Source organism: Bacillus sp. SRB_8 (assembly GCF_003264205.1).
In the GTDB taxonomy this organism is placed as follows: Bacteria; Bacillota; Bacilli; order Bacillales; family Bacillaceae_G; genus Bacillus_A; species Bacillus_A mycoides.
Map to the genome: position 1 here is coordinate 1 of NZ_NADT01000064.1, position 57,671 is coordinate 57,671.

Annotated in this window: 53 protein-coding genes and 1 pseudogene (1 of these 54 running past the window's edge); 40 read left to right on the top strand and 14 right to left on the bottom strand. The window is 33.5% G+C overall.

The features are described 5' to 3' along the window. Window positions 1-121: 121 nt before the first annotated feature. From B5P40_RS30110 to B5P40_RS30120, 3 genes and pseudogenes are all read left to right on the top strand, one after another. Complete coding sequence (locus B5P40_RS30110) at window positions 122-2,056, top strand: beta-glucoside-specific PTS transporter subunit IIABC (protein ID WP_113710414.1); 1,935 nt, start codon at window positions 122-124, stop codon at window positions 2,054-2,056. An 83-nt stretch (window positions 2,057-2,139) separates the two neighbouring features. Continuing rightward, window positions 2,140-3,567, top strand: a complete 1,428-nt coding sequence (locus B5P40_RS30115) for a 6-phospho-beta-glucosidase (RefSeq protein ID WP_113710415.1) — start codon at window positions 2,140-2,142, stop codon at window positions 3,565-3,567. Between the two features lie 28 nt (window positions 3,568-3,595). Continuing rightward, window positions 3,596-3,878, top strand: a pseudogene (locus B5P40_RS30120) (Tn3 family transposase); the annotation flags it as partial. A 491-nt stretch (window positions 3,879-4,369) separates the two neighbouring features. On the opposite strand, the gene B5P40_RS30125 reads toward B5P40_RS30120, so the two are convergent. Continuing rightward, the gene (locus tag B5P40_RS30125; RefSeq protein ID WP_097914717.1) at window positions 4,370-4,558 is read right to left on the bottom strand and encodes a hypothetical protein; all 189 of its coding nucleotides are present in this window, start codon (window positions 4,556-4,558) and stop codon (window positions 4,370-4,372) included. A 563-nt stretch (window positions 4,559-5,121) separates the two neighbouring features. Between B5P40_RS30125 and B5P40_RS30130 the strand changes: the two genes are divergently transcribed. After that, window positions 5,122-7,905 carry a dynamin family protein gene (locus B5P40_RS30130; RefSeq protein ID WP_113710416.1) on the top strand — a complete coding sequence of 928 codons (2,784 nt, stop codon included), beginning with the start codon at window positions 5,122-5,124 and terminating at the stop codon, window positions 7,903-7,905. Window positions 7,906-8,004: 99 nt separating this feature from the next. On the opposite strand, the gene B5P40_RS30135 is transcribed toward B5P40_RS30130, so the two are convergent. Both B5P40_RS30135 and B5P40_RS30140 read right to left on the bottom strand, forming a co-directional pair. Continuing rightward, window positions 8,005-9,924 carry an LTA synthase family protein gene (locus B5P40_RS30135; RefSeq protein WP_113710417.1) on the bottom strand — a complete coding sequence of 640 codons (1,920 nt, stop codon included), beginning with the start codon at window positions 9,922-9,924 and terminating at the stop codon, window positions 8,005-8,007. 550 nt (window positions 9,925-10,474) lie between these two features. Beyond that, the gene (locus B5P40_RS30140; protein ID WP_113710418.1) at window positions 10,475-11,812 is read right to left on the bottom strand and encodes an NAD(P)/FAD-dependent oxidoreductase; all 1,338 of its coding nucleotides are present in this window, start codon (window positions 11,810-11,812) and stop codon (window positions 10,475-10,477) included. A gap of 564 nt (window positions 11,813-12,376) precedes the next feature. Between B5P40_RS30140 and B5P40_RS30145 the strand changes: the two genes are divergently transcribed. From B5P40_RS30145 to B5P40_RS30190, 10 genes are all read left to right on the top strand, one after another. Beyond that, entirely contained in the window at window positions 12,377-14,092 is a 1,716-nt protein-coding gene (locus B5P40_RS30145) for a methyl-accepting chemotaxis protein (protein WP_113710419.1), read from the top strand. A gap of 232 nt (window positions 14,093-14,324) precedes the next feature. Continuing rightward, the gene (locus tag B5P40_RS30150) at window positions 14,325-15,734 is read left to right on the top strand and encodes a glycoside hydrolase family 1 protein (RefSeq protein WP_113710420.1); all 1,410 of its coding nucleotides are present in this window, start codon (window positions 14,325-14,327) and stop codon (window positions 15,732-15,734) included. A 30-nt stretch (window positions 15,735-15,764) separates the two neighbouring features. Beyond that, window positions 15,765-16,472 (top strand): GntR family transcriptional regulator, encoded by a 708-nt coding sequence (locus tag B5P40_RS30155; protein ID WP_113710421.1) that lies wholly within the window; start codon window positions 15,765-15,767, stop codon window positions 16,470-16,472. Between the two features lie 193 nt (window positions 16,473-16,665). After that, window positions 16,666-16,860 (top strand): hypothetical protein, encoded by a 195-nt coding sequence (locus tag B5P40_RS30160; RefSeq protein ID WP_002033711.1) that lies wholly within the window; start codon window positions 16,666-16,668, stop codon window positions 16,858-16,860. A 32-nt stretch (window positions 16,861-16,892) separates the two neighbouring features. Beyond that, window positions 16,893-17,573 (top strand): bacillithiol biosynthesis deacetylase BshB2, encoded by a 681-nt coding sequence (gene bshB2 / locus B5P40_RS30165; protein WP_002033712.1) that lies wholly within the window; start codon window positions 16,893-16,895, stop codon window positions 17,571-17,573. Continuing rightward, the gene (locus B5P40_RS30170) at window positions 17,573-18,370 is read left to right on the top strand and encodes an alpha/beta fold hydrolase (protein WP_113710422.1); all 798 of its coding nucleotides are present in this window, start codon (window positions 17,573-17,575) and stop codon (window positions 18,368-18,370) included. Before bshB2 ends, B5P40_RS30170 begins: the two co-directional genes overlap by 1 nt. Before the next feature lie 67 nt (window positions 18,371-18,437). Continuing rightward, entirely contained in the window at window positions 18,438-19,871 is a 1,434-nt protein-coding gene (gene pdxR, locus B5P40_RS30175) for a MocR-like pyridoxine biosynthesis transcription factor PdxR (protein ID WP_002088019.1), read from the top strand. 33 nt (window positions 19,872-19,904) lie between these two features. Further along, window positions 19,905-20,261, top strand: coding sequence for a CidA/LrgA family holin-like protein (locus B5P40_RS30180; protein ID WP_002190466.1), 357 nt, complete (start codon window positions 19,905-19,907; stop codon window positions 20,259-20,261). Window positions 20,262-20,284: 23 nt separating this feature from the next. Further along, window positions 20,285-20,956 carry an LrgB family protein gene (locus B5P40_RS30185; RefSeq protein WP_016100781.1) on the top strand — a complete coding sequence of 224 codons (672 nt, stop codon included), beginning with the start codon at window positions 20,285-20,287 and terminating at the stop codon, window positions 20,954-20,956. A gap of 65 nt (window positions 20,957-21,021) precedes the next feature. Next, window positions 21,022-21,444 (top strand): YfmQ family protein, encoded by a 423-nt coding sequence (locus tag B5P40_RS30190; RefSeq protein WP_002088014.1) that lies wholly within the window; start codon window positions 21,022-21,024, stop codon window positions 21,442-21,444. Window positions 21,445-21,471: 27 nt separating this feature from the next. Here the strand turns inward: B5P40_RS30190 and B5P40_RS30195 are convergent, their stop codons facing one another. After that, window positions 21,472-21,873 carry a CBO0543 family protein gene (locus tag B5P40_RS30195; RefSeq protein WP_113710423.1) on the bottom strand — a complete coding sequence of 134 codons (402 nt, stop codon included), beginning with the start codon at window positions 21,871-21,873 and terminating at the stop codon, window positions 21,472-21,474. After that, entirely contained in the window at window positions 21,848-23,026 is a 1,179-nt protein-coding gene (locus tag B5P40_RS30200; RefSeq protein ID WP_016100784.1) for a DUF2515 domain-containing protein, read from the bottom strand. The genes B5P40_RS30195 and B5P40_RS30200 overlap by 26 nt, the downstream gene beginning before the upstream one ends. 467 nt (window positions 23,027-23,493) lie before the next feature. On the opposite strand from B5P40_RS30200, the gene B5P40_RS30205 reads away from it, so the two are divergent. The 4 genes from B5P40_RS30205 to B5P40_RS30220 are packed head-to-tail and all read left to right on the top strand — an operon-like array spanning window position 23,494 to window position 26,843. Further along, window positions 23,494-24,480, top strand: a complete 987-nt coding sequence (locus B5P40_RS30205) for a UDP-N-acetylglucosamine 4,6-dehydratase family protein (RefSeq protein WP_088039991.1) — start codon at window positions 23,494-23,496, stop codon at window positions 24,478-24,480. Beyond that, complete coding sequence (locus tag B5P40_RS30210; RefSeq protein WP_002128673.1) at window positions 24,477-25,385, top strand: SDR family oxidoreductase; 909 nt, start codon at window positions 24,477-24,479, stop codon at window positions 25,383-25,385. Before B5P40_RS30205 ends, B5P40_RS30210 begins: the two co-directional genes overlap by 4 nt. Next, a complete protein-coding gene (locus B5P40_RS30215; RefSeq protein ID WP_181462974.1) occupies window positions 25,385-25,729 on the top strand; it encodes a DUF6572 domain-containing protein in 345 nt (114 codons plus the stop codon). The genes B5P40_RS30210 and B5P40_RS30215 overlap by 1 nt, the downstream gene beginning before the upstream one ends. A gap of 49 nt (window positions 25,730-25,778) precedes the next feature. Beyond that, on the top strand, window positions 25,779-26,843 hold the full coding sequence (locus B5P40_RS30220) for an undecaprenyldiphospho-muramoylpentapeptide beta-N-acetylglucosaminyltransferase (RefSeq protein WP_113710425.1): 1,065 nt from the start codon (window positions 25,779-25,781) through the stop codon (window positions 26,841-26,843). A gap of 107 nt (window positions 26,844-26,950) precedes the next feature. Here the strand turns inward: B5P40_RS30220 and B5P40_RS30225 are convergent, their stop codons facing one another. Beyond that, entirely contained in the window at window positions 26,951-29,671 is a 2,721-nt protein-coding gene (locus B5P40_RS30225; protein WP_113710426.1) for a putative bifunctional diguanylate cyclase/phosphodiesterase, read from the bottom strand. Window positions 29,672-30,097: 426 nt separating this feature from the next. Here B5P40_RS30225 and B5P40_RS30230 point away from each other — a divergent pair, with 426 nt between their 5' ends. The 3 genes from B5P40_RS30230 to B5P40_RS30240 all read left to right on the top strand — a co-directional run bounded on the left by B5P40_RS30230 (window position 30,098) and on the right by B5P40_RS30240 (window position 32,204). Continuing rightward, window positions 30,098-30,487, top strand: coding sequence for a VOC family protein (locus B5P40_RS30230; RefSeq protein ID WP_002014647.1), 390 nt, complete (start codon window positions 30,098-30,100; stop codon window positions 30,485-30,487). Window positions 30,488-30,717: 230 nt separating this feature from the next. Further along, window positions 30,718-31,533: an alpha/beta fold hydrolase gene (locus tag B5P40_RS30235; protein WP_078175324.1), complete on the top strand. Its 816-nt coding sequence runs from the start codon at window positions 30,718-30,720 to the stop codon at window positions 31,531-31,533. A 95-nt stretch (window positions 31,534-31,628) separates the two neighbouring features. Beyond that, window positions 31,629-32,204: a histidine phosphatase family protein gene (locus B5P40_RS30240; RefSeq protein ID WP_113710427.1), complete on the top strand. Its 576-nt coding sequence runs from the start codon at window positions 31,629-31,631 to the stop codon at window positions 32,202-32,204. 67 nt (window positions 32,205-32,271) lie between these two features. Here the strand turns inward: B5P40_RS30240 and B5P40_RS30245 are convergent, their stop codons facing one another. Beyond that, on the bottom strand, window positions 32,272-32,916 hold the full coding sequence (locus B5P40_RS30245) for a YczE/YyaS/YitT family protein (protein ID WP_113710428.1): 645 nt from the start codon (window positions 32,914-32,916) through the stop codon (window positions 32,272-32,274). A 182-nt stretch (window positions 32,917-33,098) separates the two neighbouring features. Between B5P40_RS30245 and pepT the strand changes: the two genes are divergently transcribed. Beyond that, window positions 33,099-34,331 (top strand): peptidase T, encoded by a 1,233-nt coding sequence (gene pepT, locus B5P40_RS30250; RefSeq protein WP_113710429.1) that lies wholly within the window; start codon window positions 33,099-33,101, stop codon window positions 34,329-34,331. A gap of 101 nt (window positions 34,332-34,432) precedes the next feature. Next, complete coding sequence (locus B5P40_RS30255) at window positions 34,433-35,497, top strand: lactonase family protein (protein WP_113710430.1); 1,065 nt, start codon at window positions 34,433-34,435, stop codon at window positions 35,495-35,497. Window positions 35,498-35,531: 34 nt separating this feature from the next. Here the strand turns inward: B5P40_RS30255 and B5P40_RS30260 are convergent, their stop codons facing one another. Genes B5P40_RS30260 through B5P40_RS30270 form a run of 3 tightly spaced genes read right to left on the bottom strand, consistent with a single transcriptional unit; the run spans window position 35,532 to window position 37,547 of the window. Beyond that, a complete protein-coding gene (locus tag B5P40_RS30260; RefSeq protein WP_078175323.1) occupies window positions 35,532-36,443 on the bottom strand; it encodes a DNA-3-methyladenine glycosylase 2 in 912 nt (303 codons plus the stop codon). Between the two features lie 2 nt (window positions 36,444-36,445). After that, window positions 36,446-36,970, bottom strand: a complete 525-nt coding sequence (locus tag B5P40_RS30265) for a methylated-DNA--[protein]-cysteine S-methyltransferase (protein ID WP_113710431.1) — start codon at window positions 36,968-36,970, stop codon at window positions 36,446-36,448. A 4-nt stretch (window positions 36,971-36,974) separates the two neighbouring features. Further along, window positions 36,975-37,547, bottom strand: a complete 573-nt coding sequence (locus B5P40_RS30270) for a bifunctional transcriptional activator/DNA repair enzyme AdaA (RefSeq protein WP_113710432.1) — start codon at window positions 37,545-37,547, stop codon at window positions 36,975-36,977. A 154-nt stretch (window positions 37,548-37,701) separates the two neighbouring features. Between B5P40_RS30270 and B5P40_RS30275 the strand changes: the two genes are divergently transcribed. From B5P40_RS30275 to B5P40_RS30300, 6 genes are all read left to right on the top strand, one after another. After that, window positions 37,702-38,460: an exodeoxyribonuclease III gene (locus tag B5P40_RS30275; protein WP_113710433.1), complete on the top strand. Its 759-nt coding sequence runs from the start codon at window positions 37,702-37,704 to the stop codon at window positions 38,458-38,460. A gap of 303 nt (window positions 38,461-38,763) precedes the next feature. After that, the gene (locus B5P40_RS30280; RefSeq protein WP_113710434.1) at window positions 38,764-39,729 is read left to right on the top strand and encodes an iron-hydroxamate ABC transporter substrate-binding protein; all 966 of its coding nucleotides are present in this window, start codon (window positions 38,764-38,766) and stop codon (window positions 39,727-39,729) included. 27 nt (window positions 39,730-39,756) lie between these two features. Continuing rightward, window positions 39,757-40,764, top strand: a complete 1,008-nt coding sequence (locus B5P40_RS30285) for a FecCD family ABC transporter permease (protein WP_002014660.1) — start codon at window positions 39,757-39,759, stop codon at window positions 40,762-40,764. Continuing rightward, window positions 40,757-41,779, top strand: coding sequence for a FecCD family ABC transporter permease (locus B5P40_RS30290; protein ID WP_002128652.1), 1,023 nt, complete (start codon window positions 40,757-40,759; stop codon window positions 41,777-41,779). The genes B5P40_RS30285 and B5P40_RS30290 overlap by 8 nt, the downstream gene beginning before the upstream one ends. A gap of 14 nt (window positions 41,780-41,793) precedes the next feature. Continuing rightward, window positions 41,794-42,615, top strand: a complete 822-nt coding sequence (locus B5P40_RS30295; protein ID WP_002014663.1) for an ABC transporter ATP-binding protein — start codon at window positions 41,794-41,796, stop codon at window positions 42,613-42,615. Window positions 42,616-42,631: 16 nt separating this feature from the next. Beyond that, window positions 42,632-43,450, top strand: coding sequence for an alpha/beta hydrolase (locus B5P40_RS30300; RefSeq protein ID WP_113710435.1), 819 nt, complete (start codon window positions 42,632-42,634; stop codon window positions 43,448-43,450). Between the two features lie 44 nt (window positions 43,451-43,494). On the opposite strand, the gene B5P40_RS30305 is transcribed toward B5P40_RS30300, so the two are convergent. Further along, on the bottom strand, window positions 43,495-44,184 hold the full coding sequence (locus B5P40_RS30305; RefSeq protein ID WP_113710436.1) for a class I SAM-dependent methyltransferase: 690 nt from the start codon (window positions 44,182-44,184) through the stop codon (window positions 43,495-43,497). An 87-nt stretch (window positions 44,185-44,271) separates the two neighbouring features. Between B5P40_RS30305 and B5P40_RS30310 the strand changes: the two genes are divergently transcribed. The 6 genes from B5P40_RS30310 (at window position 44,272) to B5P40_RS30335 (ending at window position 50,088) form a co-directional block, all read left to right on the top strand. Then, a complete protein-coding gene (locus B5P40_RS30310; protein ID WP_113710437.1) occupies window positions 44,272-45,342 on the top strand; it encodes a helix-turn-helix transcriptional regulator in 1,071 nt (356 codons plus the stop codon). Between the two features lie 308 nt (window positions 45,343-45,650). Further along, complete coding sequence (locus tag B5P40_RS30315) at window positions 45,651-45,878, top strand: hypothetical protein (RefSeq protein WP_002190443.1); 228 nt, start codon at window positions 45,651-45,653, stop codon at window positions 45,876-45,878. Window positions 45,879-46,170: 292 nt separating this feature from the next. Continuing rightward, window positions 46,171-46,473 carry a metal-sensing transcriptional repressor gene (locus B5P40_RS30320; protein WP_002014668.1) on the top strand — a complete coding sequence of 101 codons (303 nt, stop codon included), beginning with the start codon at window positions 46,171-46,173 and terminating at the stop codon, window positions 46,471-46,473. A gap of 195 nt (window positions 46,474-46,668) precedes the next feature. Next, on the top strand, window positions 46,669-46,875 hold the full coding sequence (gene copZ / locus B5P40_RS30325) for a copper chaperone CopZ (RefSeq protein ID WP_002033654.1): 207 nt from the start codon (window positions 46,669-46,671) through the stop codon (window positions 46,873-46,875). 94 nt (window positions 46,876-46,969) lie between these two features. Beyond that, a complete protein-coding gene (locus B5P40_RS30330) occupies window positions 46,970-49,390 on the top strand; it encodes a heavy metal translocating P-type ATPase (protein WP_113710438.1) in 2,421 nt (806 codons plus the stop codon). Window positions 49,391-49,608: 218 nt separating this feature from the next. Beyond that, on the top strand, window positions 49,609-50,088 hold the full coding sequence (locus B5P40_RS30335; RefSeq protein WP_002033656.1) for a GNAT family N-acetyltransferase: 480 nt from the start codon (window positions 49,609-49,611) through the stop codon (window positions 50,086-50,088). Between the two features lie 19 nt (window positions 50,089-50,107). Here the strand turns inward: B5P40_RS30335 and B5P40_RS30340 are convergent, their stop codons facing one another. Then, window positions 50,108-50,380 (bottom strand): HU family DNA-binding protein, encoded by a 273-nt coding sequence (locus B5P40_RS30340; protein WP_002033657.1) that lies wholly within the window; start codon window positions 50,378-50,380, stop codon window positions 50,108-50,110. Window positions 50,381-50,521: 141 nt separating this feature from the next. After that, window positions 50,522-51,337, bottom strand: a complete 816-nt coding sequence (locus B5P40_RS30345; protein WP_113710439.1) for a formate/nitrite transporter family protein — start codon at window positions 51,335-51,337, stop codon at window positions 50,522-50,524. A 196-nt stretch (window positions 51,338-51,533) separates the two neighbouring features. Here B5P40_RS30345 and B5P40_RS30350 point away from each other — a divergent pair, with 196 nt between their 5' ends. Continuing rightward, window positions 51,534-52,427, top strand: a complete 894-nt coding sequence (locus B5P40_RS30350) for a metallophosphoesterase (RefSeq protein WP_113710440.1) — start codon at window positions 51,534-51,536, stop codon at window positions 52,425-52,427. Between the two features lie 124 nt (window positions 52,428-52,551). Next, window positions 52,552-53,763, top strand: a complete 1,212-nt coding sequence (locus B5P40_RS30355) for a M20 metallopeptidase family protein (protein WP_113710441.1) — start codon at window positions 52,552-52,554, stop codon at window positions 53,761-53,763. A gap of 54 nt (window positions 53,764-53,817) precedes the next feature. Here B5P40_RS30355 and B5P40_RS30360 read toward each other — a convergent pair whose 3' ends face one another. Continuing rightward, window positions 53,818-54,900, bottom strand: a complete 1,083-nt coding sequence (locus B5P40_RS30360) for a chitinase (RefSeq protein ID WP_113710442.1) — start codon at window positions 54,898-54,900, stop codon at window positions 53,818-53,820. 270 nt (window positions 54,901-55,170) lie between these two features. Here B5P40_RS30360 and gabP point away from each other — a divergent pair, with 270 nt between their 5' ends. The 3 genes from gabP to B5P40_RS30380 all read left to right on the top strand — a co-directional run. After that, on the top strand, window positions 55,171-56,565 hold the full coding sequence (gene gabP, locus B5P40_RS30370; RefSeq protein WP_000360102.1) for a GABA permease: 1,395 nt from the start codon (window positions 55,171-55,173) through the stop codon (window positions 56,563-56,565). A 133-nt stretch (window positions 56,566-56,698) separates the two neighbouring features. Next, window positions 56,699-57,037: a hypothetical protein gene (locus B5P40_RS30375; protein WP_080019309.1), complete on the top strand. Its 339-nt coding sequence runs from the start codon at window positions 56,699-56,701 to the stop codon at window positions 57,035-57,037. 316 nt (window positions 57,038-57,353) lie between these two features. Further along, a protein-coding gene (locus tag B5P40_RS30380; protein ID WP_000228316.1) for a DUF420 domain-containing protein crosses the window boundary here: on the top strand, window positions 57,354-57,671 show its 5' portion. 225 nt of this gene lie beyond the right edge of the window; the window shows 318 of its 543 coding nt (coding positions 1-318); the start codon lies at window positions 57,354-57,356; its stop codon lies beyond the right edge, outside the window.

Here is a 57,671-nt window from a genome sequence, read left to right on the forward strand (position 1 = left end):
CTTAATCATACGAGGTGGTGATGACTGTAAACATGCAATACATAGCTGGATGGTAACATTAAGTTGGCCAGACCTTCACTATTTCTGTTAATAAATACAAGAAAAAATGGAGGATTGAAAAATGAGGAAATACAACGAATTAGCAAAAGAAATTATTGAAAATATAGGTGGAAAAGAAAATATAAATAGCTTAACACATTGTGTGACTCGACTACGTTTTAAATTGAAGGACGAGTCCATCGCAAATGATGACACCCTAAAAAATATGGATGGTATTGTCACGGTCATGAAAAGTGGTGGTCAATATCAAGTCGTTATCGGAAACCATGTACCACAAGTATATGATGATATTAGTGTACTGATCGACGTAGATCAACTGAATGCAACTAAACAAGGTGAGCAAAAGCCTGAAAAACTACTACACAAAGCAATTGATATCATATCAGGTATATTCCAACCAATATTAGGTATTATGGCTGCATGTGGTATGGTGAAAGGACTAAATGCGCTGTTTGTTGCTATAGGATTATATAGCTCAACTTCGGGTGGCTCAATGGTCATTAACGCAATCGGTGATGCTTTATTTACTTTTCTACCATTATTTTTAGGTTATACTGCAGCTAAAAAGTTTGGTTTAAAGCCCATGTTAGGCTTAGTTGTAGGGGCTATTATGTGTTATCCAAGTATACAAGCTAGTGTTGTTTCTTCAAGTACTAGTGCAATGTATACATTATTTCAAGGTTCTATGTTTAAATCGCCGATTTACATTGACTTCTTTGGCATACCTTTAATTTCGATAAACTATACAGGTACAGTTATTCCTGTTATTTTAGCTGTATATTTCGCAGCAAAATGCGAAAAAGTTTGTAATAAGTTTGTACCAGATTTACTTAAATTCTTCTTTGTTCCAATGCTTACAATATTAATTGCATTACCAGTTGCATTTATTGTAATTGGACCACTTGCAACCTTTGGTTCAACAATTGTTTCTGAATTTGTATTTGCAGTTAGAGACTTTAGCCCATTGTTTGCTGGCATCATAGTAGGAGCTACATGGCAAATACTAGTTATCTTTGGTATACATTGGGGGTTCATACCTGTATATCTAAATAATATTATGACTATGGGATACGATAACGTGATGATGCCTTTCTTTGCTTGTACTTTCGCAACTGCGGGAGTTGTCCTAGCTATATTATTTAAAACAAAAGACAAGAAATTGAAGGAAATGTCTTTACCAAATTTCTTATCCAGTATATTCGGAGTAACAGAACCAGCTATTTATGGAATTCTATTACCCTTAAAGAAACCATTTATTATTAGTTGTATTGCTGGTGGTATCGGTGGGGGATTCTATGGATTCTTTAATTTAAGAAAGTTTATGGCTGGTGGAATGGGTATTTTTGAATTACCTGCGATGATTGAACCGGATGGAGCAATGGGGAATTTAATTGTTGCGGTTATCGGTATTGTAATTTCAATGGCAGTTGCATTTATATTGACGATGATTGTATATAAAGAGAAAGAGACTGCTGACGCAGGTGTGAATGAGCCTCAAATTGAAGTTAGCCAAGATCAAGATGAAAAGAAAAGTAGATTAGAGAAAGAAATAATTGAAAGCCCAATAAAAGGTGAAGTATTGCAATTAAAAGATATAGAAGATGCGGCTTTTTCATCAGGTGTATTAGGTAATGGAGTTGCCATCGTACCTACAGAAGGGGTAGTTGAGGCCCCTGTTAATGGGGAAGTAACGGCATTATTCCCTAGTTTACATGCGATTGGAATTATATCGGATAATGGAGTGCAGATTCTGATTCATGTTGGTTTAAACACAGTCCAATTAGAAGGTAAAGGATTTAAATCTTATGTACAACAAGGTGATAAGGTAAGGAAAGGTCAACGATTGTTAGATTTCAATATTGAAGAAATAGAACAAGCTGGTTACAGTGTTGTTACTCCAATAGTTATTACGAATTCCGCAGATTATTTAGAGGTCGCGGAGAGTAAAGATGGTAACGTGGATAGAGGAGCGAGTTTAATTACTGTTATATTTTGATGCAAAAGACGGCCAAATCTAGGCGGAAAAGTTTTCTATACACGGTTACTAAGAATAATACTTCGATATTGGAGGAATGAGTGATGAAGTTTAGTGATGATTTTTTATGGGGTGGGGCTACCGCAGCCAATCAATGTGAAGGGGGCTATAACGAAAATGGGAGAGGACTTTCGAATGTGGATGTATGCCCAACAGGAGAAGCTCGATCTTTAGTAATTACAGGAAAGCTGAAAATGTTTGATTTTGATGAAAATTACTATTATCCAGCTAAAAAAGGCATTGATATGTACCATCATTTCAAGGAAGATATTCAGCTATTTGCTGAAATGGGCTTTAAAGTTTATCGAATGAGTATTGCTTGGACTAGAATCTTTCCATTAGGTGATGAAGAAAAACCTAATGAAGCGGGGCTTCAATTTTATGAAGATTTATTTAAAGAATGCCGTAAATATAATATAGAGCCACTCGTAACCATTACTCACTTTGATTGTCCGATGCACCTAATTAAAAAATATGGTGGTTGGAGAAACCGTAAAATGATTGATTTCTATATGCAACTATGTCAGGTTATTTTTAAAAGATATAAGGGTTTAGTTAAATACTGGTTAACGTTTAACGAGATTAATATGATTTTACACGCTCCATTCATGGGGGCAGGAATTTATTTTGAAGAAGGTGAGAATAAGGAAAAGATAAAATATCAAGCTGCACACCATGAACTTATTGCAAGTGCAAAGGCCACTAAAATGGCTCGTGAAATAGATGGAAATAATGTAGTCGGCTGTATGTTTGCAGCAGGGAGTGTATATCCTTATAGTTGTAATCCAAATGATGTTTGGGAAGCAACAAAATTAGATCGGGAAAGTTATTTCTTTGTTGATGTACAAGCAAGAGGAAAATATCCAAACTATGCACTAAAAGAAATGGAACGTAGTGGGACGCTGCCAATAATGGAGAATGGGGATGAAGAGCTCCTCGCAAAATATACAGTAGATTTTATTTCCCTTTCTTATTATAACAGTCGCTGTGTAAGAACAGATAGCGACGGGGGAGATAATGCAGAAGGAAATTTATTTGCATCCACCCAAAATCCTTATTTGGAGTACAGCCAATGGGGATGGCCCATTGATCCATTGGGATTCAGAATTACTCTAAATCATGTCTACGATCGTTATGAGAAGCCATTATTTATTGTAGAAAATGGATTAGGGGCAAAGGATGAAGTGGACAAAAATGGTTATGTGGAAGATGATTATAGAATTGATTATTTAAGAGAACACATCCAAGCGATGAAGGATGCGATTCAGGTTGATGGGGTAGATATTTTAGGGTATACAACATGGGCACCTATAGATTTAGTGAGTGCAGGATCTGGTGAGATGGACAAGCGGTATGGATTTATTTATGTTGACCAGGACAATAAAGGAAACGGAACATTAAAAAGAAGTAAAAAGAAGAGCTATTATTGGTATAAAAAAGTTATTTCGACGAATGGGGAAGATTTAGATTAAATAGTGTGGATGGCGTAGTCACAGGGGTGCAGCTATGATGGAGGGAGTTCTTCGCCACTGTACAGATATGAAAAAACTGAAATTATGTAGAAACACATGGACAAAATGTCTTTGTAAGTGCCTTTTATCATCTGCTTGGTTTATAATTGATGCTACGATTTAAAAATATCGGTTCGCACAAGTTATATCGTCCTGAAGTTGGAATGAATGGGGAATATCCTCACTTTCAATCTGTTCTAAGTAGATCAATTAATTGGGATCTCATCTTTCAACAGTTTAAGGTTGCAACTACTTTACGGCTAGGAACTGCATAAGTAGAAGCGATTTTAAAGTGACTTATCAGAGATACGAAACATCCGACTTATTTGGTTTTATGTGAAACTACCAATCATTAATTTTTCTAAACTACAGTTGGTATTTTTTCTTCAATCACTGTTGTTAAATAAGTAAAAAGATTTTAGATAAATATAAAAACGTAGAAATAATTAATTTCTACGTTTTTATTTGTTTGTAAATTATTTATTTTCCTTTTGTTCGTATGTAAAGTTAAGTGTTGAATGAGATTCGGAGGGAGTAATTTTGTTGTTTATTAAAATTTGAGTGCATGATATTTAATAATGCAAGTAATGCAGTTCTAGACTAAGGAAACTTTAATTTATCTATGTATAAAAAAGCGCTGTATATCAGCACTTTTTAAAAGGTACGTGGATTTTAAAATAAAGGTTGTACATTATTAAAAGCGTAACTATGCACGGCTAAACATAGATTCTTACTTTGTTAATTGTTATAAGGATCTATATGATTATTTATTTTTATTATTATTATTAATTTTTTCAGTGTATAGAACTTGTTCTTTGTAGTGTTTTTTAATTGGGAAAGTATGTGTACCAGAGCCGTTTTTGTATGTTTTATTGATGGGGTTTTTTAGAGGGATTGTTGTAGTTTCAGTAAATTCATATGGGTAGTTTATTTTAGATTTATCTTCAAACATGAAAATGCCTCCTTTTAGGATTTCCTGAATTCTTTACTATAACATGATATGCATATATATTTTTTTTGGACTAGTTATTTATATAGGTTGGAACAATTTAATTACATAACTATTGAAATATTTTAAAGAAAAACAATTCGAGAAAGATATTGTATTGATAGCCGTTAACTACTAGTACTGTTTTTAAGTTATCGTGATGTAGTATCTTGGTTCATCTAACAACCATTATTTGGTAGGTTATTTTGTTTACCCACGAAGGAAACGTCGTATATATATTCAATATAGATTGTTTTTATAATACTCTCTACATGTGATGTTCCTAATAATTTAATGTGGATATTATAGTCGTATTAAGCTATTAGGAACATTTAATGTTGTTTCACAACTGAAAGGGAATTGAAAAAAAACTGAAACTTTTCTCATAAAAATTCAATCTTACTTGAAAAATGAAAGGAAAATGAAATTTTTCAAAAGGAATTCTTTGTTAAGATAAAAAGTATACATACAAAAAAGTATTGACATATGGAGAAAAATGTATTTTCCAAGATATAGTGGGGGAAAAGATGAGATTAGAAAAACAATTAATAAAAAAGATGTATTATGAAACATTCCTAATGGAGAATGAAACACACCCACCTCTTCAAGTACTTGGAGAAGCTTATGTAAACGAAGAAAAAAATAAGATTTCTGATGGATTTTATATTCGTTTTGCACAAGGTGAATTTTATTATCACCATCAAGATTTTGAAGCAGCTATTTTTAAATGGGAGAAAGTTAGTAATGAATTAGCGCCATGGGCACAAAAAAATATTGCGGATGCTTACTTCGAACTTAACCAATTATCAGTTGCTGAAAACGTGTATACTTCTATTAATACTGATAACAAAATACTGATGACCGAAATTGTACTGCAATTACTGTCTCTTTATATCGAGCAAAATAATTTTGATTCAGCTTTCGCTGTTATAAAAGAAGCGGTTTCTTTAAATCCCGATTATCCAAACGTCACAACAATTGCACGTTCCTTTTATGAAGAACAGCAAGATTTTGATAGTGCAGTAGAGCTTGCTGTGAACGAGTTAATTCGAACAGAATCTTATCCGTGGTTTGAGGTTCTAAAAGAATATATCGATAAAGGATTTACTAAAAATATTTCACCAGACTATTTTTATAAAGTATTAGTTACATTAAATAATGTAGATCAAGTACAATTTACGCAAATTGTTTCATCACTTTGGCACAGCTATAAAGATGAACAAAATTACTTATTATGGCTCAACACAATAAATGAATTTTTCATACATATCGAAATACATTCGTCCGATATATGGGACGAAATTTCTTCTCTTTACGAAGAAACATACTTTGAATTAATTCAAGGTCAATATATGCTTAGACAATTACACGATATCATTCCAAACCTGTTAACAAATTGGTTAAAGGTAGTCAATCCATCTCATGCTGTATTTCCATCTGCAGCAGTATTGGCATGGGATGAGATTTTTCCTTCTAAAATAGATTCAGCGGATATAAAAGATGCAGAAGACCTACTGTCATATTCTATTAATCATGTGAATGGCTTAGAGTATAGTTTACATCTTTTTGAATCTATTACACACTGGGCACAAGAACATGATTTAGAAATGGGTAACCGATTTAGCTGGTTAGTTGGTGAGCTTGCAGATTTAAGAACAAATCGCCTATTAGTAACTGGAACTTCAGGGAACGGAAAAGCTTCATTTATTAACTCTATTTTAGGAGAAAATATATTAGAAAACTCAATCTCAAATGTAGTTGTTTTTAAAAATGACGCTTATACAGAAATTAACGCTATAACAGATTCGGAAATTACAACAACTGAGAATTTCTCTGATTTCCATAACATGATGGCAGTGCATCGTCAAACATATAGAGATAGAGCGTGTGTTGAATTTAAATTACCATGCAGGTTTTTAAGTGAAAATAAACTTACATTCGTTGTTACACCTAGCTTTAATAGGAACAATGACGCGAGAGATGAGGTGTTTGAATATTTAAACTCTGTAGATGAATTATTATTCGTATTGAATACGGATTCACCTTTTACTGACAAAGAACGTGACATTCTATTAAGTATCCAAGAACATACACCAAATCTACAAGTTCATTTCTTATTAAATAAAATCGATAACATTTACAATGAAGCAGAAGCAAAAAGAGTTATACAAGATACGCAAGTGAGAATAAATACATATTTCCCTAATGCAAGAGTTTTCCCTTATTCTTCGTTATATACAAATAGTAAACAACTAAACGATTTAACTGAGTTTATTCATTTTAACTTTAACCATAAAAATATCGATGCAGAACGTACTGAAAAGCTATTGTTTTTCATTCGAAAAACAATTACATATCTTTTGGATAAACGCGTCGAGAGGGAAAATAATCTAGTGGATTCTATTAATTGGAATGAAGATATGTTAGTTAAACTAAATGCTTGTATTAATAACCTTACTGCTTTTGAGAAGGAAAAAATTCATTTAATTACAGAAACATATCGTACAATGAAAAACGAAATTACTAATGATCTTACAGAACATATTCCGAAATTATTGCAGAGTTGTTCCGATTTAATTAGTGAAGAAAGTGATTTTGGGCACATTGATATTGAACTAAATACAGCGATGAATGAAAGGGTGCAACAATATCTAGAACAAACTGTATTACCTAATCTTGCTCGCTCGATGCAAAATTGGATTGCGACTTCTAATAACGAGCTCCTTCAAAGTCAATTGTACTTAGCAGAAACCAGTGAAGGACTTAATTCTTTATTTGGAGAAAATCGAATACAGTTAGAATGTGACTTTAAAGTAATTGATGACTGGCGAAGAGATACTGATAGAATGACAACTAGAATACAAATGGAAGAAGTAAATATTTTACGCCGATTTACGCCAGCACAATTTTTACTGAAAAGTGCCGGTAAATTATTTGGAGTTCTTCCTAAAAATAAAGCTATGCTATATAACAAATACAAACAGTATTTAGAAAATGAAGATTATACCGATGTAACGGCTTCTATTATGAAGAAATTTTTCTTGCAGTTTGAGCTATTTGAAAACACACAAGAGCGGGATATTAATATGTTCTTTAGAAATCCATTTGGCTCGTTGGAACAAGCTGTAAAAAACACTCATTTAGAAATAAAAGAAAAACAAGATAAACTGCATAAAATGAAATCAAACCCTGAAGTTTATCATGATCCTATAACGCTCTTTGAATTGAGATTACGTCAATGTGAAGTAATCTTAAATATAGGTGAGGATAATGCCTATACAGATTTAACTTTAGAAACAAGCGTAGAATAAAAGTAAAATATATCAAGTTTTTTATATAAAATTGCATCATGTGTTATAAGAGGGGAAAAGGGAGCAACCGTAATGAGTTGCTCCTTTTCTTTATATAGATTACTTTTCAGTTTCTTTAATTTTAGTTTTTACTTCTCCAGTTTTAATTTTATTACTTTCTGAGAAACGTAATAAATCGCCTTCAATAATTTTGTCAGACATTCGTAATTCATTTTGTGCACGGTTAATCATTTCTTGAGCTTCTTTTTTTGGTAAATCTACAACCTCACCTGTTTCTCGATTATAAAAAGTATGATTTGTATATGCATACTTGTCTGTAATAAAGCTACCATCACGTAAAACAACAAAACCGGTATATTCATCTGAAAACATATCATGGCCAAAACGGATATCGTTAGTAGTATCAATCCCTAATAAATTTAGAATAGTAGGTTTCATATCGATTTGTCCCGTAGGCTTTGAGATAGTTTGACCTTCTGTTTGGCCAGGGATATGAATATATAAAGGTGTGCGTTGTAAATTTAAAGTATCAAATTCTGTTATTTGATCTTTTTCTAAAAACTGTGCCATTGCGCGATTATGTTTTTCAGAAATGCCGTAATGATCACCGTATAACACAATAATAGAATCATCATACATTCCCTCGGCTTTTAAACGCTCAATAAATTTTTTAATTGATTCGTCTAAGTAACGTGCTGTTACGATGTAACGATCAAATACGCCATTACCAGAGTTGTATGGTTCAATGAATTTTGTATCTTCATCATACGTAAATGGATAATGGTTTGTTAAAGTAAGGAAACGAGCGTAAAATGGTTGATCAACAGTTTTTAATATATCTACTGATTGATCAAAGTATTCGATATCTTTTAATCCCCAATTTAAATTTGTTTCTGGCGTAATTTTGTAATCAAGTTCATTATAGTAACGATCATAACCAAGAGCAGAGTACATAATATTACGATTCCAAAATGTTGCGTTATTCGCATGGAATACAGAAGTGAAATAGCCTTGCTGACGTAAAATTTCTGGAGTCGCAGTATAATCGTTGTTACCGTGCGTGAAAAATACAGCTCCTCGATTTAATGGATACAACGATGTATCTATTAGAAATTCAGAATCTGATGTTTTTCCTTGACCAGTTTGGTGGAAAAAGTTATCAAAGTAATAGCTTTCATTTATGAATTCATTCAAGAATGGCGTAACTTCTTGACCATTGACGGATGCACCTATTAAAAAGGTTTGCAAGGATTCAAGAGTAACGACAATTACGTTTTTTCCTTTAGCTGCACCAAACATGTTAGGATTCGGCTCGCTATGGTTTGCCTTTACGTAGTTTTCAGTTTCTTGTAATTTACTACTATCTGCAAGTGCCTTTTGGGATCCAGCTTTTACTTGTAGTGTTAAATCATATACTTGATGAGTATATAGTCCTAAATTTTTAACAAGCATTACTCGGTCGAAGGATCTCGTTAATAATTCAGGGCGCTCTTTTTCTGCAAGATGTAGATTCGCAAAAAATACAGCAATCGTTAAGAGAAAATATAACAAGCGTGCAGAATGAGTTACACGTCCTGTTTTAAAGACTATCGATTTCTTCTTTAACAAAATAAAGAAGAAAATAATGTCTACGAATGCGAGTATAATTTTGTAGTTTAATATTTCTTTAATACTGCCGCCTAACTGTGTAAAGTTAGATGTTTGTCCAAGTACTGGTAACGTAACAAAATCGCTATAAAAATCATAGAACATTACATTTCCAACGAGAACTATAGTTAATAAGAAATTAATACATAGCGCTATATAATTTCGCTTTTCACCAGTTGCAAATAATGCTAATCCAACAAATGCTAATGATGCAGCTAGAGGGCTAATAAACAAAATAAGTTCTTGTGTGGAAGACTCAATTTTCAAATCAAAACTGAATCGCGTAATAAGATATGTTTTTAACCATACTGCTAAAGCAATTATTAAAACAAAGCTTATATTTTGCATTTGTAAATTTATTTTATTCTTCATTTTTACACCTTCTTTATAGAGTTTATTTAACTAAGGTTATATATTATGTTTTTATAACTATTAGAGTGTGGTGAACCATTTAGATTATATTTTTCTAAAGGTAATAATTTGAAGTATTCATATACATACAATGGAGAATTTTAAAGCGAAGTAACATACATCTAATTTTTTTTGAAACAGAGCAGAAAAAGTCATAGTCGTAGTAAAAAATACTTATAGACATCCTAACATATTAAACACTACGGCGATGTTACAAAATATCGAACAAATGAAAGTGAAAATGAATAGATGATTTTTAAACTATTGACATTCGATCAGTTTAAATTTTCAGAAAAGCCAACTTGAAGAAAACGGTTATATTAATTAGTAGAAAACTACATTCTATATAGAATGTAGTTTTTCATGTGTTTTCAATATATCCCGTAAAATCCTGATTCTTTGTGGCGTAATCATCAGCGGGGGAGGGATAATAATTTCGTTAAAGCTATTATTAGATAAATAAAGTGTTGGTGAAACTTAAAACATTTGACTGGCATCTTAATTAAAAAGTTTAAATACCTGATAAATATTTTCCAACATACAGACCACTTGCAGCTGCTTGAGATAATGAGTGAGTGACGCCTGAACAATCTCCAATTAAAAATAGCCCATTCATACTTGTTTCAAAGTGGTTATTGATTTTTATTGTAGGAGCATAGAACTTTCCATCAATTCCATATAATAAAGTATCTTTATCGATAGGTTCTTGGATAAATTGTTCTAAACGTAATAAAAATTTTTTGAGTCCTTCAATATATAATTGAGGAATTTCTTCATTCAAATCTCCATAATCTCCGTGTAGTGTAGGCTGTATACGATTATGTTTCATGTTGTTCTCCGCTGTAGGTTGTTTCTTTATTAAGTCCTCTAAACGCTGTATAACAATCCGATCTCGTCCTTGGTTAATGCTTTTAATAATTGAACTTGCGTATACATTTGCTTCTTTGAGAGTTGGAAAATAGAGTGGGATAAATAAAGTGAAATTTAAGTTAGAAGTGCCAGTTCCTTGCTCTCGAAAATTTTGACCGTCAGGCATAACTAAACCTTCTTCGTACTTTCGAATAATGCGTCCTTTTGGATTCATACAGTAAGTAGTAGCCGTGAAATGTTCATGCTGATAAGAAAGTTTCGTCTCAAATGTATCTTTTAATATAGAACGTAATTGATGTTCATTCATCTCTACCCTAATACCTAAATCTATACGGGTTTGTTCCTGTGCAATTTCAAGGGAAGAGCACATTTCTTTTAACCAATCAGCCCCGGAACGTCCTGTTGCAAATACGAGTTGCTTAGATTGAACTATCCCTTGATTTGTAGCTATTCTAAAATGATCTTTCTGCCTTATGATATGCTCTACATCTATATGAAATCGGATATTTATTTTCGTAAGTAAAAATTCGTAGAGCTGCTGAAAAATGTTACTTGAAAGTGTAGTGCCAAGATGCCTTACTTCTGTTGTGAGCATTTGTAAACCACACGCTTCAGCTCTCTTAGTGAGATTTAGATTTTCTGTAGAATATTTTGAAACGGAACTTCCACCAAACTGACATAGAATTTCATCTACTTCAGCCATGAGTTGTATAAAAGCTTTTTTACCTACTTTTTGCTCAAGTTCCCCACCAAATCCATTTGTATAATTAAATTTCCCTTCGGATTTTCCTAAACCACCAAATCCGAAATATTTATCACATGTAGTACAATTACACAAATTTTCTTGGTCTAAAGGACAATGGCGATCTTTTAGCGCTTTACCTTTATCAAGAATTAAAATCTTTTTGTTACTTTGGGCTAATGAATAAGCCATAAAGATGCTACTTACTCCAGCTCCGATAATTGTAACATCATACATATTCTTTCACCTGCTAACGAATAGTTTGTTTTTTATTTTCTTAGTGTATAACACTTTTATGAAGTTAAGAAATAGCTTTTATTAATAAAAAGGGAGTTTTTGAACTTGATGCTTTTTTAATTTCTCCGAGTGGTGGAGTAATTACAAATGTTTTTATTTGAAGGAAGAAATAGTTTTAAATAATCACTATGTCATATGATTAATAAAATCTTACATATAAAAAATAGACCTCTTAAGTGAAGAGGTCTGTTAATGATTTCAAATCTTATTTAGCGAAGACGTGGTTACCGATTCTCTATCAAGAAGTTATAAGAACTAATAAGTCACTTTAATTTTTACCATAATTTCATAGAAACAATGTAACTCTATTAAAAGTCTTGTGGAATTCCTATAAGACTTTTTAGTATTTGATACTATGAGAATCAAAGTTCTTTGAATAGATTTATATAGTTAATATAATAATTTAATGTATTTATAAGATTGATTTGAAAAAAATGTCGATAAATGTCGATAATTATTGTAATATAAAACATATAAACATAATATACAGATGAGGTGAATTTGTTGTCTTTTATTAAAAATAGTAAAATTGGAACGAAATTAAATGTGTTAGTCATTATATCGAGTTTGGCTTGTATCATGTTATCTTCACTGGGGTTTTTAGGGCTTCAAAAAGGTGAAAATACATCTTCTAGTATGTATGACGAAAGGCTATTACCAATTCAATGGATAGGAAGTGTAGAATCAAATTTTTACCATGCTAATATGAATTTTATGGAGATTATGATATCGAAAGATGAAAAAAGAATGAAAGAACTAATATCAGAAATAGATAAGACTAGGAAAGAAAGTGATGAGTTATTAAAACAATTTGAAACTAGAATTAGTTCTCATAAAGAAAAGGACTTGTATAATGCATTTCAAAGTCAATTCAAAGAGTTAAGAATACAAATGAAGAAAGCACAAGATTTGGGACTGACTAATAATGAAGAAGCGTATAGCTATTATTTAAAAGAAATTGAACCTAATATGAGAAAAACAATTCAGTCTATTCGTGAACTTATTTTATATAATAATACCGCGGCTGAACAACTACAAAAAGAGAATGTTAATAGTGTGAAAAATACAATAATAACATTTGTAATTATTTCATTTGTTGGAATCATAATAATCATTTTTATTGGTTTTATAATAAAAAATGTTATAAAAAAACCAATTGTATTATTACAAAAAGATATGGAACGAGTATCTGCTGGAGATTTAACAATTCGAACTTCTTATAAATCAGAGAACGAATTAGGTCGTATTGTACAATCCTTTAATAGTATGTTAGATAACTTGCAACAATTAGTCGGTCAGGTGAAGGTTACAGCGAAAGAAGTGATTATTTCAACTGAAAATATGTTACAAGAGACAAAAACGGCAGCACATATATCAAACGAGGTTGTTCGAACTACTTCTGAAGTAAATAAAGAAATAGAGGGACAAGTGACTAGTATTCAAGAAAGTTCAACTTCGATGGAAGAGATTGCAACTGGAGTTCAAACAGTAGCTGAATCTTCAGCGATGGTTGCGGAAGTTGCTGTTGCAACAATAGACCAAGCAAATTCTGGTAGTGAAGTTATAAAACAATCTATTCGTCAAATGAATAGTGTGAATGAAGTTGTCGAAGAAACTTCTAAGGTCATTGATAGACTTGTTACGCGTACACAACAAATTGAAGAAGTACTAGATATTATTACTAATATTGCGGAACAAACGAATTTACTTGCCTTAAATGCAGCAATTGAGGCAGCACGCGCCGGAGAAAATGGAAAAGGATTTGCAGTAGTTGCAGCTGAAGTAAGAGGTCTGGCTGAGAAATCTAAAACATCTGTAAATGATATAAACAACTTATTACGTTTTATACATCAAGATACACAGGATACAGTTCATGTAATGAAAAAAGGTCAACAACAGGCTAGTGGTGGTAAAGAAGCAGCACATAAGGCAGAACTCGCATTTTCATCTATTATGCAAGATATTAATAGAATAACGTCCCGAATTCAAGAAGTGTCTGCTGCCACAGAAGAAATGTCTGCTGGGACAGAAGAAGTGAATGCCTCTTTATCAATAGTTTCTGAAACTGCAACACAAGTCGCACAAGAAACGAATCGAACGGTACAATCAATTCAAGCACAAGCCACATTGATTCAAGAAATAACGACGAAATCTAATGAAATGAAAAAGAAAGTCGAAAATTCAGAAATGCTAATTTCACAATTCATTATTGAAGAATAAGTCTGTTAACATTTATCATTAGTATAAATTTTAAGATACTTAATATAGTGCTGCGTTGCACAATTTGAAAAAGGACCTTCATAGGTTCTTTTTTTTATAAATGGTGTGAATGCTATGTTTAATTATAGTGAAAAGCAGAAACTTATTATATAATAAATTTTTAAATTTGTACCTATAAATTTTATATGTAATAATGAATTTGATTTATTCTAATGAAACGGAGGTATATACTATGAAGTTTCCACATGATTTTTTATTCGGAGCAGCTTCAGCTTCTTATCAAGTAGAAGGTGCATGGAATGAGGATGGAAAAGGTGTTACGAATTGGGATGAGTTTTCAAAAATTCCTGGCAAAACATACGATGGAACAAATGGTGATGTAGCGGTTGATCATTATCATCGATATAAGGAAGATGTTCGTTTAATGGCTGAGATGGGATTGGAATCGTATCGTTTTTCGATTTCTTGGGCGAGAATATTGCCGACTGGAGATGGAGAGGTAAATGAAAAAGGAATTGAATTTTATAACAATTTAATTGATGAATGTTTAAAGTACGGGATTGTACCGTTTGCCACTTTATATCATTGGGATCTACCATTACCGTTAGAAAAAGATGGTGGGTGGACGAATAAACGAACAGCAGAGGCTTTTGTAAAGTATGCAGAAATTTGCTTTAAGGCATTTGGTGATAGAGTGAAACATTGGATTACTTTTAATGAAACAGTAATGTTTTGTGGATTAGGCTATTTAAAAGGTGCACATCCACCAGGAATACAAAATGATGTTCTAAAGTATTTTCAAGCGACTCATTATGTATTTTATGCGCATGCGAAAACAGTTGCGGTGTACAAGCAGCTGAAACAGTATGGGGAGATAGGGATTACACATGTTTTCTTACCTGCTTATAGTGTGGATGATCAAAAAGAAAATATACTAGCAGCAAATCATGCGAATGAATATGAAGCGTATTGGTACTACGATCCAGTTTTAAAAGGTGAGTATCCGTCTTATGTTGTACAACAATTAAAGGAAAATGGGTGGACTCCTAATTGGACGGTTGAAGAATTAGAAATCATTAAACAAAATGCCGAAAAAAATGATTTTATCGGCTTGAATTATTATCAGCCAATACGAGTAGAAAGATATGATATGGATATAAAGAGCGAGGAGCATTCTCGAGAAAACTCAACACTTGCTCCAGGTAATCCTTCTTTCGATGGTTTTTATCGAACAGTAAAAATGGATGATAAAACATATACCAAATGGGGTTGGGAAATATCTCCCGAAGGTTTCTTAGATGGATTGCATATGTTGAAAGCGCGTTACGGTGACATAAAGATGTATGTAACGGAAAATGGACTTGGTGATGAAGATCCAATCATTGACGGAGAAATTGTAGATGTTCCGCGAATTAAATTTATTGAAGAGCATTTAAAAGTAATGAAGCGTGCAATTCAAGAGGGAATTAATTTAAAAGGTTATTATGCATGGTCAGTTATTGATTTATTAAGTTGGTTAAATGGATATAAAAAGCAATATGGCTTTATTTTTGTCGATCATAATGATAACTTAAAACGTAAGAAGAAACTTTCGTTTCATTGGTATAAACATGTGATCGAAACGAGAGGAGAAGAGTTATAACAGATAAAAGAGTATTTTAGGAGAAAGTGTATGAGTGCAAAGTATAAACAAATTGCAGATGTGTTAGAGCAAAACATTCGAGATGGGCTTTTTAATGAAACGAAAAAATTACCTACAGAAGAAGCGTTGATGAATCGATTTGAAGTAAGCCGTAATACGATACGTAAAGTAATTAGTCAGCTTGTGAATAGAGGTTATATTTTTCAAGTGCAAGGTAGTGGTATGTTTTTACGTGAAACTTCTGTAACAGATTACATTAATTTAGGAAGTTTACGTGGATTAACGAAAAATCTCGTTTCACAAAATATTGAAACGAAAGTGCTAGAGAATGAAGTAATAGAGGCAAATGAAGAGATAGTAGAACGGATGCAATGCGAGATTGGAACTAGGTTATATTTCTTGAAGCGCGTAAGAATTGTAGATGGGAAACCATTCTCTATTGAAGTAAGTTATTTCAAAAAAGATATCATTCCTTATTTGAATGAAGAAATAGCATTAAGTTCTGTATACAGTTATTTCATTGAAGATTTACGATTAAATATTGGCTTTGCCGATAAAGTTATTAGTTGTGAAAAAATAAATAAAGAAAATGCAAAGCTTTTAGAACTAAATGAAGGTGATCCAGCGCTTCTTATTGAAAATACAGTTTATCTTGTAAATGGAACAATTTTCGAGCTATCTCAATCAATGTTTCATTATGAAAAGACCAAACTTTTAAATCGAATTAATTTTAATTGAAAATGAATATAAGTAGCCTTGTAAAAAAGCAACTGGTCCTAAGTGAGCAGTTGCTTTTTATTTTTAAAGTGGATGAGCAAAAAAACACAAAAGTGGTTGGTCCGTTTTTTACAAACTTCTATTATGATAAGAGAAGAAAGGTAGTATTTTATTCATGCTTTAAAATAGACTGGCCTTAGAGAGGTGGAAGACAATGAGTTTTGCGATTTCACTAGTTGTTATTATTGTAGTTGTATCACTATTTGGGACCGTACTAGTCGCACGAAATGTAGAAGAGAATTACGGTAAGTCTACAAAGAGGAATGTGAAAAACTTATCCGCTATCTATGTCATTCTTCTTTTAGTGCTTCTTGTAGGAGTTACTTGGTATGCGGTCGTTATTTTATAAAGTTTGTATATGATGAAGGAGTTAATATATTGATGAAAAATGAGCGCCACGTTTTAGTTGTTTTCCCGCATCCGGATGATGAGTCGTATTGCGTGGCTGGAACAATTTTGGCTTATACTGAGCAGAAAGTCCCTCTTACTTATGTTTGCTTAACACTTGGTGAAATGGGGAGAGCGATGGGGAATCCACCTTTTGCAACTCGTGAATCTTTATATACAATTAGAGAGAAAGAGTTAAAGCGAGCTACAAATATTTTAGGGATTGAAGATTTACGTATGATGGGATATCGTGATAAAACTCTTGAATTTGAAGAGCCTGGAAAATTAAGAAGCTTGATTCAAAACTGTATTGAAGAATTGGATCCTTCTGTAGTTATTTCTTTCTATCCTGGGTATGCAGTTCATCCGGATCACGATGCAACAGGGGAAGCAGTAGTAGAGGCCTTAGCTAATATTTCGGAAAGTAAACGACCAGCCTTTTATGCTGTAGCTTTTTCGAAAAATCATGAAGACGAAATAGGACCTCCAGATTTTAAAAATGAAGTGAAAAAATATGTTCCGAAAAAATTGGAAGCATTACGAGCACATGCATCACAATTTACAACTAAAGTGGATGAGCTGGAAAGGGAGTATGAAGACGGTATTTCAGGCACAGTTGAGTGGTTAGAAAGAGAACCGTTTTGGATATATTCATTCAAAGATAAAAATATGTGATGCTACATCTGAAGGTGATGAATATGTATTTTGAATATAAGAATCGAAAGATTTTTTACAATATAGAAGGATCGGGTCCTGTCATATTGTTTTTACACGGTCTTGGAGGAAATTCGAATAATTGGTTATATCAAAGAAAATACTTCAAGAAGACATGGACCGTAATCTCACTCGATTTACCTGGGCATGGGAAATCCGAAGGGATGGAAATTAGTTTTAAAGAATATTCAAATGTTTTATATGAGTTATGTAATCATTTAAAGCTAAAATCAGTAACAATTTGTGGTCTTTCAAAAGGAGCTAGAGTGGGTATCGATTTTGCTATTCAATATCCACGTTTTGTTTCTAGCTTAATTGTTGTAAATGCATTTCCCTATTTAGAACCGGCAGATCGTAAAGAACGACTTGAAGTATATGATTTACTTAGCTTGCAGGATAAAGGGAAAACTTGGGCTGATACGTTATTGAGAGCAATGGGAGTAGAAGATAATGATGCAATTGTCCGAGGATTTCATCAATCCCTACAAACGATTCATCCGACGCATATTCAAAGGCTATTCGCTGAATTAGTTGATTACGATCAAAGACCATACCTCTCTAACATTGCATGTCCTGCATTAATAATACGAGGAGAGAATGATTATTTTGTTCCGGAAAAGTATGTGAGAGAATTTGAAAAACACCTGAGAAACGTGACCTTCGTTGATTTGAAAAATAGTGGGCACTTGCCTTATTTAGAACAGCCTACTAGCTTTAATGTGACGGTAGAGGCATTTTTAAATCATGCGCTTGATTAATACCATTTTTGCAGTGAATACTGTTATTAATGAGTTCAGGGCACCAGCTTGGAGAGGAGGGAACTAAATGGAATGGCAACCGAATCGTGAAGATAAGATACCAGTTTATAAACAAATTGCTGATTACATTGAAAGAGGCATTTCTACCGGTGAATTCCCTTCTGATAGAAAATTACCTTCCGAGCGTATGTTAGCACAGAATTTACAAGTGAACCGGAGTACGGTCGTAGCTGCTTATGAGGAATTGAAATCACTTGGGGTAGTAGAACGGAAAAAAGGAAGCGGCACTCGGGTGAATACAGATATATGGGGTGTGTCACATAAACGAATACCGAACTGGGGTAGGTACGTTGAGGATGGATCGTTCTTACCTAATGTACCACTTGTTCAACAAATTCGAACGGAAACACAAAAAGATGATTTAATCAATTTAGCGAGTGGTGAATTGTCATCAGATTTAATTCCGAGTGATAGATTTCGAACAATTTTGTCGGAGAAAACATTTATGGGAAATCTCGGTTATGACCATCCGCTTGGAAATGAAATGTTGCGAAAAACCATTGCGGCACATGTCGAGCAATATAAACAAATAGAAGCAGATTCAAGCTCTATTCTTATTACATCTGGAGCTCAGCAAGCACTTAATCTTATCGTTCAATGTTTGTTAAAGCCTGGAGATGCGATTGCAATTGAGGATCCCTCCTATTGTTATTCACTTCCGATGTTTAAATCAGCAGGTTTAAAAATATTCCGTTTACCAGTTGATCAGCATGGTATGAATCCAGATGACTTAATCGATTTGCACAAAAAGCATCGCATTCGTATGGTGTTTTTAAATCCGGATTATCAAAATCCAACTGGAACGGTACTTTCATTGGCAAGACGTAAAAAGGTTTTAGAACTATCTTCTGAATTTGGTATACCGATTGTAGAAGATGATCCGTATAGTTTGACTTCTTTTAATGGAGAAGTGAATCCAACATTGAAATCGATGGATCAAAATGGGAATGTTCTTTATGTGAGCTCATTATCAAAAATTGTTGCATCAGGATTACGTATTGGTTGGGTAATTGGCCCCACGCGCGTAATTGAGAGATTGGCAGATGCGAAGCAGCAAGTTGATTTCGGTCATAGTGTATTTACACAGTGGGTAGCGAACCAATTTTTAGAATCTGAGGATTTTCATACGCATATTACGATGCTCCGTGGACAACTGAAACAAAGAAGAGATGAGTTAATTAGAAAGCTTGAAGAAATATTAGGGGATCAGATTGAATTTTTTGTTCCTGAGGGCGGAATACATTTATGGTGCAAAGTGCAAGGAACGTTTGATGAATATCATTTACTAGGTGAATCTATACAAAATGGTGTAGCATTTGTCCCAGGAAGCGTCCTAGGTTCGAAAAGTGAATATATCCGATTTACTTTTGGCAGAGCGAATGTAGAACAAATTCAGCTTGGAGTTACAAGGTTTGCGGAAACATTAAATGAGATTTCATAATAGCGAAGCGTAATATGGAAATGAGGGAAAGAAATGAAGTACGTGACGCTTTTACTTCAAGTAGGCGTGCTATATGTGTTTAGCTTAGCTGGTACGTGGATTCAAGGAGTATTCCATCTGTCGATGCCAGGAAGTTTAATAGGGATGTTAATATTGTTTCTACTCCTTTCTACTCGTATTTTTCCATTAAAGTGGTTTGAGGTAGGGGCAGAAAAGTTAATAGTATTTTTACCGTTATTTCTAATTCCTTCGACAACAGGATTAATGGAATATGGATCTTTTCTTTTAAGTAAGGGGAGTGTTATATTCCTTTTAGTAATTGCAAGTACGGTAGTAACATTGATTGTTTCAGGGTATGTAAGTCAATTATTAGTAACATCAAAAAAATAAAATCGACAAGGTGCACGATTCAAATGGTCTTAATTATTATTACTGTAGTAATTTATTTATTGGCGACAAAGTTATATAAAAAATTTACGTTTCCATTTACGTTACCGGTATTAACAGTTACAGCAATTATGATTTGCTTATTTTTGATATTTGGTATTTCTCATCATGAGTATAAGGAAAATGGGGGAGACATTCTTTCAGGTTTTTTGAGTCCTGCAATTGTAGCGTTAGCCATACCTCTATTTAAAGAGCGAAAGATACTTATGAAAAACTTTTTAGCGATACTAATCGGCGTAGTGATAGGTATAGTGGCTTTAACGAGTATGAATATAGTGATTGGTGGAATTTTAAATATAGATAAGGAACTTATATTAACAACTTTACCACAATTAGCGACAATGCCTATTGCCATTTCATTAGCGGATCAAATTGGTGGCATTCCATCTATGACTTCTAGTTTTGTAGTTGTTGCAGGAATAACAGGTGCTATTATCGGACCGACAGTACTTAAGTTTTTCCGTATAACAAGTACGATTGGAAAAGGAGTGGGTATGGGCTGCGCATCACATATTATTGGTGTGAGCCGTCTAGTGAAAGAAGGAGAGAAAGAGGCAACTATCGGTTCGGTAACGATGATTGTAACAGGGATACTTATTAGTATATTAGTACCTTATGGAGTGAAATTTTTATTTTGAAAATTAATGAATCGTAATAAGGAGTATAACACTACTCATTTTAGAGCGTAATGGAGATGATTAAAATGACAACATGGTTTATAGTTACATTATTTATTTTTGGTGCTCTTAAAGTACTAGTTTCTAGTATGCCAACTTCTGTTGTAGAATCAATTATTAGTAGATTTGAGTTACACCAAAAACTTGATGAGGAAAATACTACTGTAACGGTAGATGGGGAAAGTATAGAAGGAGAAATGAAACTTCAAGTTATTCATGAATTTAACGAGGCTTTATTTTTAGATAAACATTATTTTCCGCCGCAAGGGAATGGTACACCGATAGTCATGGAGACGAAGAAAGGAAAAAGAGAGATTAGATTTTCTATATATAGCTACGAGGAACACGTTGATGTAGTAAAGCAATATAAGAAGAAAGTAGTTGCATATCGTTTGCGATCAAAAAGCCTTCAAAGTCGTTCAGTAGCAGTAACTGAAGATTATGCTTAAGGAGAGACCGTTATTATAACGGTCTCTTTATTTTTGCATCCAAGTATATAATTTCCAAATAAGAGAAAAGAAAATGATATATCCAAATAAAGAATAAGCATGATGCCAATTCCCGTTATGTACAAATAAACCTAACCTCTCAGCAACTTGTTCAAAAATACTAGCACAAGGCCCTATTAAAATAATAAATAGAGTTCTAGAAACTGCAGATAATGTTTTTGAAATTTGTATGAAAATGATTGTTAAAATTGGTAGCACAAACAACGTAAAGCCTATGTTAACTGAAAATATAGATGAGAAAGGTCTAACCGGAAAGGAATATATTTGTGTATGCACAAAGAAAGCATCTAAGCAAGTTCCAATAATAGAAGAAAGTAAGACTGTAGCTAATAATGCTAAAAAATCATTCTTCTTCTCGAAGGAGGACATTTTTCTTTGCGAGAATTGCGAGTTCAATTTTTTCGAGTGTTTTGCAGTAGTCTTCTGTAATTTGTCCATTTATATTTTCCTCCTTATCAACTAAATAATTTACAACTTGCCAATCGTTAAACCAATCTTCATTTTCAACTTCTTCATGTTTCATATCCCGCCATGCATAGATGAGTGCAGGGCTGTATATACGATACGCGTCACTACGTAACTGGCATTTCTTTATTCGGCGTTTATAAAACTCACGCGAAAAAGATTCATTTACACTAGAAAATAAATGAGGCCAGTAATCTTTTCTTGAGCCTGTATGTGGATGGTGATGGACCCAGTTTATTATTTGAGATAAAATATGTGTATCCCGAAATAACAATGAATACAACCGTTTTCCAAGTGAAATTCGTTCATGCAAAGAAGTGAAATGTTTCATTGTATCACCAAATAGTAATACTTTTTGCTTTTTATCATTTTCGTAAAATGGGAAAAGGATATGATTAAACTGAAAAAAATCAAAGAGTTTAAATCCAATACTATTTAATACAGTCTTTTTAAAGTGTGCATTTTGAATAACTCTTTTTTCTAAGTAGTTTTGTTCATTAACAATAGTTGCGATCGCTAATGTTTTTTTGTTACCTGTTTTCCAAAAATGGTTCCACATTGTTTCCATAAATGTAGAAACATTTAAGTGAGTGAGAAGGTGAAATAGCTTTTTTGATTTTTTTACACTTTGCTCATATAGTAAAAATTGAGGATATACATCTTGGAAAATGAGCCAATTTCCTCTTTCTAAAAAAGAGAAAAATGTAATTTGATCTTTCTCGGATAAAAGCCTCGTATATAAATCTCCCTTTAAATCTGTCATATTCCAGCCACCGTTACGTGATACGATATGCCCAAGTAGTGCCCAATGTATTTCTGGATATTGAATGTAAAATTGGTAGTATGCACGTGTTCTTGTGACGTTATTTTTATTTAGTTCTTTTGTCTGAGCTTTAATTTTATCGATGATAAGTTGCTCTTCTTTCGTTAATTTATATATGGTAACAGAAGAGATGAGATCGCTTTTTTGTTGTAACTCGTTTTTCACGTCGAATAGGGAGAGAGGGAGTGCTTTTGAGAATTCTTTAGACGTATTGTTTGAATTGCTTTGGTACATTCCATTACCTCCCTTTTCTATGAGTTTAAATGTGGTATTGGTTATGAATCATTCCATTTATCTCGCTATTAACGAGCAGTAAGACTCCCATCTCAAAAGTCGGCTAAAGCAAAGAAGTTAGGTGAGGGTGGGGCTGCTCGTAAAAGCCCGATTGATTCAACTAATAATCAGTGGGGGATGGACAAAATCCTCACTAATTAAAGTTTCACTTTATTTTATTACGAGTATAAGAAATAAATGAGCGGTGTTTTTTAAACCAGTAATATAGTTATCATTCAAACAGTATAAAGAAAATCTAATTGCTAAGAAGTGAAATGAAAAACAGAAACTATTAAAAAATAGTTTCTGTTTTTTTATTTTGTCAATTAAATGTAACAAACGACGATTATGATTTGAATCAATTGAAAATAATTCAATAACCTTAATAAATACAATTTGAATTGAAATGTATGGTAGGAGGAAAAGGAATGCTTAATAAAATAATTTTAATTACTGGTGGTACAGGTTCGTGGGGACACGAACTTATAAAACAACTATTAGAAAAATCACCGAAAGAAATTAGAGTTTTTTCAAGGAATGAAACGGTTCAGTTTGAAATGCAGCAACAGTTTATAAATGAAGAGAGATTGAAATTTATTATTGGAGATATTCGTGATAAAGAGCAACTAGTATATGCTTGCCAAGGTGTACATTATGTATTTCATCTTGCAGCTTTAAAGCATGTTCCAGTATGTGAATATTATCCTTATGAAGCTATAAAAACAAATATACATGGTACGCAAAATGTAATTGAAGCATCTATCCAGAATCAAGTTGAGAAAGTTATATATGTTTCAACTGATAAAGCGGCGGATCCATCAAATACGTATGGGATGACAAAAGCAATTGGTGAAAAATTAATGGTTCATGCGAATGTGCAAACGAAGAAAACAAAATTCATTTGTGTTCGTGGCGGAAATGTTTTAGGAACGAGTGGAAGTGTGGTACCGCTTTTTAAAAAGCAAATTAAGCAATCTTCAAAAGTAGGGATTACCGATGCAAATATGACTAGATTTTTCTTAACCATTGAAGATGCTGTTGGATTGTTATTTAAAGCAGCATCTGAAGGAAGAGGAGGAGAAATCTTTGTTATGAAAATGCCAGCATGTAAAATAACGGATTTAGCAAGAATATTGATTGAAGATTCGAAAAAAGAAAGCGTGAAGATAAAAGAGGTAGGGATAAGACCTGGTGAAAAATTAAGTGAAATGCTTTTATCTGAGGTAGAGAGTAAAACAAGTATTAGTTTTGATCAAAATTATTTTGTGGTACTACCGACTATTCCTATAGAAGGACTTCAAGAATATTATGCTAGTTATCCGCTTGTGGATGTGAAGAGTTTTAGTTCTCAACAAGACTTACTTACAAAACATGAGGTGAAACAAATGTTAGAAAAAGGAGGGTTTTTACGATGAAAAGAAATGCGAGCCTTTTAATAACTGGTGCAAATGGCTTCACAGGACGTCATGCTTGCCAATATTTTTTAGAGCAAGGCTTTCATGTAATTCCTATGTTTCAAAATCGTTCACATAGAGAAAAAATCGAAAATGGTATTACTTGTGATTTAACAAATAAGAGTGAAGTAATGAAGGTAATTAAACAAATAAAACCAGACTATGTATTGCATTTAGCAGGAAGAAACTCAGTTAATGAGTCTTGGACAGCTTCTCTGGAATATATAGAGATTAACGTAATAGGGACTTTATATTTATTAGAAGCCATTAAGCAGGAAGCCTCGCATTGTAAAACATTAGTTATAGGATCTGCATTGCAAGCAGATAGTATGAAAAACATAAAAGTTTCAAATCCATATAGTTTAAGTAAAACTATGCAAGTCATTATTGCGGAGGCTTGGGGCGGATTAATGGATTCAAATATTATCATTGCAAAGCCCTCAAATTTAATTGGTCCAGGAGTATCGAATGGTGTTTGTTCAATTCTCGCAAAAAAAATGATAGATATAGAATCGGGTAGAAGTAAGGCGATTATTGAAGTAAACAGTTTGAAAGATAGTAGAGACTTTCTAGATGTACGTGATGCAGTTAAAGCGTATCATGTGTTATTACGTGATGGTATAAATGGAAAACAATATAATATTGGATCAGGAGTAAAACGCTCTTTATTAGATGTATTGGAACAATATAAAGGATTAACACAGTTGAATTTTACTATAAAAGAAACAGAGAATAGTGAGAGCGGCTCAAATGAAAGTTTAGTATTAGAGGATATAAAAAAGTTAGGTTGGGTTCCAGAAATCCCATTTCAGCAATCATTAAAAGATGTACTTGAGTATGCGAAGTGTAGTGACATCTGCATTTAATGAAAAATATAAAAGGATGTAAGAAATATATGAATTGTTATGAGACTATAAATAATCAAAATATGCTATCGCTTTCGATTGTTGATACGCTGGATTGGAAAGATGAAGAAGAACATGTTTTGCGCATCTATGAGGCGATAAATACATGTCGAGCATATGTGGAAAAAGTTAATCGAAAACCCAAAACAATATATACAGGAACTAGTCCTGTAATCCAAGTCTTTACTCAGTATGAATGTAGTGAGTATGGAAATGATTTTTATGAACTCATCAAAGATCTTTTGCAAGACATAGGTCTGGAGTTAAAGATTTATATAAATCATAGTAAGTTAATGTACATTTGAAAGATTACTATAAAGTTAGACTTTTAATGATAAAGGTGGGATATAAGCTATGAATAAAACGATTCTCTTTACTGGGGGCGGTACAGCCGGACACGTAATGATTAATATGGTATTGATTCCTAAATTTATAGAAAAAGGATGGGGAGTTGAGTATATTGGATCTCAAAATGGAATTGAAAAATTATTAGTTCAAAATGTTAAGTACAATAGTATTTCAACGGGGAAGCTCCGGAGATATTGGGATTGGGAGAACTTTAAAGATCCTTTTAAAATTATAAAAGGCTGCTTACAAAGTTATAAATTAATTAAGAAAATAAAGCCTGACGTTATCTTTTCAGCAGGAGGATTTGTTTCAGTTCCTGTAGTAATAGGGGCATGGTTAAATAGTGTACCTATCGTAATACGTGAACCAGATAGCACGTTAGGACTTGCAAATAAAATAGCATTACCTTTTGCTACAAAACTATGCACAACATTCCCTCATACAGGGAAGAATGTAAGTAATGAGAAAAAGGTTTATGTAGGACCAATTGTAAGGGAAGAAATTGAGAGAGGTAACGTATTACGAGGAAGAAGGTATTGTGAATTTCAGCAAGATAAACCGGTATTGTTAATAATGGGTGGGAGTCAAGGTGCTAAGTGGATAAATGATATGGTAAGGAAAAGTTTAGATACATTATTATTAAGTTTTAATATTGTTCATATGTGTGGTAAAGGGAAGGTGGATCCTTCTATCGGAATGGAAGGTTATATGCAATTTGAATATATAGGGGAAGAGTTGCCACATATACTGAATATGGCAAGTGTTGTAGTTTCCAGGGCTGGTTCTACTGCTATTTCTGAATTGTTATTTTTGAAGAAACCGATGTTGCTTATTCCGTTAACTAATGGTTCCAGTAGAGGGGATCAAGTTTTAAATGCTGACTATTTTTCTAGGCAAGGATATGCGGAAGTATTACTTCAAGATAGAATAAGCACCAGTACATTTACAGATGTGGTAAATAAGTTGTATGTAAATAAGGAGAGATATATTCAAAACATGAATGGATTTAAGAAAACAAATGAGGAGGGAATTCATCAATTAATAGATTTAATAAATGAAGTAGTTAAATAATAAAAAAAGGAAAGAAATTATTTTCTTTCCTTTTTACTATAGTTGTTCAAATTCATTATTACCTATAACGATTACATTCCGTATAGAGTTATATGCATTTTGATTTACTATGGACGAATACCGTTTTCTAACAGCTTAGTAAATGCATTGGCATAAATAGGTTTACTGTAATAGTAACCTTGAATAAACTGACATTTATTTTTTTGAAGGAAATTTACGTGTTCTTTCGTTTCTACGCCTTCAGCAATGACAGACATTCCTAATGTATTTGCTAATGTGATGATTGTTTTAATGATTTCCATTCCATCTTCACACGTTTCAGACATTGTAATAAATTCTCTTGGGATTTTTAACGTATCGATTGGATATAAAGGTAAGTAGGCTAGGGAAGAATAGCCTGTACCAAAGTCGTCGATTGAAATGTGAATCCCTAAACTTTTTAGTGTACGCAGTTTTATCAATGTTTCTCTCTCATCCATCATTGCAATTCGTTCTGTTAATTCTAGATCAAGGGAACTTGCTGGTAAGCCTGTAGTTGCTAAAGTAGACGAAATAGATTTTACAAAGCCTTCTTGTTCAAATTCTTTAGCAGATAAATTTACCCCTATTTTTAAATGCGAATATCCGAGTGCGTGCCAACGTTTCATTTGCTCACAAGCCTGCTGTAATGTCCATTTTCCTATTGGAATAATTTGTAGTGTTTCTTCTGCAATCGGAATAAACTCGTATGGAGAAATAACACCTAATTCAGGATGATTCCACCTGATTAAAGCTTCTGCACCGATAATTTTATTAGATTCACTATCAACTTGAGGTTGATACAAAAGGAACAATTCTTCATTTTGTATTGCGTTTGGTAAATCTTTTTCTAATCGTAATCGTCTTTCGATTTTTTTAGCGATTACATCGTCATAAATAGAGACAGAGTTAAGCTCTTTTGCCTTTGCATCATACATTGCAACATTAGCGTTTTTCAGAAGTGTAGCGGTATCGATTCTGGAATGTGGATAAATGGAGATACCGATACTCAGTGATAAAGTTAATTTATGCTCATGTATGACAAACGGCTTTTCCATGCTTTCAAATAATTGGTTACATAACTCGAATAAGGAATCTTCGTCAGTATAGTTTTCAATTAAGATTGTAAACTCATCACCACCGATTCTTGACAGATGAGTATGTGATGGAAGACATGATTGGAAACGTTTTGCTACTTCTTCTAATATGTAATCACCTGACGAATGTCCAAGTGTATCGTTAATTACTTTAAAGCGATCTAAATCTAAATATAATAATGCAAACTCACTTTGTGTTGTTTGAGCATTTTTTATGAATTTTCTTAACTTCCTATGGAAAAAGGATCGGTTCCCAATTTTCGTTACAGTATCGTGGAATGCTAAATATTTTATTTCTTCTTGTTGTTTTTTTAGTGCGGTAATATCCTTTACCATAATATAGCTTCCTGAAATTTGTCCATCTATCATAATAGGAACGATGGTAACGTATAAAAAATAAGTAAAGCCATCTTTATATTGAGAACTAAGTTGTAAGGATGCTGATTCTTGTTGTTTAACTTTTTCTAATGCAGATATCAGTTTATGTTTATCTGCATCTAAAATAATAGAAAAACATGTCTCACCAAGTAACTCGTTCGTTGGTGCTCCAAGTAGTATGCTTCCTGCTTTATTTACATTTAAGAATATTCCATTTAAATCAATCGTAAAAATGGGATCAGGATGATATTCATATAATGATTTGAATTTTTGTTGTTTCTGAGATAGGGCCTCTGATTTATGGACTAAATCAGAAGTTCTTAAAGTAACTTTTTCTTCTAGTTGAGCATTAAATACTTGTAAACGTTTTGTTAGGGTGTCGTTTTGCATACGCACAATAGAATGGCGAATAAGTACGAAAACAAAAGCGATACAATTTCCTGTAATGAGAGTTGAAGACGATGTTTGTTCTTTTAATGTAAACCCGATTAGTATTGCAACAGCAAGATAGGGAAATACGACTAATACTTTTTTTCCTAGTATAGGGTTTACAATGAAATAATTTTTATGGCTATTATCATCTTCTGAAATAGACCCAGCTATTGCGATAAGCAATATAGGTATTCTATATAAAAGACGTAAAAATGTTATAGTGTCAGTTGATAAATGGGTATTTAAGTAAAAATAAATATAGTTAAAAGTTGCAGAACTAATCAATACAAAAATAAAGATATAAATTTTCCGCTTGGACTTAAAAATTGTTGGGCGGAAAAAGAGACTAACACCTAGTAGAAGAAATAATAGATCTGCAATTGGATATAGAAATGAAAGGAAAATATCTCCGAGTGAAAGTGAGAATATATTTAAATTTGGCTGATTAAATAAATACCATTCTAATGTGAATATGGAAGTAAGTACTATACATATATCACAAATAAAGAAAGCTCTTTCCCATTTAGTGCATTCTTTTAAGATCTTATAGCAGAAAGCGATAAGGCAGAAGAATAGAAAAAACATGTAAAATACATCAGAAATAGTAAAATGATGTATTGGAAGTTCGAAAAAGGTATCTTGATACGTATATACTACTTTTCCTAATAAAAAACTACCAATTGCAATTGTAATACATATCCAAAAAGGATTTGAACTAACTTTTTTAGAGTATATAGAGTAAATTAGCGATATAAATGTAATGACTTCAACGATGAGTGAAGCGAAGCGTACATTGAAATTTGAAAAATTAGTAGGGAACAGAAAGAAAAACATAAAATAGATTGAATAGCATATTAATGTTGTGATTAATATACATAGCTGTAAATTTTTATTTAATTTCAAAAAGATCACCTTCTTTAAGTATGTACTATATTCGTAATATCCATACATAATAATATTACTTAAGGATTGTATCAGATTTCCTTATAAAAAGCATGCTTATAAGGAAAAAAACAAGAGTGCAATAATTCTTGAAAATGAAAAAACACTGCATTTAATGATTTTTAGTGTATCAAGATTTTAGATGGGAATTGTATATTTAGTCATCCAGTATATTTTAAAGGTTTTTTAGTGCTTTGCAAGTGGAGATGCAAATTTGCATATAAAATGATGGGATTTTCTTTCTAGGTGAGTTTTTGATTGTTATAGGCTAGTAAGTAACACCTTTGTATCTATCTATTTTCATACTAATGAGGGATTTCAAAAATGTTTTAAGTATATACAATAAAATATAGTCATTCATTACGTTTTTAGTATGGGAGGAAAAGCATGAAAAATTGGGTGAAGTTTCGAATAGCACGTCCAACAGATAAGTTTGAAGAGGTTATAGCATTCTATGAAAAAGGATTAGGTTTAAAGCGTATAGGTGAATTTTACGGTCATGAAGGTTACGATGGCGTCATGTTTGGACTACCAGATGAAGAATATCATTTAGAATTTACAAGATATATAGATGGGAGCCCATGTCCAGCTCCAACAAAAGATAACTTACTTGTATTTTACATGCGAGAAGATAGTGAAATGAAAAAAGTGAGTAAAAGGCTGCATACAATGGGGTATGGTGAAGTAGAACCAGAAAATCCGTATTGGAAAGAAAAGGGGATAACGATAGAAGATCCGGATGGTTGGAGAATTGTATTGATGAAAATAGAAGAATGAGGTGTGGCGAAACTAGAGGAGAAAGACGTTTCGAGTTTTGATAGTGTAAAAGAAAATATAAAAAAGTTTCCTTGGAGGAGATACATTCATAGGGAAGCTTTTTTATATTTGTAATCTGAAAATTAAGATTTGAAATTAACTTCTGAAAAGATATAAAATGATAACGTGTATTCTTTTGAGTTTGAGAGAGTTGTTTTTAAAGGTGAATATAAAAATAGGGAGGTTTTTTTATGATATGCCGGATTAGGGATGCAGAAGTATACTATGAAATCATTGGAGAAGGAAAGCCAGTACTTATCATACATGGGTGTGCTCCTGACCATAGATTAATGAAGAGATGTATGGAAACAGTGTTTCAGAAGTCTAAAGGATATCAGCGAATTTATATTGATTTGCCAGGAATGGGAAAATCGAATGCCCCAGATTGGATAAATAGTTCAGATTGTATATTAGAACTGTTAACTGCATTTATTGAGAAAATCATCCCAACTAAAGATTTTTTACTAGTAGGAGAGTCTTACGGGGGATATTTAGCTAGCGGGATACTTTCAAAGATGTTTGATAGAGTTAATGGATTATTGTTAGTATGTCCTGTTGTTGTAGCGCAACGAGAAAAAAGGCTTCTCCCAGATAAACAGGTAATTGTAAGAGATGAAGAATTTTTAAACACGCTTACTTCAACCGAAAGGGAAGAATTTTGTGAGTTAGCAGTGGTTGCAAATGAGTATACATATAAGCGTTTCAAAGAAGAAATTAAGCCAGGGCTAGATATTGCTAATGATGGGTTTATTGAAAGCTTACAAAAGAATTACTCTCTTACTTTGGACTTCCAGCATAAAAAATATGAGAAACCCGTTCTTTTATTAGCTGGAAGACAAGATATATCGGTAGGTTATCAAGATATTGTAGGAATCATTGAAGATTATCCAAGAGCGACATTAGCGGTATTAGATATGGCGGGACATAATTTACAAATTGAACAGCCTGAATTATTTGAGAGTTTAGTTTCGGAGTGGGTTAGACGAACTGCTCAGCAAAGTTCATAAAAAAAGAATAAATTAATATTTTGATTGTATTCAAGTTTTGATACGGAAAAGATTAAAGTAAGTAATTAACTTATAAATATTTTCAAGGAGGAATTATGAATACATATATCTATATGGTTAGGCATGGTGAATCGCCAAAATTAGAAGGAAATGAAAGAACACGTGGATTAACTGAGAAGGGAATTTTAGATGCTCAAAGAATAACTGAGATATTAGAAACAGAGGGAATTAATACTTTCATTTCAAGTCCGTATAAGAGGGCTATGTTAACGATAGAAGAGTCAGCGGATCTCCATGAAAAAGAAATGTTAGTATATGAAGATCTTAAAGAGTGTAAGTTTTCAAATGAAAATAAAATTATATCGGATAAGGAAGTGTACCCACTTGTAAAGGAGATGTTTTTTAATCCAGAATATGCACTGACGGATGGAGAGTCATATGCGGATTGTCAGCGAAGAGTAGTGAGAGTGTTAAAAGAAATATTAATGAATTTTCAAGGACATAAAATTGTAATTGGTACACATGGGCTTGTAATGACACTAATGATGAACTATTTTGATAATCAATATGGACTTGAATTTTTAATGAATACATCCAAACCGGATATATATAAGCTAGAATTTAAAGAAGAGCAATTAATGAATGTAGAGAGATTATGGAGAGAAGAATGAAATGGGGTATATGGAGTGTGTTTTAAAAATTACTTTTAAAACACACTCTTTTGCATTAAGTTGAGTTTTAAATATTTTCACTAATACGTTCTTTGTTTTTGTTATTTAAAGTATGTAAGAGTTTTTGAAATACCTTAAATGAATGCTGGAATATTGGACTTTGAATAAAAGTGTATAGAAAAGTTACGATAAAAACAGGACCTCCTAGCATGTATCCAATGACTAGTACAGAGCATTCTACAATAATTCGAGCACAGCTAATAGATAACCCAGTTTTGTCAGAAATGGTAAGCATGAATCCATCGCGGGGTCCAGCACCAATGCCAGCCGCAACGTACATGCCGCCCCCAATGCCTGTAATTGCAATACCAGAAAATAAAATGAGTAAGTTTATCCATAAATAATCACTAGCGTTTGGAAGGATTTTTGATTGTAAGAAAAAGTCCATAATAGGACCGATAAGTAGTGCATTTAAAAATGTGCCCACGTTTATATATTTTCGATCTACTAGTAAAGAGATAAGAACGAGACATAATCCACATATGACACTCCAAGTACCAATTGTCCACCCAAACCGTTGGTAGAGAGCCATATTTAAAACTTCCCAAGGATGTAAACCGAGGAATTTAACTTTGACTGCGAGAGCATTTCCAAGTCCAAAAAAAATTAATCCTAGGAAAAAAAGAAAATAGCGAAAGAGAGTTAGCCTCATCTTTAAAACCTCCCAATATATAATGATGTATATTACATGTTTGAATTTCAATGTACAAATATTATGTCTTTTTATGATTTATTAAAAATGTAAATGGATATATATTTCCACAGTCAAAAAAGTTAAAATATTTCGTTATAAGGATTATAATAGAGAGAGAACTATAAAAGGAGTGAACGAATTTGAAACAAGAACTTATTGAAAGATTTACGAGATATGTAAAGATTGATACACAATCAAATGAAGAAAGTCATACAGTGCCTACAACACCAGGGCAAATTGAGTTTGGTAAGTTATTAGTGGAAGAGTTGAAAGTGATTGGGTTATCAGAAGTGACGATGGATGAAAATGGTTACGTAATGGCAACACTGCCTGCTAATACAGATAAGGATGTTCCTGTAATCGGCTTTTTAGCTCATTTAGACACAGCAACAGATTTTACAGGGAAAAACGTAAAACCACAAATTTATGAAAATTTTGATGGTAATGCGATTACGTTAAATGAAGAATTAAATGTTGTGTTAACACCTGAACAGTTCCCGGAATTACCATCATATAAAGGACATACAATTATTACAACTGATGGTACAACACTTCTTGGAGCAGATGATAAAGCTGGTCTTACAGAAATCATGGTCGCAATGAATTATTTAATACATAATCCGCAAATTAAGCATGGAAAAATAAGAGTAGCATTTACACCAGATGAAGAGATTGGTCGTGGGCCAGCTCATTTTGATGTAGAAGCGTTTGGTGCATCGTTTGCTTATACGATGGACGGAGGTCCATTAGGTGGTTTAGAATATGAGAGTTTTAACGCTGCAAGCGCCAAATTAACTTTTAGAGGGACAAATACACATCCTGGAACAGCGAAAAACAAAATGCGTAACGCAAGTAAACTCGCTATGGAATTCGATAGACAGTTGCCAGTAGAAGAGGCGCCAGAATATACAGAGGGATATGAAGGGTTTTATCATTTACTCTCTTTAAATGGTGATGTCGAGCAAAGTAAAGCTTACTATATTATTCGAGATTTTGATCGTAATCATTTTGAAGCGCGTAAAAATAACATTAAAGATATTGTGAAAAACATGCAAGAGAAGTACGGTGAAGATGCGATTGTTTTAGAGATGAATGATCAGTACTATAACATGCTTGAAAAAATTGAACCAGTGCGAGAAATTGTTGATATTGCATATGAAGCGATGAAAAGTTTAAATATCGAACCGAACATCCATCCAATTCGTGGTGGAACAGATGGATCACAATTATCGTATATGGGATTACCAACGCCAAATATTTTCACTGGCGGTGAAAACTATCACGGTAAATTTGAGTATGTTTCGGTAGATACTATGGAAAAAGCTGTTCAAGTAATTGTAGAAATCGCAAGACGATTTGAAGAACAAGCTTAAAAAGAGAACCAAGTAGTAATGAAGTGCTACTTGGTTCTTTCCTATAGTAAAAAATACAAAGTGAAACTTGTTACAAGACGTTTGTAAAAGGGGGAAATGTTATGAGTGAAAATCAGTTTCATGGTTATATAGGGACATATACCAAAGCAGAGAGTAAGGGGATTTATAAATTTATACTTGATACGAACATCGGAGAACTTAAAGGGATTGAATTAGCAGCTCATATAGGAAGTCCGACATATGTAACGATTAGTCATAACAACGAGTACCTTTATTCTGTTGCGAAAGATAATGGGTTAGGTGGAATTGCTAGTTTTTCCATTCATAATAAATCCGGTAATCTAAATTCGATTAACATGCAAGTTTTAGAAGGGGTATCGCCGTGCTATGTAAGTGTGAATCGGGAGAATAGTATAGTAGTAGCAGCTAATTATCATAAAGGAACAGTAGAGTCCTATTTAGTGAAAAAGGATAATGGAAGTTTAAATGCTGCTACGGTAATTGTAGAACATAAAGGGTCAGGACCAAATAAGGAAAGGCAAGAAAAGGCACATGCTCATTATATGGATTTTACTCCTGATGAAAAATATGTAGTAGCAGTTGATTTAGGAATAGACAAGGTGATTACATATAAAGAAAGTGATGGAGAACTAATAGAAGTTACACGGTTATCTGTAAAACATGGTAGTGGTCCAAGGCATCTTATATTTCATCCAAGTGCGCAGTATGCATATGTTATGACAGAATTAAGTTCAGAGATTATTGTACTTCAATATGATGCAAAGAGTGGCAGTTTTAAAGAAAAACAATACATTTCTACATTACCTGAAGGTTTTAGAAAAGATAGTTACGGAAGTGCAATTCACATTTCTTCTGATGGCAAGTTTGTTTACGCAGCAAATAGGGGACATAATAGTATCGCGGTTTTCCGAGTGAATGAGCACAATGGAGAGCTCGCTTTTATTGAAACAGTATCGACAGAAGGGGATTGGCCACGTGATTTTTCTTTAGATCCGGATGAAAAATTTTTAATTGCAGCGAATGAAAGATCTAATACTTTGACTTTATTTGCTAGGGATGAAATGACAGGGGAGCTAACGATTGTACAGACGGACGTAAATGTTCCAGAGCCAGTATGTGTGAAGTTTTTACATGTGAAAAAATAGATAGGTTTCCCTATCTATTTTTTATTAGGAAATTTTAATATAGCACCCGCCACAAATAAAAAGTCGCGTAAGACTCCCAATTTGTCCAATTTGATGCAAATTCTTTTATTTCATTTTTAGTCGGTTTCTTTTCGGCACCTGTTATAAATTTGATAGCATTATGCAAACCAACATCATCAATTGGAAAAGCTGAAGGGAATCGTAAACAACGCATCAAAACATAGTGAGCTGTCCATGGCCCTATACCGCGAATGCTAGTTAATTGTTTTTCAGCTTGCTTCACATCTTGTATTTGTAATAGAGATTCTTTTGATAATTTACCTTCTGTAATGAGCTGCGCGACGTCAATTAAGTATTCGCACTTTCTTGTAGTCATTTTTAATGTTGCGAGATCTTCTACATCTAAATTTGCTATTACTTCAGGTGATGGGAATATCCAATGTTTTCTACCGTTCCAATCTACATAATCGCCAAAATTTTCGACTAATCTTCTTTTTAGAGTATAGGCATATGTGAGGTTGATTTGTTGACCTAGAATCCCCCAGCATAGTGCTTCAAATAAATCCGGAATTCCCAAAGTACGAAGACCGTAAAATTCTTTAATGGGTTTTTGAAGGAGTGGGTCGTGTTTAGCTAATTTATAGAAGGGAGCTAAATCAGTAGTTAAATCAAACCACTCTTTTACATAGTTAGATACGGCATCGTGTGCCCATTTTTCAGAGACATATGATTCTCCTAAAAAACGTATTTGAATATTACTATCGGCATTCAAACCAATTTCAACTAATGGATTTATGTTTTGAACAGGAATGACTTTATAGATTTTATTATTTTCAATATGAAACATACATTCATTTTTAGAACGCGATAGATAGCGTAAGTTTTCTTGAAAACTAAATTCTTTTGGAACGACTAAAGACAATATTTCATTACAATCCTCTGTCATATTTACTCCTCCCGAAGCGCTTCTAATTTGAGCAATTCTTTTTTCATTTCTAAACCACCTCTAAAACCGGTAAGTTTACCATTTTTCCCAATAACGCGGTGACAAGGAATAGTGATAAGCAGAGGATTTGCCCCAACGGCAGTCCCAACTGCACGTACAGCGTTAGGTTTTTGAATTTTTTCCGCAATCTCTGAATAAGAATGTGTCTCCCCATAAGGAATTTCACGTACCGTATTCCAAACAGCTAATTGAAATGCAGTTCCGTAAACATCGATAGGAATTGTAAAGGTTTCTAGTTTGGTTTCCAAATACTCGATAAGTTCTTTTGTGTATGTTTGCAGATAATCTGGATTTTGGATGAATGTATGTTGTGGCAGTTTTTTGCTAGCCCACGTATTTAGTTCTTCAAAAGTTTCATTTTGCGATCCGATGAAGCATAATCCATTTGAAGTAGCTGCAATATGCATACGCCAATGTTTATGAATAAGCAATGTCCAATATATAGTTTTATTTTCATATGGTTTCATTATTTCATACCTCTTTTATTCCGTTCTTTTTTCGATATTCAGTAGGGGTAAATCCTGTCTTCTTTTTAAATAAAGTCGCGAAATACTCCGGATTTTCTATCCCGACATCAGTACTAATTTCCATAATGGATTGATTTGTATGTAAAAGGTATTCTGTCGCTTTTTTAATTCTGAATTGCTGTATATATTCTATTGGACTAATCCCTACAATTTTCTTGAAAGTGCGTTGTAGATGATAAGGGCTACCATGGCATATTTCTGCGAGTAAGTCGAGGGTTAGCACGTCACAATAATGTTTTTGGATATATTCTTTAATTTGCTCTACCCATTCTTCATTAGGTAAAGTTAGCCCGTTTGGTTTACAACGTTTACACGGACGAAAATTTTCATGTAATGCTTGCTCTGCCTTAAGAAAAATACGTACATTGTTTTTATTCGGTATTCTCGATTTACATGATGGTCGGCAAAAAATACCGGTTGATTTTACAGCGTAAAAGAATTTGTCATCATATGTGGAGTCATTATGAATAATTGCTTGCCAATACTCATTTGTTACTGTGAACACTTCATTATGCACAGAACATCACCTCTGGCATTAGTATAACCTGAATAAAGTACGTATGTACGTATTTACGAATGTAAGAGCAAGATTACAAAGATGAAACTATGATAGGGTATCTATTTTGTGTTAGCATGAAAATTGAAAATGCACATCAAGAGGAGGAACATAGATGAAGTTGATTTCATGGAATGTAAATGGTTTGCGAGCAGTTATTGCAAAAGGTGGATTTCTAGAATATCTAGAAGAATCTAATGCAGATATATTTTGTTTACAGGAAATTAAATTACAAAGTGGACAAATTGATTTAAATCCCGAGGGATATTATACATATTGGAATTATGCTGTGAAAAAAGGCTACTCAGGAACGGCTATTTTCACGAAAAAAGAACCGATTTCTGTTACATATGGTTTAGGGATTGAAGAGCATGATCAAGAAGGACGAGTTATTACGTTAGAATTTGAAGATTTTTACATGATAACGTTATATACACCAAACTCCAAACGTGGATTAGAACGCTTAGATTACAGAATGAAATGGGAAGATGATTTCAGAGCCTATATTAAACGATTAAATGAAAAGAAATCAGTTGTTTTTTGCGGAGATTTAAACGTCGCACATAAAGAAATAGATTTAAAAAATCCAAAAAGTAACCGTAAAAACCCTGGATTCTCTGATGAGGAGAGGGAGAAGTTTACACGTACTTTAGAAGAAGGATTTGTTGATACGTATCGCTACCTTTATCCTGATCAGGAAGGAGCATATTCGTGGTGGTCGTATCGTATGGGAGCGAGAGCAAAAAATATTGGATGGCGTTTAGATTATTTTGTTGTCTCGGAAAGAATGAAAGACAAAATAACAGAGGCGAAAATTAACAGTGAAATAATGGGATCAGACCATTGTCCAGTTGAATTACATATAATTTTCTAAAAAAAGAAGTATCTCGCTAATAATAGGCGGATACTTCTTTTTAATTCAGTTTGTTAAAATTTTTCAAATCATTCTTGAAATAATTGCATATTAAATATATACTTAGTAACGATAATCATTATCAGTTAAAAAGGTTATCGATGGGTGAAGTGTAAAAGAATTATAGTTTAGGGGAAGTGAATGAGAATGAGTTCCGGATAAAATTATTAATCTAATGAAATATATGTTTGGGACAAGTTTCATGTAGTTAAGTTTTCATATAAAAATAATCTATTTACAAGTTTTGAGAGGAGATATATAAAGATGAACAAGAAGTTATTTACATTAGGGATGGTTACAGTTTTAAGTGTAGGTTTAGCAGCATGTAATAGTACGGATAAAACTTCAGGGGAACAAAAGCAACAGACAAAAGCTACGGAAACAAAAAAAGATGAAAAACGAAAAATTACATATTTAGGTAAAGAATACACAGTACCAGCAAAAGTAGATAAAATTACGACAGCTAGTTTAGAGTCAATGGAAGATGCAGCAGTACTTGGAATTAAACCAGTCGGTGCAATTACTGTAGGTGGTAAATTACCAAAGTATCTTGAAAAAGAATTAGAGGGTGCAAAATCTGTGGGTGAAAAAATGCAACCTAATTTTGAAACATTACTTCAATTAAAACCGGATGTTATTACATCTAGTACGAAATTCCCAGCAGAAACAGCTGAAAAGTTTACGAAAGTAGCTCCGACGTTCCCGGTATCACACGTTTCAACAGATTGGGAAGATAACTTAAAGTTAATGGGAGAATTAACTGGTAAAAAAGATAAAGCAGAAAAAATTATTAAAGATTACAATGCGGACGCTGAAAAAGCAAAAGCAAAATTAGGAGATAAGTTAAAAGACAAAAAAGTACTTGTAATTAGACTAAGAGCAAATGAATTATTCCTATATCCAGAAGGAGTATACTTCAACCCTGTAATTTATAAAGATCTTGGACTAACTGCTCCAGAACAACTTAAAACTGTAAAAGCACAAGAGAAAATTTCATTTGAAAAACTTGCTGAACTTAACCCAGATTATGTTTTCTTACAATATGAGGCAAGTGAAAATAAAAACCCGAAAGTGCTAGAAGAAATTGAAAGCAATCCAATTTGGCAAAGTATGAATGCTGCGAAAGAAAAGAAAGTATTTGTAAACGTTGTAGATCCAATGGCCCAAGGTGGCACAGCTTGGAGTAAAACAGCATTCTTAAAAGAAGCAGTGAAAAATTTATCTAAATAATACAATAAGTAAGGTGCGTTGAATGATATGCAGAAAACGAATGCGGTACCAGTAACCATTTTATGTATAGCACCCATATTGATTTTATTTACAGTTATACTTTCTGTTTTATATGGGGCGAAAAACATTGATGCTGAAACAGTGTGGAATGCTTTATTTCATTTTGATTCAAGCGATGTAAATCATAATATTATTATTACTTCACGTTTACCAAGGGTAGTTGCAGCTCTTTTAGTCGGAGCATTTCTAGCCATATCAGGAGCACTTATGCAGGGGATGACAAGAAACTATCTTGCATCCCCTTCTATTATGGGTGTGACGGATGGTGCAGCCTTTGTTATTACACTTTGTATGATTTTTCTTCCGGGAATGTCATCGATTGGTATGGTTTTATGTTCAATGATTGGCTCTGCACTAGGAGCCGGTATAGTGTTTGGTTTTGGCTCACTCCTTCAAAATGGCTTATCCCCTGTTAGATTAGCAATTATAGGGACAGTTATTGGAACATTTTTAAGTAGTGTATCGGCTGCGATGGCTTCATATTTCCAAATTTCTCAAAATGTTAGTTTTTGGTTTAATGCAAAGTTAGATCAAGTGGACCCTAATATCATTAAAATCACGATACCATTTGGGATAATTGGTATAATTTTAGCACTATTAATATCAAAATCTATTACCATTCTTTCTTTAGGAGAAGAAGTTTCTATTAATCTAGGTCAGCGTACAAAACTAGTTAAAGCGATGGCAATTTTATCAGTTATTTTTTTAACAGGAACAGCAGTTGCTTTAGTGGGGAAAGTTGGTTTTGTAGGTTTAATTATTCCACACATTACGCGCTTTATAATTGGGGTAGATTATAAGTGGATTTTGCCTTGCGCAGGCGTTATTGGTGGAGTTTTCTTAGCATTATGTGACATTTTAAGTAGATTTGTAAACTATCCATTTGAAACACCAATTGGAGTCGTTACTTCCTTAATTGGAATTCCTTTCTTCCTTTATTTAATCCGTACAAGAGGAGGAGAGAGACATGCTTAAAAGTTCAAGTCAACGTTTTGGAATGACAATGGGGATTAGTATATTTTTAATATTATGTGCTATTTATATTAGTTTAACGAATGGTACGTTTGATATTACGATTACAGATGTATTTAAAACACTCTTTAGAATAGATCCAGTACCAGACCATGATTTAGTTATTTTTGAGTTTCGCCTTCCGCGCATTGTAATTGCTGGATTAGTAGGATTAGGCCTCGGTGTTGCGGGTGCTGTAATTCAAGGGATTACGAGAAATGGATTGGCGGACCCAGGTATTTTAGGAGTGAATGCCGGAGCAGGTACAGCCATCGTAATTTTCATGTTCTTCTTTCAAGGGCAATTAAAGAGCACAGACTGGGTTTCTATTATGATGATGCCGATGTTTGGTTTAGTCGGTGGGCTAGGAGCCGCTATAATAATTTATCTGTTTTCTTGGAAAAACGGTAAGTTAGACTCGCAACGTCTTTTATTAACAGGGATTGCAATTGGATCTGGATTTGGAGCGTTTTCTATGTATTTATCGCTCAAAATGAAGTCAACTGATTTCGAGATGGCTGCAGTTTGGGTGTCTGGAAGCATATATAGTGCAAACTGGAAGTATATTGTTGCTATGTTACCGTGGCTTATCATTTTAATTCCACTTATACAAAAGAAAGCTTATTTATTAGATTTATTTCAATTGGAAGAAACGAGTATTACAAGTTTAGGTGTTGCAGTAGAACGAGAGAAATCCATTTTACTATTAAGTAGTATCGGACTTGTGAGTGCATGTGTTGCTGTTTCAGGAAGTATTGGTTTCATTGGATTAATGGCACCGCATATAGCGAAAAGGCTCGTCGGTATTCAGCATAAATATATAATTCCTACGTGTGGAGTAATCGGAATGTTCCTTGTAATAGCTTCAGACTTTATTGCAAAAACAGTTTTCACCCCTGTAGAGTTACCTGTTGGAATCGTTATTTCTATTGTCGGTGTACCGTATTTCTTATATTTACTTTATAAGGCGAAAGCGTAAGAGGAGGAATAAAAGTGAGTATTTTAAGTGCAAAAAATTTAGAAACGAGTTATGAAAAGCTTACAGTGTTTCGCGATTTAAATGTGGAAATACAAGAAGGAAAAGTAACGACAATTATAGGACCAAACGGGTGCGGGAAATCGACATTGTTAAAAACAATGGGAAGAATTTTAAAGCAAAAGAGCGGTAAAGTATATTTGCAAGGACAGGATTTAAATACAATTCCAACGAAAGAAATTGCGAAGCAGTTAGCTTTACTTCCGCAAACTCCAATTGCACCAGGAGAGCTTAAAGTAGAAGAGTTAATTTCTTATGGACGCTATCCACATCGAAATAACGTAAATAAGTTAACTTCAAAAGATAAAGAAATGATTGATTGGGCATTAGAAATAACGAAAACTTCTGAATTTCGAACGAGACAAATTGCAAATTTATCAGGTGGTCAACGACAGAAGGTATGGCTAGCGATGGCTTTAGCACAAGAGACAGAAGTGTTGCTATTAGATGAGCCAACTACATATCTTGATATGTCTCATCAATTAGATGTATTACAAATTGTGGAGAAGTTAAATAAAGAACATAATTGTACGGTCGTTATGGTATTACATGATATTAACCATGCAGCAAGGTTTTCAGATGAAATTATTGCAATGAAGGAAGGGGAAATCGTTACAACTGGTAGCCCAGAAGAAATAATTACAAATGAAGTGTTAAAAGAAGTATTTCATATTGATGCACGTGTCATGATTGATCCGTATAATGGGTCTCCTGTTTGTTTCGGTTACGATAGCGTTGTATCTCAAGAAGAGAAAGTAGAAATATATGTAACGAGTTAAGAAGGGGGGATGTAAGATGAATACTACTATTGAAAAACAGCAGGTTATTACATTTAATACAGAACAGTGGAAAATGTATTCAAAATTAGAAGGTAAAGAATATCAAATTCATATTTCAAAGCCGAGGCAGCCAGCACCAGAGTCAGGATATCCTGTTATATACGTATTAGATGGCAATGCCTTTTTTCAGACATTCCATGAAGCGGTTAAAATACAATCAGTTAGAGCAGAGAAAACAGGTGTTTCACCAGCTATTATAGTAGGTATTGGTTATCCAATTGAAGGGGCATTTTCAGGAGAAGAAAGATGCTATGATCTTACACCTGTCGTAATTTCAAAAGATGCCCCGTTAAAACCGGACGGTAAACCGTGGCCTAAAACAGGGGGAGCGCATAATTTCTTTACTTTTATTGAAGAAGAATTGAAACCACAAATTGAAAAGGAATTTGAGATTGATAAAGGAAAGCAAACGTTATTTGGACATTCTTTAGGTGGTCTATTTGCTTTACATATACTATTCACAAACGTAAATGCCTTTCAAAATTATTTTATAAGTAGTCCATCTATTTGGTGGAATAACCAATCCGTGCTTGAAAAAGAAAAGAATCTTATAAATGAATTAAACAATGCTAAGGTTGAAACGGGAGTATTCCTTACAGTTGGGTCATTGGAACGAGAGCATATGGTTTTAGGTGCAAACGAATTATCAGAGCGCCTTCTCCAAGTAAAACACGATCAGTTTAGATTTATGTTTTATGAAGCTGAAGGGGAGAATCATGCATCTGTTGTGCCGACTTCTTTAAGTAAAGGATTGAGATTTATTAGTCAAGTGTAGAAGACGTATATGAAAAAAGGTAAGCAATTGCTTACCTTTTTTCATTATTGTTTAAAGGCAACGTATCCATCAATTAAAAAGCTTGTGAAAAAGCGAGTGATGTGAATAAAGCCACATTCCTTCATGATAGTTAGTAGATTTGTTTCGGAAATAGGAAATATTTCTGTTTCAAAAGAATTTTCAAATCGGTTCCAATCTTCTAATGGAATTTGATTTTGCATCATGTGGTTGCGCCAAGCATTCAATTGTGCAGAAAACATACTTGTATGGGGTACACCATTTATTGTAGAGAGAAAGAATGAAGCACCAGGTTTTAAGCGACTACTAATTTCATTAAGAAGCTCTTTTTTCTCCTTAATAGTTGGGATGAAATGAAGAACAAGCATACAAGTAGCAGCGTCAAATAATGGATTGGTTAATAATGAATGGACAGTTCCATGTACAAAGTGAATTTGATTTTGTATGCCTTCGCTTTCAATTCTTTTTTTAGCTAGCTGTAGCATGCTTTCAGATGGATCGACACCTGTAAAAGATAAGTTGCTATTTTGTTTGCCTATTGAGAGAATTTCTTGTCCACCACCAGCACCTATAACTAGTAAATTTGGATTCATATTTTCTTTAGGGAGTGTAGTAAAAAAGAAATAATTCATCATTTCATATAGGTTGTAGTAGCCTGGGATTTTACATGGAATTCTTTGTTCATATGAATTTACGGTAGTATCATTCCAATTCATTTTTAACCTCCTAAGTATGTGTATTATAGGTTTATTATGGAATGAAATTATGAAGGGAAACAATCCCATAAATCTGGGGGGAAGAGGATGTATGAAAAAATAACGAAAGAAATTACAATGGTAGCGAATCGTATAAGTTCTATAAGGACATTTCAAGAGTCATTTCTCCACTTAATACGTAAAGTCATTGATTTTGACGCCGCTTGTTTTACAGCTATAGACCCAATTTCTTTTTTATCTACTGGGGCATTTACGGATGAAAGTGTTGAAAAGATTCATCCACAATTGTTTATGAATGAATTTCTAGAAGATGATTTTAATAAATTTAAATATTTATCAGAACACTATCCTCATGTTGCTTCTCTTAGTATGGTGACAAATGGTGAACAAAAGAAAAGCTCTAGATACCGAAATATTTTAAAACCAGCAAGTTTTGGAGATGAATTAAGGGGCGTTTGTATGAGTAAGGGGAACTGTTTTGGGCATCTTAGTTTATTTCGAGGGAGTACAAGTCCCGCTTTTCATATAGATGATTGTAAGTATTTGGCAACGATAGTCCCAATTGCTGGAGAGGCTTTAAAAAAGGTATTTCCTAAACCTTTTTCAGAAGAGAAGGTAATAGGGACAGGCACGATTATATTAAGTGAGGATTTTAATTTATTATATTGGAATCAAGATGGCAGCGATTGGCTCTCAAATCTTAAAAAGTATGAACAGTTAAATATAAAAGAAATACCAAGGCCAATACGTGCGGTTTGTTCGAAAGTAAAGGCTAACGAATATAATGTAGGTTGTATGAATAGAGAAGAAAAAGTTTGTATACCTTTAGCCTATGGACATTTTTTAATCATTCGGGCCAGTAAGTTAGAACGTACAAGTAGTTTTCAGGGTGGTTATGTTGTTCTATTCGAAAGAGCAAGACCGGAAGAAATCTTTCCGCTTATTACGGAAGTGTATAGTTTTACAACACGTGAGAAGCAAGTAATACGTAAAATTCTTACAGGTATGTCGACAAAGGAATTAGCCCATGAACTTTGTATATCTATATACACGGTACAAGATCATTTAAAATCCATTTTTGAAAAGACTGGGGTAAGTAGTAGAAATGAACTCGTGTGGGAAGTTTTTTCAAGATTTTGTTTTGATGTCGATGAATAAAAATAAAATAACTCTACAAAAATCACATGAAGTACGGTGGATGAGTTGTAGAATAGGGCTGAAAAAAGGTTATGGATGAAACATTCCATAACCTTTTTTTATAAGTAGAATTGTCCTTTTTGAAAGTTTTGTTTCAACTTTTCGTCTAAATAGACAAAAAGTTGTCACAATTCGGTCACAATTAGCATAAACATAAAATAGACGAAATGAACTTATTTCCAAAAAGGCTTGATTCATTCCATTCATGATTAATAGAGCTGAAAAAGCATGGATTAAAAGTTCACTATATTCTCAAGGAGGTAGATCGTATGAAAACTATTCTTGCTATCGCTGGGCTTATTTGGGTTTTATCGCATGGTATTCCAATTTATGAAGGAGAACAAATTCGCAGTGCTCTGAATAAAAATTTTAATGACTATCATATCATTGATCGGCAAGATAATGTTGTGACAGTTCGTGTAAATGACTGTTTTCATACGGTAACCGTTGAAGGAACTTCAGTAGTGAATGATACAAAAGTATGTGATCAGCAATAATTATATATAGGAGGAAAAAAGTCTCAATTTACACGTGTGAAAATTGAGACTTTTATATTTGTGGATGAATAATAAGCGGGGATGGACAATCCCTGCTTATTATTGTTTTTTTGAAAAAAAGAAAGGGTATCATATTAATTGAGACTGAGAAGCTAATGATGTGTTAAGAATAATCATAAAGCGAAAATATACTCATATGGGGTATCCTACATAGATATTTGATGATATAATTGGTATACTCATAAAAGCAATTGTTTTATTGGATGAAGAGAAACTTTAAGAAGGTGATAATATGGATCATAAGGACCATGAATCAGTAACACATAGATCAGAAAAAGAAAAAGAACAAATTATAAATAGATTAAAGAGAATTGAAGGCCAAGTCCGTGGTATTCAAAATATGATTGAAAATGATCGTTATTGCGTGGATATTTTAGTTCAAATTTCTGCGATTAATGCAGCGATGAAAAAAGTAGGAATGGGTGTCTTAAAAAATCATACGAGTCATTGTGTTTCAGGAGCTATTAAAAATGGTAATGGTGACGAAGCAATTGAAGAATTAATGACAGTATTTGAACGTTTTTCAAAAGCATAAAAGCCAAGCTAGTATTTGACTAGCTTGGCTTTTGTTTATATAGGAGAAGATATATAAATTCATAATTGGAGCAAAAAAATAAAGATTTTAGAAAAAAATAAAAATCATGATACAAAACCATTGATTACCTTAGGGGGGTATGGTAAGATGTAGTTGTGATTAATAAACAATGAATAAACAAGAGGAGGATTTTAAATGGAACAGTTAACATTAAAAGTTGAGGGTATGTCTTGTGGGCATTGTGTAAATTCTATTGAAAGTAATGTGAAAGAACTAAACGGCGTTGAACAAGTAAAAGTTCAATTAGCAGAAGGAACTGTTGAAGTTACTATCGACTCATCAGTTGTAACGTTAAAAGATATCGTTGCTGTAATTGAAGATCAAGGCTATGAAATTCAATAATAATTTTTAATATAGAAATAAATCGTACTTTATATGGAGTACGATTTATTTTGCTAAAAATTATACCTTATAAGGGTATATAGAGGTGAGAGACATGAATGAACAAAAAGAGGCCAATCTCCAAATATCAGGCATGACATGTGCAGCCTGTGCAAATAGAATTGAAAAAGGCCTGAAAAAAGTAGAAGGTGTTCATGATGCAAATGTAAATTTTGCACTTGAAAAAACAAAAATAATGTATGATCCAGCGAAAACAAATCCGCAATACTTTAAAGAAAAAGTTGAATCGTTAGGATATGGAATTGTAAGTGATAAAGCTGAATTTACTGTTTCAGGAATGACATGTGCAGCATGTGCGAACAGAGTTGAAAAGCGTTTAAATAAGTTAGATGGTGTGAACAAAGCGACAGTTAATTTCGCTTTAGAGTCGGCAACGGTAGACTTTAATCCTGATGAAATCAGTGTAAATGAAATGAAGAGTGCGATTACAAAGTTAGGATATAAATTAGAAGTGAAATCAGATGAGCAAGATGGATCAACAGATCATCGCTTACAAGAAATTGAACGACAAAAGAAGAAATTTATTATTTCGTTTATTTTATCATTCCCGTTATTGTGGGCAATGGTGAGTCATTTCTCATTTACATCGTTTATTTATTTACCTGATATGCTAATGAACCCTTGGGTACAGCTAGCTCTTGCAACTCCTGTTCAATTTATCATTGGTGGACAGTTTTATATTGGAGCGTATAAAGCGCTACGCAATAAAAGTGCAAACATGGATGTTCTTGTGGCACTTGGAACGTCCGCAGCTTATTTCTATAGTGTTTATTTAAGTATTCAATCAATTGGTTCTTCAGAACATATGACAGATTTATATTTTGAAACGAGTGCGGTACTTATTACTTTAATTATTTTAGGTAAATTATTTGAGGCGAGAGCAAAAGGGCGTTCATCAGAAGCTATTAAAAAGTTGATGGGACTACAAGCGAAAACTGCCACAGTTGTGCGAGATGGAACAGAGATGAAAATTTTAATCGAAGAAGTGGTAGCTGGTGATGTTGTCTATGTTAAACCTGGTGAAAAAATCCCAGTAGATGGAGAAATTGTAGAAGGAAAATCAGCGATAGATGAATCGATGTTAACAGGCGAGAGTATTCCAGTTGATAAAACAATTGGGGATGTAGTAATTGGCTCTACAATGAATAAAAATGGATTTTTAAAAGTTAAAGCAACTAAGGTAGGAAGAGATACTGCATTAGCTCAAATTATTAAAGTAGTAGAAGAAGCTCAAGGATCGAAAGCGCCTATTCAAAGGGTAGCTGATCAAATTTCTGGTATTTTCGTACCAGTTGTAGTTGTAATTGCTATTATTACATTTGCGGTGTGGATGATATTTGTTACACCTGGTGATTTTGGCGGAGCACTTGAGAAAATGATAGCAGTACTTGTTATTGCTTGTCCATGTGCTTTAGGTCTTGCGACACCTACATCTATTATGGCGGGATCAGGAAGGTCAGCTGAATACGGTATTTTATTTAAAGGTGGAGAACATTTAGAAGCAACGCATCGATTAGATACAGTTATTCTAGATAAAACAGGTACTGTGACAAATGGGAAGCCGGTGTTAACAGATGTAATTGTAGCAGATGGATTCCACGAAGAAGAAATACTACGTTTAGTAGGTGCAGCAGAAAGAAATTCTGAACATCCACTTGCAGAAGCGATTGTTGAAGGAATTAAAGAAAAGGGTATTGATATCCCAAGTTCAGAAACGTTTGAAGCAATTCCGGGATTTGGTATTGAATCGGTTGTCGAAGGAAAACAATTATTAATTGGTACACGCCGATTAATGAAGAAGTTTAATATTGATATTGAAGAAGTTTCTAAATCAATGGAAGAACTAGAGCGAGAAGGAAAAACAGCAATGCTTATTGCGATAGATAAGGAATATGCTGGAATTGTTGCTGTTGCAGATACTGTAAAGGATACTTCAAAAGCCGCAATTGCAAGACTTAAGAAAATGGGTCTAGATGTCGTTATGATTACAGGAGATAATACACAAACTGCTCAGGCAATTGCTAAGCAAGTTGGTATTGATCACGTAATTGCAGAAGTATTACCAGAAGGAAAAGCAGAAGAAGTGAAGAAACTTCAAGCTAGTGGTAAGAAAGTGGCTATGGTTGGAGATGGAATTAATGATGCTCCTGCGCTTGCTACAGCGGACATTGGAATGGCAATTGGAACAGGAACAGATGTAGCAATGGAAGCAGCGGATATTACGTTAATCCGTGGTGATTTAAATAGTATTGCTGATGCAATTTTTATGAGTAAAATGACGATTAGAAATATTAAGCAAAATTTATTCTGGGCGTTAGCTTATAACGGCCTAGGAATTCCGATTGCGGCGCTCGGTTTCTTAGCTCCTTGGGTTGCAGGTGCAGCAATGGCATTTAGCTCTGTATCAGTCGTATTAAATGCATTAAGATTACAAAGAGTTAAATTGAAATCTTAAACACTTTCAGCTATAAAGCGAATTTAATATGCTTTTTTACAATAAACAATACTTTGTATGAGTATTGTTTATTGTTCGTTTAGAAGGAAAAGTCGATATAATATAGAAAGAGCAGAAGTAGAATCATATATAGTGGAAGAAGCTGTTTCGAAAATAAACACGAAATAATTATCCGGATAACCGAAATAAAAGAGTTAGTTTGATAAGGAGTTTTACATATGTTTAAAGATATTAAAATTAGAACATTCCAGAAGGAGGATTTAGAGCAAGTATTACAATTGTTCTATGAAACGGTTCATACGGTGAATGCGAAAGATTATAACGAGTTACAGCTACAGGCGTGGGCCCCAGAGCGACTAGATAGAGAGAGATGGCTACAGTCTTTAGAAAAGAATATTTGTTACGTTGCTGATTATAAAGGTGTGATAGTGGGATTTGGGGATTATAATGATGATCATTACGTAGATCGCTTATTTACGCATAAAGATTATCAAGGAAAAAGGATAGCATCATACATACTACAGAAGTTAGAAAAAGAAGCAGTGAACTTGCAGCATAGGGATATATATACAGAGGCGAGTATTACAGCAAAACCTTTCTTTGAAAGCAAAGGTTTTATTTGCATAAAGGAACAAAATAAGCAGCATAATGGTCAAATTTTTATTAATTATGTCATGAAAAAAATAGCCTTCTCATAAATGAGAAGGCTATTTTTCATTATTTTACAGCTTCTTTTAGTTCTTTACCAGCTTTAAAAGCAGGTACTTTAGAAGCTGCGATTTGCATTTCTTCACCCGTTTGTGGGTTACGGCCTGTACGAGCAGCTCTTTCACGAACTTCGAATGTACCGAATCCGATAAGTTGTACTTTTTCGCCAGCAGCTAAAGAGTTAGTGATTGATTCTACTACAGTTTGTAAAACTACAGTAGCTTCTTTTTGAGAAATCTCAGCGTTTTGTGCTACGTTTTTAATTAATTCTGTCTTATTCATGTTTTTCACCTCATATGTAAATAATGCTATTTAAGTTGTTATTATAACGTATAAAACATTCGAGAACAAGTGTACGTACATATATTCGCAAAAAAAATGAAATTTGTAATATTTTTTAGGACCAATTTATAGACATTCAATTTAAGCGGATACAGATTTTTTCTTTAATGCAGTTTGCTCTTTATTGGAAGGTAGTTTCTTATTATAAGATATGAAATAAGGTAATGCTACAAATAACATACCCCCTACTAAGTTTCCGAAGAAAACAAAAATGAAGTTTGGAAAATATTCAACCCAAGTTAAATGACCAGAAAAAATTGCAGCTGGGATGACAAACATATTGGCTACAACGTGTTGAAATCCAATCGCAACAAAAGTCATAACAGGGAACCAAATACCGACAATCTTTCCGATAAATTCTTTACTTCCTATACTGAGCCAAACAGCTAAACAAACGAGCCAATTACACCCGATTGCAGAAATGAAGGCTTGCAGTGGTGTATCTTGTAGTTTAGCTTGTGCAATAGAAACTGTTTTTGCTAAAAAAGCTCCCTCCGTTAAGCCGACGATATGACCAAAAAAATAAGCGACGAATATAGCACCTATGAAGTTGCTAAACGTAACAATAACTAAATTTCGTATGAAGTGAAATAAGTCGATTTTTTTGTGAAGCCATGCCATTGAAACGGTCATCATGTTGCCAGTTACTAATTCACCGCCTGCAAGGATAACGAGTATAAGACCGATAGGGAATACGGCAGCACCTAAAAAGCTAGTAAATGATCCCCAAGATTTTGGCATTGTTCCGATAACATGGATATCAAGTAAATATCCTAATGCTATGAAAGCACCACCAAAAAAACCGAGAATTAGCATAGGGAGCAATGATAAATGAGCTTTTTTTCTTCCAGAATTAGCAGCAAGTTCCGTAATTTCTTCTGGTGTAAATACAGACATGAATAATCTCTCCTCAATAAAATGATAGAATGAATAGAAGGAACATTTTAAAGAATCTATGTATGATAAAAATATGATATGACTTCTGTATAAATTTGTCAAAGTGAGTGGGGATGAAATTGGATATAACGAACATTGTTCATGTTGTCACATTAATGTAACAATAAGGATTTAAAGTGATTTTAGAGGTGAAAACATGAATACGCATCATGTAAAAAAAGAACGAAAAAAATCAATCGTAAAGATATTTATTATTAGTTTCATAAGTATATTAATGATACCAGTAAGTTTGTATTTCTATGCGACTGAAATAGAAAGAAGACTAGTAACAGTTACGTGGAATGAAATAGAAGCTCCTACAATTCCTAAAGAGTTTAATAATAAAAAAATATTGCAGTTCTCAGATGTACATTTAGGACCAGATTTTACATTGAAACAACTAGAAAATTTGGTGGAGAAGATGAATGAATTACATCCAGATATAGTAGTTTTTACAGGAGATTTAATAGATAAGTTTGGATCCTATAGTGCGGAAAGAGAAGAAGCAAAGGTTATTTTGCAGAAAATTAAAGCTCCCCTAGGAAAATATGCTGTGTTTGGGAATCATGATAGAGGTGGGGGCGGTAGTTTATTTTACAAAAAGTATATGGAGGAAGCTGGTTTTTCTGTGTTAGTAAATGAAGTGCAGAAAATTAAAGCGGAAAACGGCAAGTATATTACAATATCAGGTTTGGATGATTTTTTATTAGGGAAGCCACAAATAGACTCGACTTTAAAAAACTTAAGACAACAAGATTTCAATATGCTATTAATACATGAGCCGGATGTTGTAGATAAAGTATCTCGTTATCCAGTCGATTTTCAAATGTCAGGACATAGTCACGGAGGACAAGTTCAAATTCCTTTTGTAGGTCCTTTAATTACTACAAAACTAGCTGAGAGTCATGTTGAAGGTATGTATGAATTAGAAGGGAAGAGTAAGCTGTTACATTTATACGTAAATCGTGGTATTGGGACAACCCGAATGCCTGTTAGATTTTTGAGTGTACCGGAACTTTCACTATTTGTATTGAAGCAAAGTAGTGACTGAAGTAGAACGTTTAATATTTTGAAGAATTAAGAGTACTTTTAAAGAAAGTTCTCTTTTTTTATTGATTAAATACAGAATATTATGTATTTTTTATTTAAACTGTTAAAAAGAAAGGGGAATTTCTATGATAGAAACATGGCATAAAGAATTGGAAAGTTTATATAATCAAATGGTTTCGTGGCGAAGAGATTTTCATCAATACCCAGAGCTATCGTTTCAAGAAATAGAAACACCGAAAAAAATAGCTGAAATTTTAAAAAGTTTTCATATTGATGTGAAAACAGATGTCGGGGGAAGAGGGGTAATCGGCGTAATTGAAGGTGGAATACCTGGGAAGACGATGGCGCTACGTGCTGATTTTGATGCACTACCTATTCAAGATGAAAAGAAAGTTTCATATAAATCAAAGGTTCCTGGTGTAATGCACGCTTGTGGCCATGATGGACATACAGCAACACTTTTAGGAGTTGCAAAAATATTAAGTGATAACAGAGACCAACTTTCAGGAAAAATAGTCCTTATTCATCAACATGCAGAAGAGAAAGAGCCTGGCCGAGCAATTGCCATGATTGAGGATGGTTGTTTAGAAGGAGTAGATGTTGTTTTTGGTACACATTTATCTTCTCAGATGCCTTTAGGAATTGTTGGAACGAAAGCTGGAGCAATGATGGCGGCAGCTGATACTTTTGAAGTGAAGATTCAAGGGCGAGGTGGTCACGGCGGTATGCCACATCATACTGTAGATGCTATTATCGTTGCAACACAAGTTATTAATCAGTTGCAACTTTTAGTGAGTAGAAAAGTCGATCCACTTCAATCAGCAGTTTTAACAGTTGGTACATTCCATGCCGGGCAAGCCGATAATATTATTGCGGATACTGCTACGTTTACAGGAACCATTCGAACGTTAGATCCTGAAGTGAGAGAATATATGGAGAAGGAATTTAGACGAGTTGTTGAGGGGATTTGTCAGTCCCTTCATGCTGAAGTTAATATTCAATATAAACGAGGCTATCCAATATTAATAAATCATGTAGCTGAAACACGTCATTTTATGACGGTTGCGGAACACGATCTTGGCAAAGAAAGGGTCATGGAAGTACCACCTATTATGGGCGGAGAAGATTTTGCATACTACTTAGAACATGTTCCAGGAGCATTTTTCTTCACAGGTGCCGGTAATGAAGAAATAGGGGCAACATATCCACACCATCATCCTCAATTCGATTTTGATGAACGTGCGATGTTGGTTGGTGGGAAGTTGCTTTTAAGTCTTGTGAATAGTTATTCAAGAGATGGAAAAGAATTTCTTCATCATGTAGAAGTGAAAAAGTAATTTACATAAATAAAAAACAACAATAGGTCATATAAAACCTATTGTTGTTTTTTATTATTTTTGCAAGGAAAGACTATCAAAATATGTTCTATAGTTATTAGAGAATTCAAAGTTGTTTTTTGCATCCCAATTAATAGACCAAGACATTAGGCCACGGAATGCAGGATAGCCACTCTGATTTGAAAGTTTATACTTTCCTCCGAAAGGAATTCCTTTAATGATATAATCTAAAGCTTTTTTCATTTCAGTTGGAGAAATATATCCGCCACTTGGAGCGGCCGCTGGTGCTGCAGGAAGTCCAATCATGACTTGATCCGAACGAAGAGGCGGGAAAATGTTATTTGCATTACCACCTACAGGAAAACCATGTAAGAGCATATCTGCCATAGCGACTTCGTAGTCTGCAGTACCTTGATTGTAGTTATTACCGTCCATTCCAATCCCGCTACCAGCGTTGTAGTGTTGAACGTGAATGTATGTTAGTTTGTCTTTCACTCCGTAAATAATAGGTAAATATGCACCCCAGATGCTTCCATATGCGCTATAGCCGCCTTGAACATAAGCTGTTTCAGGAGCCATGCTTAATAGGAAATCTGGACCGTAATGGTCTGAAATCGTTCGAATTGCTGAGATAAGATTCACGATTTGAGGAGTTGTTGGTTTTTTAAAATTAGTGTCATTACCGTTTAAGTAAATACCTGATTCAAGGTCAATATCTATTCCATCAAAACCGTATTTATCGATTAGAGATTGTATGGAATTAATAAAACGTTGTTTAGCAGCATTGTCAGGAAGTAAAACGACCCCATTTTGTCCACCTATTGAAAGAACTACTTTTTTTCCTTTACTTTTTAAATAGGAAATATCAGATTTGAATTCTGCATCTGTACCATACACAGGGGAAAATTCAACAGTGGAACGATCACCACCAGTTTCACCGAAAGATACATTTATTACATCCCATTTTGGTGAAACATCTTTTAATTTAATAATGCCAGTACCGTTATCAAAGTTATGCCAATATCCAACGAGTAATTTTGACCCTAAATTGTTTGCTGCTTGTGCTTGAAAGGGAGCTAGCGGTAGCAGTAAGAAAATTACTAAAGTACAACAAATGAATTTAAACTTGTTTAACATATCAACACTCCTATACAAAAAGTTGTCTAGATGTATAATCTTGTTTATTTAATGATATCTGAAAATTCATTCTTTTGTAAGGTGACTATAATTTTCTCAACAATTGTGTATGGGAAATTATTAAACCTAATGAAATAATTTTTGAAGGAGGTCGAATTACGATTGTTAAATTCAGAATATTTTGATATATTTTAAAGTATAGGATAAGATTTTTCACATAATACTCTTACATAAATTTCAAAATTAAGTTTGGAAGGGGATGTACAAGAGTTGGATAAAAATCTTAAGAAAGACCTCAAAATACGCCACATTACAATGATTTCCATTGGTGGCGTAATAGGAGCTGGTTTGTTTGTTGGAAGTGGTGCGGTTGTGCATTCAGCAGGTCCAGGTTCTATCGTTTCATATGCATTAGCAGGACTTCTAGTTATTTTCGTTATGAGAATGCTAGGAGAAATGGCAGCTATTAATCCGACAAGTGGTTCATTTGCAACATATGCAAGAGAGGCAATTGGTCCATGGGCAGGTTATACAATTGGGTGGCTATATTGGTTTTTCTGGGTAATTGTTATTGCAATAGAAGCTACAGCAGGTGCTGGTATTATTCAATACTGGATTCCAGAAATCCCACTCTGGTTATTAAGCTTAATATTAACGATTTTATTAACGTTGACGAATGTTTTCTCGGTGAAATCATTTGGAGAATTTGAATATTGGTTTTCATTTATTAAAGTAATAAGTATTGTTTTGTTCCTTTGTCTTGGACTAGCTGTTATTTTAGGATTTGTACCAGGAACGGAAGCACCTGGCACTTCGAATTTGGTAGGTCAAGGAGGATTTATGCCAAATGGTATAAGTTCGGTGTTACTTGGAATCACCGTCGTTATATTTTCATTTATGGGATCTGAGATTGTTGCAGTGGCCGCTGGAGAGTCTGCCGAACCTGTAAAGGCAGTCAAAACAGCAACAAATAGTGTAATTTGGCGTATTCTCGTATTTTTCATTGGATCGATCGCTGTAGTTGTTACACTCCTTCCGTGGAATTCGGCGAACATACTAAAAAGCCCATTTGTGGCGGTACTGGAACATATAGGGATACCAGCGGCAGCGCAAATTATGAATTTTATCGTTTTAACAGCTGTACTTTCTTGTTTAAATTCGGGTTTATATACGAACTCAAGAATGCTTTTTTCAATGGCAGAAAGAGGAGATGCGCCAAAGGCATTTTTGAAATTGAATAGTAGTGGTGTTCCAGTTCGGGCGGTTTTATTTGGAACTTTCTTTGCTTACATTGGAGTTGTTTTTAGTTACATATCTCCAGATAAAGTATTTTTATTTTTAGTGAATGCATCTGGCGGGATTGCGTTACTCGTTTATCTCGTTATAGCAGTTTCACATTTCAAGATACGTAAAAAAATGGGGAAAGCGGAACAACAAAATTTGAAAGTGAAAATGTGGCTTTTTCCATATGTAACATATGTTACAATTGCTGCGATTATAGCAGTTTTAGTTGCCATGCTCGCAATTGAATCTTTACGTTCACAAGCGCTTTTAACAATGCTTGTTACTGTTCTTATAATAATTTCTTATTTTATTTTTAATAGAAATAAAAATAGTACATTGTTGAATCCTAAAAGTAAGAATGAGGAATCTGTTCGATTCTAATTTCTTGTTTTAGAAGAGAGTTACACCCAATCATTGCTATAAAAGAATCATATATAATCATAGAAACAAGTAATTACTATTGTCATAGTGAATATAAACTTTTTTCTTGACTTTTTATATGAAGGCGAGCAAAATGGTAAAAAAGGAAGGGGGGATGACGATGGAAGAGTACGTATTAGAGCTGTATAACTTTTTATATACGACAGAATGGCAAGATATTGTTTCATTTCTAGGAATAATGTTTTGTATGAAAATTGTAATTGTATATATGGAAGAGCAAGGTATGTTCTATTCCTTCTCATCTCCGTTCGATGTGCAGCGCGAGCCGTTGCCAAACTATGCCAAGGTAAATTACGAACAATTTCCTTTTGTGATTTTCTTTATGATTCGATTTATAACAGCAATTGTAAAGAAAAAGGAAAGTGACGATGAAGAGTGCCACTCAACTTGTAATATAGCGACTGTTTTTTAAGCTAAATACAAGGAGGAGATTTATATGTGGTTTCGATTTCTTATGATTGGTTTCTTTTCATTAACAGCAATTTCATTAATGGGATATCAAGTGTCTGAAATATATCAAGCGTATAGCAGTACGTTTTTTAACAAAAACTAATCGCATTGCTATTTGAATAATAAAGCGATAAAATCCTTCTTAAGAAGTGTTGTTAAGAAGGGTTTTTTCTTTGCCCTGTCTTACTGTGTCAAACTATTGTCACATTTACACTGTGAATAATATGTTAAAATAGTGAGGTTACGTATACATATTTGAAGGAAGAGGAGTGACCATTTTGGTGGATCAATCAACGAATCAGAAAAGCTATGCTCCTATTGTGATAACGCTTTCTGTAATTGTAAATGCGATTATTTTATTTTTGTTCTTTGGACCTGTTGGCTATGAAGGAGAAGTACATTTTGATGTAACAATTTTACCAATGTTAAATGCAATTTTTAATAGCTTTACGTTCGTATTCTTATTAGCAGCTTTATACTCTATTATTAAGAAGAATGTGAAAATGCACCGTGGTTTCATCCTAGCAGCATTTACAACGACGTTGCTATTTTGTGTTTCTTATTTATCGTATCATTACTTGGCGCCAGCAACACAT

Excerpts from the sequence above, each read along its gene's own strand:
- B5P40_RS30220 (WP_113710425.1), top strand. The coding sequence starts at position 25,779 with ATGAATAAAACGATTCTCTTTACTGGGGGCGGTACAGCCGGACACGTA.
- B5P40_RS30230 (WP_002014647.1), top strand. The coding sequence starts at position 30,098 with ATGAAAAATTGGGTGAAGTTTCGAATAGCACGTCCAACAGATAAGTTT.
- B5P40_RS30210 (WP_002128673.1), top strand. The coding sequence starts at position 24,477 with ATGAAAAGAAATGCGAGCCTTTTAATAACTGGTGCAAATGGCTTCACA.
- B5P40_RS30160 (WP_002033711.1), top strand. The coding sequence starts at position 16,666 with ATGAGTTTTGCGATTTCACTAGTTGTTATTATTGTAGTTGTATCACTA.
- B5P40_RS30310 (WP_113710437.1), top strand. The coding sequence starts at position 44,272 with ATGTATGAAAAAATAACGAAAGAAATTACAATGGTAGCGAATCGTATA.
- B5P40_RS30305 (WP_113710436.1), bottom strand. The coding sequence starts at position 44,184 with ATGAATTGGAATGATACTACCGTAAATTCATATGAACAAAGAATTCCA.
- B5P40_RS30290 (WP_002128652.1), top strand. The coding sequence starts at position 40,757 with ATGCTTAAAAGTTCAAGTCAACGTTTTGGAATGACAATGGGGATTAGT.
- B5P40_RS30335 (WP_002033656.1), top strand. The coding sequence starts at position 49,609 with ATGTTTAAAGATATTAAAATTAGAACATTCCAGAAGGAGGATTTAGAG.
- B5P40_RS30240 (WP_113710427.1), top strand. The coding sequence starts at position 31,629 with ATGAATACATATATCTATATGGTTAGGCATGGTGAATCGCCAAAATTA.
- B5P40_RS30200 (WP_016100784.1), bottom strand. The coding sequence starts at position 23,026 with ATGTACCAAAGCAATTCAAACAATACGTCTAAAGAATTCTCAAAAGCA.
- B5P40_RS30125 (WP_097914717.1), bottom strand. The coding sequence starts at position 4,558 with ATGTTTGAAGATAAATCTAAAATAAACTACCCATATGAATTTACTGAA.
- B5P40_RS30135 (WP_113710417.1), bottom strand. The coding sequence starts at position 9,924 with ATGAAGAATAAAATAAATTTACAAATGCAAAATATAAGCTTTGTTTTA.
- B5P40_RS30375 (WP_080019309.1), top strand. The coding sequence starts at position 56,699 with ATGGTAAAAAAGGAAGGGGGGATGACGATGGAAGAGTACGTATTAGAG.
- B5P40_RS30350 (WP_113710440.1), top strand. The coding sequence starts at position 51,534 with ATGAATACGCATCATGTAAAAAAAGAACGAAAAAAATCAATCGTAAAG.
- B5P40_RS30215 (WP_181462974.1), top strand. The coding sequence starts at position 25,385 with ATGAAAAATATAAAAGGATGTAAGAAATATATGAATTGTTATGAGACT.
- B5P40_RS30330 (WP_113710438.1), top strand. The coding sequence starts at position 46,970 with ATGAATGAACAAAAAGAGGCCAATCTCCAAATATCAGGCATGACATGT.
- B5P40_RS30150 (WP_113710420.1), top strand. The coding sequence starts at position 14,325 with ATGAAGTTTCCACATGATTTTTTATTCGGAGCAGCTTCAGCTTCTTAT.
- B5P40_RS30185 (WP_016100781.1), top strand. The coding sequence starts at position 20,285 with ATGGTCTTAATTATTATTACTGTAGTAATTTATTTATTGGCGACAAAG.
- B5P40_RS30315 (WP_002190443.1), top strand. The coding sequence starts at position 45,651 with ATGAAAACTATTCTTGCTATCGCTGGGCTTATTTGGGTTTTATCGCAT.
- B5P40_RS30360 (WP_113710442.1), bottom strand. The coding sequence starts at position 54,900 with ATGTTAAACAAGTTTAAATTCATTTGTTGTACTTTAGTAATTTTCTTA.
- B5P40_RS30205 (WP_088039991.1), top strand. The coding sequence starts at position 23,494 with ATGCTTAATAAAATAATTTTAATTACTGGTGGTACAGGTTCGTGGGGA.
- bshB2 (WP_002033712.1), top strand. The coding sequence starts at position 16,893 with ATGAAAAATGAGCGCCACGTTTTAGTTGTTTTCCCGCATCCGGATGAT.
- pdxR (WP_002088019.1), top strand. The coding sequence starts at position 18,438 with ATGGAATGGCAACCGAATCGTGAAGATAAGATACCAGTTTATAAACAA.
- B5P40_RS30355 (WP_113710441.1), top strand. The coding sequence starts at position 52,552 with ATGATAGAAACATGGCATAAAGAATTGGAAAGTTTATATAATCAAATG.
- B5P40_RS30275 (WP_113710433.1), top strand. The coding sequence starts at position 37,702 with ATGAAGTTGATTTCATGGAATGTAAATGGTTTGCGAGCAGTTATTGCA.
- B5P40_RS30170 (WP_113710422.1), top strand. The coding sequence starts at position 17,573 with ATGCTACATCTGAAGGTGATGAATATGTATTTTGAATATAAGAATCGA.
- B5P40_RS30300 (WP_113710435.1), top strand. The coding sequence starts at position 42,632 with ATGAATACTACTATTGAAAAACAGCAGGTTATTACATTTAATACAGAA.
- B5P40_RS30235 (WP_078175324.1), top strand. The coding sequence starts at position 30,718 with ATGATATGCCGGATTAGGGATGCAGAAGTATACTATGAAATCATTGGA.
- B5P40_RS30260 (WP_078175323.1), bottom strand. The coding sequence starts at position 36,443 with ATGACAGAGGATTGTAATGAAATATTGTCTTTAGTCGTTCCAAAAGAA.
- B5P40_RS30340 (WP_002033657.1), bottom strand. The coding sequence starts at position 50,380 with ATGAATAAGACAGAATTAATTAAAAACGTAGCACAAAACGCTGAGATT.
- B5P40_RS30265 (WP_113710431.1), bottom strand. The coding sequence starts at position 36,970 with ATGAAACCATATGAAAATAAAACTATATATTGGACATTGCTTATTCAT.
- B5P40_RS30195 (WP_113710423.1), bottom strand. The coding sequence starts at position 21,873 with ATGTCCTCCTTCGAGAAGAAGAATGATTTTTTAGCATTATTAGCTACA.
- B5P40_RS30110 (WP_113710414.1), top strand. The coding sequence starts at position 122 with ATGAGGAAATACAACGAATTAGCAAAAGAAATTATTGAAAATATAGGT.
- B5P40_RS30140 (WP_113710418.1), bottom strand. The coding sequence starts at position 11,812 with ATGTATGATGTTACAATTATCGGAGCTGGAGTAAGTAGCATCTTTATG.
- B5P40_RS30345 (WP_113710439.1), bottom strand. The coding sequence starts at position 51,337 with ATGTCTGTATTTACACCAGAAGAAATTACGGAACTTGCTGCTAATTCT.
- B5P40_RS30285 (WP_002014660.1), top strand. The coding sequence starts at position 39,757 with ATGCAGAAAACGAATGCGGTACCAGTAACCATTTTATGTATAGCACCC.
- B5P40_RS30180 (WP_002190466.1), top strand. The coding sequence starts at position 19,905 with ATGAAGTACGTGACGCTTTTACTTCAAGTAGGCGTGCTATATGTGTTT.
- B5P40_RS30320 (WP_002014668.1), top strand. The coding sequence starts at position 46,171 with ATGGATCATAAGGACCATGAATCAGTAACACATAGATCAGAAAAAGAA.
- B5P40_RS30155 (WP_113710421.1), top strand. The coding sequence starts at position 15,765 with ATGAGTGCAAAGTATAAACAAATTGCAGATGTGTTAGAGCAAAACATT.
- B5P40_RS30130 (WP_113710416.1), top strand. The coding sequence starts at position 5,122 with ATGAGATTAGAAAAACAATTAATAAAAAAGATGTATTATGAAACATTC.
- B5P40_RS30280 (WP_113710434.1), top strand. The coding sequence starts at position 38,764 with ATGAACAAGAAGTTATTTACATTAGGGATGGTTACAGTTTTAAGTGTA.
- B5P40_RS30190 (WP_002088014.1), top strand. The coding sequence starts at position 21,022 with ATGACAACATGGTTTATAGTTACATTATTTATTTTTGGTGCTCTTAAA.
- B5P40_RS30115 (WP_113710415.1), top strand. The coding sequence starts at position 2,140 with ATGAAGTTTAGTGATGATTTTTTATGGGGTGGGGCTACCGCAGCCAAT.
- B5P40_RS30245 (WP_113710428.1), bottom strand. The coding sequence starts at position 32,916 with ATGAGGCTAACTCTCTTTCGCTATTTTCTTTTTTTCCTAGGATTAATT.
- copZ (WP_002033654.1), top strand. The coding sequence starts at position 46,669 with ATGGAACAGTTAACATTAAAAGTTGAGGGTATGTCTTGTGGGCATTGT.
- B5P40_RS30255 (WP_113710430.1), top strand. The coding sequence starts at position 34,433 with ATGAGTGAAAATCAGTTTCATGGTTATATAGGGACATATACCAAAGCA.